The organism is uncultured Brachyspira sp., assembly GCF_944393015.1.
Lineage (GTDB): Bacteria > Spirochaetota > Brachyspiria > Brachyspirales > Brachyspiraceae > Brachyspira.
Genome location: NZ_CALXYQ010000020.1, coordinates 1 through 52,687 on the forward strand (window position 1 = coordinate 1; position 52,687 = coordinate 52,687).

At 27.4% G+C, this 52,687-nt stretch carries 55 protein-coding genes and 1 other RNA gene; 31 read left to right on the top strand and 25 right to left on the bottom strand.

Annotation, left to right across the window (positions count from 1 at the left end):
- The first annotated feature begins 79 nt into the window (after positions 1 to 79).
- From Q0K19_RS07985 to Q0K19_RS08035, 11 genes are all read left to right on the top strand, one after another.
- Complete coding sequence (locus Q0K19_RS07985; protein WP_297247024.1) at positions 80 to 1,033, top strand: FkbM family methyltransferase; 954 nt, start codon at positions 80 to 82, stop codon at positions 1,031 to 1,033.
- 87 nt (positions 1,034 to 1,120) lie between these two features.
- Positions 1,121 to 1,618, top strand: a complete 498-nt coding sequence (locus Q0K19_RS07990; RefSeq protein ID WP_297247026.1) for a polymer-forming cytoskeletal protein — start codon at positions 1,121 to 1,123, stop codon at positions 1,616 to 1,618.
- 17 nt (positions 1,619 to 1,635) lie between these two features.
- The gene (map, locus tag Q0K19_RS07995) at positions 1,636 to 2,427 is read left to right on the top strand and encodes a type I methionyl aminopeptidase (RefSeq protein ID WP_297247028.1); all 792 of its coding nucleotides are present in this window, start codon (positions 1,636 to 1,638) and stop codon (positions 2,425 to 2,427) included.
- An 83-nt stretch (positions 2,428 to 2,510) separates the two neighbouring features.
- Positions 2,511 to 4,289, top strand: a complete 1,779-nt coding sequence (locus Q0K19_RS08000) for a beta-galactosidase family protein (RefSeq protein ID WP_297247030.1) — start codon at positions 2,511 to 2,513, stop codon at positions 4,287 to 4,289.
- Positions 4,290 to 4,352: 63 nt separating this feature from the next.
- The gene (locus Q0K19_RS08005) at positions 4,353 to 5,183 is read left to right on the top strand and encodes a hypothetical protein (protein ID WP_297247032.1); all 831 of its coding nucleotides are present in this window, start codon (positions 4,353 to 4,355) and stop codon (positions 5,181 to 5,183) included.
- A gap of 154 nt (positions 5,184 to 5,337) precedes the next feature.
- A complete protein-coding gene (locus Q0K19_RS08010) occupies positions 5,338 to 6,264 on the top strand; it encodes a hypothetical protein (protein ID WP_297247034.1) in 927 nt (308 codons plus the stop codon).
- A gap of 160 nt (positions 6,265 to 6,424) precedes the next feature.
- Positions 6,425 to 7,099, top strand: a complete 675-nt coding sequence (sdaAB, locus tag Q0K19_RS08015) for an L-serine ammonia-lyase, iron-sulfur-dependent subunit beta (RefSeq protein ID WP_014488819.1) — start codon at positions 6,425 to 6,427, stop codon at positions 7,097 to 7,099.
- Positions 7,100 to 7,124: 25 nt separating this feature from the next.
- Positions 7,125 to 8,006, top strand: coding sequence for an L-serine ammonia-lyase, iron-sulfur-dependent, subunit alpha (gene sdaAA, locus Q0K19_RS08020; RefSeq protein WP_297247036.1), 882 nt, complete (start codon positions 7,125 to 7,127; stop codon positions 8,004 to 8,006).
- A gap of 828 nt (positions 8,007 to 8,834) precedes the next feature.
- On the top strand, positions 8,835 to 9,413 hold the full coding sequence (locus Q0K19_RS08025; RefSeq protein WP_297247038.1) for a GNAT family N-acetyltransferase: 579 nt from the start codon (positions 8,835 to 8,837) through the stop codon (positions 9,411 to 9,413).
- Between the two features lie 65 nt (positions 9,414 to 9,478).
- On the top strand, positions 9,479 to 10,456 hold the full coding sequence (locus Q0K19_RS08030) for an ankyrin repeat domain-containing protein (RefSeq protein WP_297247039.1): 978 nt from the start codon (positions 9,479 to 9,481) through the stop codon (positions 10,454 to 10,456).
- An 88-nt stretch (positions 10,457 to 10,544) separates the two neighbouring features.
- Complete coding sequence (locus Q0K19_RS08035; protein ID WP_014488815.1) at positions 10,545 to 10,883, top strand: hypothetical protein; 339 nt, start codon at positions 10,545 to 10,547, stop codon at positions 10,881 to 10,883.
- Between the two features lie 72 nt (positions 10,884 to 10,955).
- Here Q0K19_RS08035 and Q0K19_RS08040 read toward each other — a convergent pair whose 3' ends face one another.
- Positions 10,956 to 11,615 (bottom strand): hypothetical protein, encoded by a 660-nt coding sequence (locus tag Q0K19_RS08040; protein ID WP_297247040.1) that lies wholly within the window; start codon positions 11,613 to 11,615, stop codon positions 10,956 to 10,958.
- 300 nt (positions 11,616 to 11,915) lie between these two features.
- Here Q0K19_RS08040 and Q0K19_RS08045 point away from each other — a divergent pair, with 300 nt between their 5' ends.
- Positions 11,916 to 12,602, top strand: coding sequence for a TrkA family potassium uptake protein (locus Q0K19_RS08045; RefSeq protein ID WP_297247042.1), 687 nt, complete (start codon positions 11,916 to 11,918; stop codon positions 12,600 to 12,602).
- 3 nt (positions 12,603 to 12,605) lie between these two features.
- A complete protein-coding gene (locus tag Q0K19_RS08050) occupies positions 12,606 to 12,824 on the top strand; it encodes a DUF2905 domain-containing protein (RefSeq protein ID WP_297247044.1) in 219 nt (72 codons plus the stop codon).
- A gap of 186 nt (positions 12,825 to 13,010) precedes the next feature.
- Here the strand turns inward: Q0K19_RS08050 and nhaC are convergent, their stop codons facing one another.
- Positions 13,011 to 14,438 carry a Na+/H+ antiporter NhaC gene (nhaC, locus tag Q0K19_RS08055; protein WP_297247046.1) on the bottom strand — a complete coding sequence of 476 codons (1,428 nt, stop codon included), beginning with the start codon at positions 14,436 to 14,438 and terminating at the stop codon, positions 13,011 to 13,013.
- 310 nt (positions 14,439 to 14,748) lie between these two features.
- Between nhaC and Q0K19_RS08060 the strand changes: the two genes are divergently transcribed.
- The gene (locus Q0K19_RS08060) at positions 14,749 to 15,264 is read left to right on the top strand and encodes a chemotaxis protein CheW (RefSeq protein ID WP_048593479.1); all 516 of its coding nucleotides are present in this window, start codon (positions 14,749 to 14,751) and stop codon (positions 15,262 to 15,264) included.
- A 22-nt stretch (positions 15,265 to 15,286) separates the two neighbouring features.
- On the opposite strand, the gene Q0K19_RS08065 is transcribed toward Q0K19_RS08060, so the two are convergent.
- Positions 15,287 to 15,889 (bottom strand): 5-formyltetrahydrofolate cyclo-ligase, encoded by a 603-nt coding sequence (locus tag Q0K19_RS08065; RefSeq protein WP_297247051.1) that lies wholly within the window; start codon positions 15,887 to 15,889, stop codon positions 15,287 to 15,289.
- A complete protein-coding gene (locus Q0K19_RS08070; RefSeq protein WP_297247052.1) occupies positions 15,873 to 16,628 on the bottom strand; it encodes a PilZ domain-containing protein in 756 nt (251 codons plus the stop codon). The genes Q0K19_RS08065 and Q0K19_RS08070 overlap by 17 nt, the downstream gene beginning before the upstream one ends.
- Positions 16,629 to 16,790: 162 nt before the next feature.
- On the opposite strand from Q0K19_RS08070, the gene Q0K19_RS08075 reads away from it, so the two are divergent.
- Positions 16,791 to 17,258 carry a YkvA family protein gene (locus Q0K19_RS08075; RefSeq protein ID WP_297247054.1) on the top strand — a complete coding sequence of 156 codons (468 nt, stop codon included), beginning with the start codon at positions 16,791 to 16,793 and terminating at the stop codon, positions 17,256 to 17,258.
- Positions 17,259 to 17,269: 11 nt separating this feature from the next.
- Positions 17,270 to 19,360 carry an ATP-dependent DNA helicase RecG gene (recG, locus tag Q0K19_RS08080; RefSeq protein ID WP_297247056.1) on the top strand — a complete coding sequence of 697 codons (2,091 nt, stop codon included), beginning with the start codon at positions 17,270 to 17,272 and terminating at the stop codon, positions 19,358 to 19,360.
- Positions 19,361 to 19,890: 530 nt separating this feature from the next.
- Here the strand turns inward: recG and Q0K19_RS08085 are convergent.
- The 10 genes from Q0K19_RS08085 to Q0K19_RS08130 all read right to left on the bottom strand — a co-directional run bounded on the left by Q0K19_RS08085 (position 19,891) and on the right by Q0K19_RS08130 (position 28,996).
- Positions 19,891 to 21,582, bottom strand: coding sequence for a phospho-sugar mutase (locus Q0K19_RS08085; protein WP_297247058.1), 1,692 nt, complete (start codon positions 21,580 to 21,582; stop codon positions 19,891 to 19,893).
- A gap of 120 nt (positions 21,583 to 21,702) precedes the next feature.
- Complete coding sequence (locus Q0K19_RS08090) at positions 21,703 to 22,374, bottom strand: leucine-rich repeat protein (protein ID WP_297247059.1); 672 nt, start codon at positions 22,372 to 22,374, stop codon at positions 21,703 to 21,705.
- Positions 22,375 to 22,390: 16 nt separating this feature from the next.
- Positions 22,391 to 23,398, bottom strand: a complete 1,008-nt coding sequence (locus Q0K19_RS08095) for a leucine-rich repeat domain-containing protein (RefSeq protein WP_297247062.1) — start codon at positions 23,396 to 23,398, stop codon at positions 22,391 to 22,393.
- 122 nt (positions 23,399 to 23,520) lie between these two features.
- Complete coding sequence (locus tag Q0K19_RS08100; RefSeq protein WP_297247064.1) at positions 23,521 to 24,225, bottom strand: leucine-rich repeat protein; 705 nt, start codon at positions 24,223 to 24,225, stop codon at positions 23,521 to 23,523.
- A 12-nt stretch (positions 24,226 to 24,237) separates the two neighbouring features.
- The gene (locus tag Q0K19_RS08105) at positions 24,238 to 25,335 is read right to left on the bottom strand and encodes a leucine-rich repeat domain-containing protein (RefSeq protein WP_297247066.1); all 1,098 of its coding nucleotides are present in this window, start codon (positions 25,333 to 25,335) and stop codon (positions 24,238 to 24,240) included.
- 83 nt (positions 25,336 to 25,418) lie between these two features.
- Positions 25,419 to 26,066: an invasin gene (locus Q0K19_RS08110; RefSeq protein ID WP_297247068.1), complete on the bottom strand. Its 648-nt coding sequence runs from the start codon at positions 26,064 to 26,066 to the stop codon at positions 25,419 to 25,421.
- Between the two features lie 11 nt (positions 26,067 to 26,077).
- Complete coding sequence (locus Q0K19_RS08115; RefSeq protein WP_297247070.1) at positions 26,078 to 26,746, bottom strand: tia invasion determinant; 669 nt, start codon at positions 26,744 to 26,746, stop codon at positions 26,078 to 26,080.
- Between the two features lie 21 nt (positions 26,747 to 26,767).
- A complete protein-coding gene (locus Q0K19_RS08120) occupies positions 26,768 to 27,478 on the bottom strand; it encodes a hypothetical protein (protein ID WP_297247071.1) in 711 nt (236 codons plus the stop codon).
- Positions 27,479 to 27,491: 13 nt separating this feature from the next.
- Positions 27,492 to 28,421: a hypothetical protein gene (locus Q0K19_RS08125; RefSeq protein ID WP_297247073.1), complete on the bottom strand. Its 930-nt coding sequence runs from the start codon at positions 28,419 to 28,421 to the stop codon at positions 27,492 to 27,494.
- Positions 28,422 to 28,444: 23 nt separating this feature from the next.
- Positions 28,445 to 28,996 carry a hypothetical protein gene (locus tag Q0K19_RS08130; RefSeq protein WP_297247075.1) on the bottom strand — a complete coding sequence of 184 codons (552 nt, stop codon included), beginning with the start codon at positions 28,994 to 28,996 and terminating at the stop codon, positions 28,445 to 28,447.
- 296 nt (positions 28,997 to 29,292) lie between these two features.
- On the opposite strand from Q0K19_RS08130, the gene Q0K19_RS08135 reads away from it, so the two are divergent.
- From Q0K19_RS08135 to Q0K19_RS08160, 6 genes are all read left to right on the top strand, one after another.
- A complete protein-coding gene (locus tag Q0K19_RS08135) occupies positions 29,293 to 29,715 on the top strand; it encodes an HIRAN domain-containing protein (protein ID WP_297247077.1) in 423 nt (140 codons plus the stop codon).
- A gap of 47 nt (positions 29,716 to 29,762) precedes the next feature.
- Complete coding sequence (gene holA / locus Q0K19_RS08140; RefSeq protein ID WP_297247079.1) at positions 29,763 to 30,779, top strand: DNA polymerase III subunit delta; 1,017 nt, start codon at positions 29,763 to 29,765, stop codon at positions 30,777 to 30,779.
- A gap of 313 nt (positions 30,780 to 31,092) precedes the next feature.
- On the top strand, positions 31,093 to 31,767 hold the full coding sequence (locus tag Q0K19_RS08145; RefSeq protein ID WP_297247081.1) for a late competence development ComFB family protein: 675 nt from the start codon (positions 31,093 to 31,095) through the stop codon (positions 31,765 to 31,767).
- Between the two features lie 62 nt (positions 31,768 to 31,829).
- Positions 31,830 to 32,381, top strand: coding sequence for a hypothetical protein (locus Q0K19_RS08150; RefSeq protein ID WP_297247083.1), 552 nt, complete (start codon positions 31,830 to 31,832; stop codon positions 32,379 to 32,381).
- Between the two features lie 118 nt (positions 32,382 to 32,499).
- Positions 32,500 to 32,886, top strand: coding sequence for a Fur family transcriptional regulator (locus Q0K19_RS08155; protein ID WP_014488792.1), 387 nt, complete (start codon positions 32,500 to 32,502; stop codon positions 32,884 to 32,886).
- Between the two features lie 134 nt (positions 32,887 to 33,020).
- Positions 33,021 to 34,607, top strand: coding sequence for a 1,4-alpha-glucan branching protein domain-containing protein (locus Q0K19_RS08160; protein ID WP_014488791.1), 1,587 nt, complete (start codon positions 33,021 to 33,023; stop codon positions 34,605 to 34,607).
- A gap of 89 nt (positions 34,608 to 34,696) precedes the next feature.
- On the opposite strand, the gene Q0K19_RS08165 is transcribed toward Q0K19_RS08160, so the two are convergent.
- The 3 genes from Q0K19_RS08165 to ssrA all read right to left on the bottom strand — a co-directional run bounded on the left by Q0K19_RS08165 (position 34,697) and on the right by ssrA (position 36,102).
- A complete protein-coding gene (locus tag Q0K19_RS08165) occupies positions 34,697 to 35,221 on the bottom strand; it encodes a hypothetical protein (RefSeq protein WP_297247088.1) in 525 nt (174 codons plus the stop codon).
- Positions 35,222 to 35,307: 86 nt separating this feature from the next.
- Entirely contained in the window at positions 35,308 to 35,715 is a 408-nt protein-coding gene (locus tag Q0K19_RS08170; protein WP_297247090.1) for a hypothetical protein, read from the bottom strand.
- A 34-nt stretch (positions 35,716 to 35,749) separates the two neighbouring features.
- Positions 35,750 to 36,102, bottom strand: a transfer-messenger RNA (tmRNA) gene (gene ssrA, locus Q0K19_RS08175).
- A 159-nt stretch (positions 36,103 to 36,261) separates the two neighbouring features.
- Here ssrA and Q0K19_RS08180 point away from each other — a divergent pair.
- Positions 36,262 to 36,627, top strand: coding sequence for a hypothetical protein (locus tag Q0K19_RS08180; RefSeq protein WP_297247092.1), 366 nt, complete (start codon positions 36,262 to 36,264; stop codon positions 36,625 to 36,627).
- Between the two features lie 118 nt (positions 36,628 to 36,745).
- Positions 36,746 to 38,074 (top strand): methyl-accepting chemotaxis protein, encoded by a 1,329-nt coding sequence (locus tag Q0K19_RS08185; protein WP_297247094.1) that lies wholly within the window; start codon positions 36,746 to 36,748, stop codon positions 38,072 to 38,074.
- Between the two features lie 116 nt (positions 38,075 to 38,190).
- On the opposite strand, the gene Q0K19_RS08190 is transcribed toward Q0K19_RS08185, so the two are convergent.
- Positions 38,191 to 40,023, bottom strand: a complete 1,833-nt coding sequence (locus Q0K19_RS08190; RefSeq protein WP_297247096.1) for a LysM peptidoglycan-binding domain-containing protein — start codon at positions 40,021 to 40,023, stop codon at positions 38,191 to 38,193.
- 31 nt (positions 40,024 to 40,054) lie between these two features.
- Entirely contained in the window at positions 40,055 to 40,333 is a 279-nt protein-coding gene (locus Q0K19_RS08195) for an acylphosphatase (protein WP_014488785.1), read from the bottom strand.
- Positions 40,334 to 40,420: 87 nt separating this feature from the next.
- Between Q0K19_RS08195 and Q0K19_RS08200 the strand changes: the two genes are divergently transcribed.
- Positions 40,421 to 41,056 (top strand): methyltransferase, encoded by a 636-nt coding sequence (locus Q0K19_RS08200; RefSeq protein ID WP_297247098.1) that lies wholly within the window; start codon positions 40,421 to 40,423, stop codon positions 41,054 to 41,056.
- Here Q0K19_RS08200 and Q0K19_RS08205 read toward each other — a convergent pair.
- Complete coding sequence (locus Q0K19_RS08205) at positions 41,047 to 41,745, bottom strand: phosphatase PAP2 family protein (protein ID WP_297247100.1); 699 nt, start codon at positions 41,743 to 41,745, stop codon at positions 41,047 to 41,049. The genes Q0K19_RS08200 and Q0K19_RS08205 overlap by 10 nt on opposite strands.
- A gap of 175 nt (positions 41,746 to 41,920) precedes the next feature.
- Here Q0K19_RS08205 and Q0K19_RS08210 point away from each other — a divergent pair, with 175 nt between their 5' ends.
- Positions 41,921 to 42,673 carry a pyridoxine kinase gene (locus Q0K19_RS08210; protein ID WP_297247102.1) on the top strand — a complete coding sequence of 251 codons (753 nt, stop codon included), beginning with the start codon at positions 41,921 to 41,923 and terminating at the stop codon, positions 42,671 to 42,673.
- Positions 42,661 to 43,704: a hypothetical protein gene (locus tag Q0K19_RS08215; protein WP_297247104.1), complete on the top strand. Its 1,044-nt coding sequence runs from the start codon at positions 42,661 to 42,663 to the stop codon at positions 43,702 to 43,704. The genes Q0K19_RS08210 and Q0K19_RS08215 overlap by 13 nt, the downstream gene beginning before the upstream one ends.
- A 104-nt stretch (positions 43,705 to 43,808) precedes the next feature.
- Here the strand turns inward: Q0K19_RS08215 and Q0K19_RS08220 are convergent, their stop codons facing one another.
- From Q0K19_RS08220 to Q0K19_RS08230, 3 genes are all read right to left on the bottom strand, one after another.
- A complete protein-coding gene (locus Q0K19_RS08220; protein WP_297247106.1) occupies positions 43,809 to 44,237 on the bottom strand; it encodes a hypothetical protein in 429 nt (142 codons plus the stop codon).
- Between the two features lie 60 nt (positions 44,238 to 44,297).
- A complete protein-coding gene (locus tag Q0K19_RS08225; protein WP_297247108.1) occupies positions 44,298 to 44,804 on the bottom strand; it encodes a hypothetical protein in 507 nt (168 codons plus the stop codon).
- A gap of 177 nt (positions 44,805 to 44,981) precedes the next feature.
- Positions 44,982 to 45,662, bottom strand: coding sequence for a hypothetical protein (locus Q0K19_RS08230; RefSeq protein ID WP_297247110.1), 681 nt, complete (start codon positions 45,660 to 45,662; stop codon positions 44,982 to 44,984).
- Between the two features lie 422 nt (positions 45,663 to 46,084).
- Here Q0K19_RS08230 and Q0K19_RS08235 point away from each other — a divergent pair, with 422 nt between their 5' ends.
- From Q0K19_RS08235 to Q0K19_RS08250, 4 genes are all read left to right on the top strand, one after another.
- Entirely contained in the window at positions 46,085 to 49,222 is a 3,138-nt protein-coding gene (locus tag Q0K19_RS08235; RefSeq protein WP_297247113.1) for an efflux RND transporter permease subunit, read from the top strand.
- 29 nt (positions 49,223 to 49,251) lie between these two features.
- Positions 49,252 to 50,124: a ribokinase gene (rbsK, locus tag Q0K19_RS08240; RefSeq protein ID WP_297247115.1), complete on the top strand. Its 873-nt coding sequence runs from the start codon at positions 49,252 to 49,254 to the stop codon at positions 50,122 to 50,124.
- 138 nt (positions 50,125 to 50,262) lie between these two features.
- Positions 50,263 to 50,493: a hypothetical protein gene (locus tag Q0K19_RS08245; RefSeq protein WP_297247117.1), complete on the top strand. Its 231-nt coding sequence runs from the start codon at positions 50,263 to 50,265 to the stop codon at positions 50,491 to 50,493.
- A 55-nt stretch (positions 50,494 to 50,548) separates the two neighbouring features.
- Positions 50,549 to 50,962: a hypothetical protein gene (locus tag Q0K19_RS08250; protein ID WP_014488774.1), complete on the top strand. Its 414-nt coding sequence runs from the start codon at positions 50,549 to 50,551 to the stop codon at positions 50,960 to 50,962.
- 2 nt (positions 50,963 to 50,964) lie between these two features.
- On the opposite strand, the gene Q0K19_RS08255 is transcribed toward Q0K19_RS08250, so the two are convergent.
- Positions 50,965 to 51,675 (bottom strand): LrgB family protein, encoded by a 711-nt coding sequence (locus Q0K19_RS08255; RefSeq protein WP_297247121.1) that lies wholly within the window; start codon positions 51,673 to 51,675, stop codon positions 50,965 to 50,967.
- A 469-nt stretch (positions 51,676 to 52,144) separates the two neighbouring features.
- Positions 52,145 to 52,504, bottom strand: a complete 360-nt coding sequence (locus Q0K19_RS08260; RefSeq protein ID WP_297247123.1) for a CidA/LrgA family protein — start codon at positions 52,502 to 52,504, stop codon at positions 52,145 to 52,147.
- Between the last annotated feature and the right edge of the window lie 183 nt (positions 52,505 to 52,687).

Below are 52,687 nucleotides of genomic sequence, written 5' to 3' on the forward strand. Positions count from 1 at the left end.
GGGGTATCATAAAAATTGTGAGCGTCTAGCAAATTTATTTGCTAGAGTTGATTAGCGAACAATTTTTATTAGCAATAATATGAATAATATATTAGAAGAATGCAGAAAAATAGTAAATAAAAACTTCAATAAAGAAGAAATAGAAAAAATAGAAAATAATGATAATTTTATAAAAGCTATGATGAAAGAAGAAAATAATAATAGCTTTGATATTTTTTATAATATGCTTGAAGAGCCTTATTCTAAAGATTTATTTAAAAAGATAGTGAGATATAGATATTTATTATCGTTTTATAGAGATGCTTATACAAATTCAAAAGAAAAAATAAAATTAAGTATGAAGTACGGCTCTATCAATATATTTTTTTGGGGATTAAAGAGATTTTTATTTGCTTTGCAGAAATATAAATATCCTAGTGAAATAGAAAATTTTTTACTTTTTTATATATTCGGACTTGAGCAGTATAATATAAAAGATATATTTGAAGTAAGCAATGATAGCGTAGTATTTGATGTAGGTGCTTGGAAAGGAGATACTGCTTACTTCTTTTCTAAAAAATGTAATGATAATGCAAAGATTTATGCCTTTGAACCTGATATAAATGCTTTTGAAACATTAAAAGTGATGAAAGAAAAATACAAGCTAAATAATGTTATTTTAGAAAATATTCTTTTTTCTAATAAAAATGAAACTATTGATTTTGTATCTATGACTCCTAATACTCCTGCCGTTAAGATGAAAGCTATTACAATAGATGAATTTGTTGAAAGTAATAATATAGAAAGAATAGATTATTTGAAAATGGATGTTGAAGGAGCTGAAAAGCATATATTAGAAGGGGCATTAAATACAATAAAAAAATTTCGTCCGTCTCTTGCCATTGCTGTATATCATGGAGGAGAGCTTTTTATGGAGGATTTTTATAAAGTTCCAATATTCATAAAAGAAATAACAGAAAATTACGAATATTATATAAGAACATTTTCTCCTTGGGGAGGAGAGACAATACTTTTTTGTATACCTAAAAAATAAAATTATGTTATAATTATTGTAGGCTAATATATAATATTGACTTTTTATAACTAAACTTATAAAATGAAACTTTAGGAGATTAAATTTATGGCAAGAAAAGACATGGTAAACAGTGTTATAGGAGATGGTTCATCTTTTAAAGGAACTTTTATCGTAAAAGGTTCTTTTCAAATAGATGGAAAATTTGAAGGTGAATTAAAAATAGACGGACATTTAATTATAGGACCTAATGGTAAGGTAAAAACAAGCACTATTATAACAGAAAGTATCACAATAGCAGGTACTTTGATTGGTAATATTGCAGCTGAAAAAGAAGTTATATTGATAGAAACAGGAAGAGTTTTAGGAAATATAGAAGCTCCTAAAATAGATGTAGGAGAAGGTGCTGTTATACAGGGAGAAATGACTATTACAGGCGGACAGAAAAAAGATATCACAAAAGTAGTGCATGAATCTTTTACAGGCATAAAAATTGAAGATGAGGCTTCAGAAAATAATTACACTTCTGATAATAATTCATCATTAGATAGTAATACTTATAACTCTTATAACACAGATAATAATTCAAATAATAGTATTTTTTAATTAAGGTGTATTCATAAATGGCTATAAAAATAAAAACACAAGCTGAAATTAATTTAATGCGTGAAAGCGGACATATATTGGCTAATGTATTTAAAGAAGTTGAAAAGATAATTCAGCCGGGAATCTCTACTAAAGAAATAGATAAATTTGTTTATGATTATATAAGAAAACATAATGCCAAACCTTCATTTAAAGGCTATGGCAATCCTCCTTTTCCGGGTTCTATATGTTCTTCTATAAATAATGAAGTAATACATGGAATACCTAGCAAAAAGAAGATTTTAAAAGACGGCGATATCATAGGTCTTGATATAGGTGTATATTATAAAGGATATCATTCAGACAGAGCATTTACTTTCAAAGTAGGAAATGTATCAGAAGAGGCTTCAAGATTGATTGAAGTTACTATGCAGTCATTTTTTAATGGTGTTAAAAAGATAAAAGACGGAGTTCATTTGGGCGATGTTTCTCATGCCATTCAAAAAACTGCTGAAGATGCAGGCTATTCTCTTGTAAGAGAGTTTCAAGGTCATGGAGTAGGTGCTAATTTGCATGAAGAGCCTGCCGTACCAAATAGAGGAAAAGAAGGAGCAGGGCCTATACTTAAAACTAATATGGTTATAGCAATAGAGCCTATGGTTAATATGGGACATCATGCAATTCTAATAGAAGATGATGATTGGACTATCATAACTAGGGACGGTTCTCTATCGGCACATTATGAACATACCGTAGCCGTTAAAGAAGATGGTGTTGAAATACTAACCGCTTTAGAAGATGATGAGATAGTAAAAAAATATCTTGCTTAATAAATTAAAAACTCTATTTGATTTTTATTAAATAGAGTTTTTTTTTGTTTTAGTTAAAAATAAAAAAATTAAGGATATAAATTATGGCTGTTTTTGAAATTAAAGAAGACTTTATTTTAAATGGTAAATCTATAAAACTTTTATCAGGAGCTATTCATTATTTTAGATTTGTTAAAGAGTATTGGGAGGATTGTCTTTATAATTTAAAGGCAGCCGGATTTAATACTGTTGAAACATACATACCTTGGAATATTCATGAGATAGATGAAGGAGTTTTTGATTTTTCAGGCAATAAAGATATAGCCTCTTTTATTAAACTTGCTCAAAAAATGGATTTATTGGTTATATTAAGACCTACTCCTTATATATGTGCTGAATGGGAATTCGGAGGACTTCCTGCATGGCTTTTAAGATATGATAATATGAAAGTTCGTACTAATACAGAATTATTTTTAAGCAAAGTTGATGCTTATTATAAAGAATTATTTAAACAAATTGCAGATTTACAAATTACTAGAAATGGTCCTGTAATTATGATGCAAATTGAAAATGAGTACGGTTCTTTTGGTAATGATAAAGAGTATCTTAAAGCTTTAAAAAATCTTATGATTAAACATGGTGCAGAAGTGCCTTTATTTACTTCAGACGGAGCTTGGGATGCTGTTTTAGAAGCAGGAACATTTGTAGATGATGGAATATTGGCTACTGTTAATTTTGGCTCTCAAGCTAAAGAAAGTTTTGATGCTACGGAAAAATTCTTTGAAAGAAAAGGTATAAAAAATCCATTAATGTGTATGGAATTTTGGGATGGTTGGTTTAATCTATGGAAAGAGCCTATAATTAAAAGAGATGCTGACGATTTCATTATGGAAGTAAAAGAAATTATAAAAAGAGGAAGTATAAATTTATATATGTTTATAGGCGGAACTAATTTCGGTTTTTATAATGGTACTTCTGTAACAGGTTATACTGATTTTCCTCAAATTACATCTTATGATTATGATGCAGTTCTTACAGAATGGGGAGAGCCTACAGAGAAATTTTATAAACTTCAGAAACTTATAAATGAATTATTTCCTGAAATAAAAACTTTTGAGCCTAGAGATCATAAAAGAGCAGATTTTGGAGAGGCAAAACTCAAAGATAAAACTTCATTATTTTCAGTAGTAGATAAAATATCAAAATGTCAGAAAAGCGATGCCCCTATAACTATGGAGAAAGCAGGAAGCGGATATGGTTATATGCTTTATAGAACTACAGTAAAAGGTTTTGACAATAATATGAATGTAAGGGCTGTAGGAGCTTCAGACAGAGTTCATTTTTATTTGAATGGAGAATATAAAGGCGTAAAATATCAAGATGAGCTTATAGAGCCTATTGAAATGCATTTTAATAATGGTGATAATGTATTAGAATTATTGGTTGAAAATGTAGGACGTGTTAATTATGGTTATAAACTTCAGGAATGCAGTCAAATTAAAGGTATTCGTATAGGAGTTATGGCTGATATACATTTTGAAACTGGCTGGGAGCAGTATGCATTACCACTTGATAATATAAAAGATGTAGATTTCAGTTCAAAATGGATAGAAAATACTCCTTCATTCTACCGTTATGAATTTGATGTTAAAGAGCCGGCAGATACTTTCCTTGATTGTTCTAAACTTGGAAAAGGTGCGGCATTTATAAATGGTTTTAACTTAGGAAGATACTGGAGTGAAGGCCCTGTATGCTACTTATATATACCTGCTCCTCTTTTAAAAACAGGAAAAAATGAAATAATTATATTTGAAACAGAGAATGTATTTATAGATAGTATAGCACTTAAAGATAAGCCAATATATAAAGAAATAAAAAAATAATATAATGTAAAAATTTATTATACCGATACTTTAGACAATAAAACTTTATTTTTGATTTAGCTTATGAAACGTATATTTTTTATATTTAGTATATTAATATTGACTTGTTTATCAATATATGCTCAGGGACAATCCCTTAATACTCCTAATAGAACAGCAGATACTGTTAGAACTATGGAAATGGATACAAATACCTATGAATCATTATTCAGCGGTAAATTAGAGCCTGCTTGGGTGTATATAGGAGAGGCAAAAAGAGCAATACATAACGGCGATATTACTTATGCTTTATATATAATGAATAAAACTTTGATGTATTATCCTGATAATGCAGATGCTCATTATTTTTTAGGTTTAATATATGAAAAAGAAGCCGGCAACCCAGCAGAACAAGGAGGAGCTGCTTCTTATCGTTTGGCTATAGAAGAATATAAAAAAGCTATAAATTTGGCTACTAATCTTACAATACCTGCATATAAATTAGATGCATATTTCAGTCTTTTATATATTTATGAAAAATTGATAGATGAAAATAATTATGCTGCTGTAGAAAAAGAAATCATTACTATGGCTGAAAATACATATAAAAATTATGAAAAAGGAAGAATCTATTTCAAATTAGCAGAACATTATGGAAGTAAGAATAGAGGTACTTCAGCTGTAGATTATTACAGACAAGCATATATTAATGGATACAGACAGAAATTATCTCTTTTCAGAATGTCTTTAATATATAGAAGAATGCGTAATTATGTACAGGAAAAAGAAACTTTAATGCTTGCTATTAAATATGATTTTGATAATGTTGAGCCTAGCAACTTTGATGTTCAGAAGGCTATAGTTCAAAGATTAGAGGCATTAAAGAATGTAAGAATACCTAAGAAATTAAATTAATTTTAGTTATCTTAATAATAAAATTGAAAAAGCAATGATGTGTTTTGCATCATTGCTTTTTATTTTTTATAATTTTAACTATTTCTATTGAGAAAAAGTCCTTATTATATTAGAATATGATACTTAATAGTAAATAAATATTAAGAGATGCAAAATGAAAACAAAATTAATTCTAGTATTATTGATATTATTAAGTTCATTGAATTTATATTCTCAGGAAGAACAATTAAATGATGATTTAAATTATTTAGGTGATGATTATACTTTCAGTAATCCTTTTCGTATATATGAAGTTGATAAATATTATATGGGTTGGCAGGATCCTAGAGCATTTATAGGGCGTATATTATTTGCTAAGAACTTCAATGTAGATAAAAATTTATCTCTTATTGCTCCTGATGTAAATTGGGATTTTAAATCTGTATCGGTTTATGTAGAGGGGCGTTTAGCAAGTGAAATAATGTTTTATAGAAATAAATATTTTTCTGTAGGTATGGGCGGAGCTATGGAAATATCTATACTTGGAAGAAGCAGCGGATTATTCGATGTTTATGATTTTTCTGGTCAGTTTATGGTATTTGCTGATTTATGGCTTCAAAATCTTGTTGGAATTAATATGAAAATAAGATTCATACCTATGTATCATCAATCCACTCATTTGGTAGACGGATTCAAAGGAGATACTCAAATAAAAAGCGGAAGCAGTTATGAATTTGGTTCTATAGCAGTTTATTATTATATTAAGAATTTCAGCGTTTATTTAGGTTCTGAAATTTCTTATAATGCTGTAGGAAATAGTCCGCAGTTATTTAGAATACATACAGGATTAGATTATAGATTTCCTTTATATAAAGATCAAATCAGCTTAATAACAGGAATAAATATCGCTGCCATTTTAGATAAGAAAGATAAACTTGGATTAATAAAAGACCCTTGGCATGCTGCTGTTAATTTTGGTATTGGTGTTGAGTTTTATAGATATGCTATATCTTTGAAGGTTGGTTATGGAAAGCCAAGAGGAGCATCCAGTTATTTCGGCTATGAAACTAAGGTTGGACTTGAAATAAGTTTATTATTCTAATATTATAAATATTCTTATTAATAGTAATTATCTATAGATTAATTGTACTTTTTAACAATATTCTTATTTTTTTTATTTATGATAAATAAAAAATAATAAAAAACTATATTCAAAAATTATTTATTATGTTAAATTATAATTATGAAATGGAGGGAATTATATGGCTGGATTATTTGATATAATAGGTCCTGTAATGATAGGGCCTTCAAGTTCTCATACAGCTGGGGCTTGCCGTATTGGAAAACTTGCTAAGAAGATTTTGGGTGAAGATGTAAAAGAAGCAAAAATATATTTGCATGGTTCTTTTGCTTTAACTTGGAAAGGTCATGGAACTGATAAGGCTATTTTGGCGGGACTTTTAGGTTTTGAAACTGATGACCCTAGACTTAGAGATAGCTACAGTTTTGCTGAAAAGGCTAATCTTAAATATGAGTTTATTCCTACAAAATTAAGAGAGGCTTTTCACCCTAATACCGTATATATTGAAGCTAAAGGCGAAACTAATGAGATTGATATATTAGCTTCTTCTATAGGCGGAGGATTGATAGTTTTGGATAAAGTTAATGGTATAGAAGTGCATTATAAAGGAGATTTCCCTACTATTGCTATAGTTAATAAAGATGTTCCGGGTATTATAGCCAAAGTTACTTCTATTATATTTGAAAAAGGAATAAATATTGAAAATATGAATGTAACTCCTCAATTTGAAGGTCCTAATAGGGGATATGCTATTATTGTTATTGGTATGACGGATGTTATATCAAAGGATATAGAGGAAAAAATAAGAAAAATTGAAAATATAAGGGACTTTGTATTTTTAGATAAGTTATATTAAATATTATATGGAGTATTAAAACATTATGGATATAAAATCTATAGAATCATTAGTGGCTTTAGCTGCGGAAAAAAAAGTGAAAATAAGCGACATAGTAATAGATATAGAGGCTCAGTCTCAAAAAACAGATAGGCAGACTGTTATTAATAATATGACTTCTTATTATGATATAATGAAATCTGCCGTTGAGAATGGTAAAAAGGATAAATTCAATTTTGTTACAGGTTTGCAAAATGAATGTGTTGAGATAGTAGAGAAATTTTATAAATCTAAGAAAAGTATATTAGGTGAAACAATAGGGGAGGTTGTAACTGCTGCAATGGCTGTAAGCGGTTATAATGCTTGTATGGGTAAGATAATAGCTGCTCCTACTGCAGGAAGCTGCGGAGTAATGCCTGCTGTACTTACAGTATGTGAGAACAGAGGATATAAAAAAGAGGATGTAGTAAAATCAATGTTTACAGCTGCTGGATTAGCTGACATTATAGCACAGATAGCAACATTTGCAGGTGCTGAAGGCGGATGTATGGCTGAATGCGGTTCTGCTGCAGGTATGGCAGCCAGTGCTTGTGCTGAGATTATGGGAGGAACTCCTCAGCAATGTGCTGATGCTTTTGCTCTTACTATATCAGCTATGCTTGGGCTTATATGCGATCCTATTGCAGGGTTTGTTGAAGTGCCTTGTATGGGTAAAAATGTTATGGCTGCTGTTCATGCTATGGTTTCTGCTGAGATGGCTTGTGCTGGATTTAGAAGCGTTATACCGGCTGATGAGGTTGTATCTGCTATGAAAGAAGTTGGCGATGGAATGGATGAAAGATTTAAAGAGACTTCTCAAGGGGGACTTGCCAATACTCCTACTGGACGTGCTATTGCTGAAAAGCTTTTAGGAAAAATAAATAAATAATTAAATAATATATTATAAAAAGCTTACAAATATTTTTTGTAGGCTTTTTTTATATATAAGTTTTATTTTGAACCCCACCCTTTATTCCTTATTACTTTATTTTTAATTTTTATTTTCATTATCTTTATAGCTTAATTAGAAATTTTAGCACCCACCCGAATTTTTTTAAGAATTTGAAATTTAATTAACGCACGTTTAGCTAAATTATTAATATAAATAAATTTGAATTAAAAATAAATCTATATTTTTTAGTTTTACTCTGCGTGCGGTGAGGATGCTATAATTTTTAAAAAAATTTTGGGCGGGCAGCAAAAATGACTGTAAAATGCAAAGAAGAAAAATAATGTGTAAATACCAGAGAAGATAAAAAGCCTAAAGGGCGGGCAAATGTAATTAAGTTATAAAATTAGTATATACCTAAACAAATATATTTTGTCAAAAATAATTTTTTTTAAATTTCAATATATGCAAGGCTTTGCCCTTACGAAGTACACAGAGTGCTGTACCCCAGTTCTTTTGCGACCTAAGGAAGTGCTGCGACTGGAAGGAGTACCTTTAGGTATGGTATTGCCACAAAGAAGCTATATCCTCGACAGGCTCGGATACGCTTCGCGAAAGGCTACATTTGGGCTTTAATTTAATAAATTATTTTACATGTAAGACGATTTTAGTATTATTTAGTACTAATTTTATACTTGCACTTTTTGGTTCTTTTTGCGGCGGGAAAAAGAACAACAAAAAATTGACAAAATTAAAAATTTTTAGTATATACAAAAAAATCATTTCTGATAGAATTAATGTAGTATTTATATCATAAAAGGAAATAAGATGTTAAATACACAAAGACTTATAATAAGAAAATTTAATATCAATGATGCTGAAGCTTTATTTAGTATTTTATCTGATGGAGAAGTTAATAAATATCTTCCATGGTTTCCTTTTCAAAGTTTAGAAGAAACTAAATTACATTTACAAAAATTTTATTTAAATACAAATGATAATCATAACTTTTATAGATATGCAGTATGTTTAAAAGAAGATAATGTACCTATAGGTTATGTGCATCTTGAAAACAATAATGACAATAATGATTTTGGATACGGACTTAAAAAAGAATATTGGAACATGGGAATAATTACAGAGGCTTCAAAAAGAGTTATAGAAGAATTAAAGAAAGATAATATAAAATATATAACAGCTACTCATGATATAAATAATATTGCAAGCGGTGAAGTAATGAAAAAAATAGGAATGCATTATCAATATAGCTATGAGGAATTATGTCAGCCCAAAAATATAAAAGTTATATTTAGAATGTATCAGTTAAATTTAGATGATTATAATAAAAGAGTTTATAAAGGCTACTGGAATAAATATACAAATCATTTTATAGAAAATATATTGTAATTGATAATAATATATGTTAATATATGTATAATAGTTTAATATGTAAATGATTATTGGGGGCTATTATGAGATTTATTCTATGCACATTTTTATTATTAATACTATTATCATGCACTCAAAAGTCTGATGTCAATGTTGATGAAAATATTCAAAATGATGAAACATCTATAGAAGGCGGAAATATAGTTCAGGATTTATCTATAGAAGATGCTATAGCAGAATATGAAGAAAGTCCTTGTATAGATATAATAAAAAATCTTATTAGTTCAGGCAATATAAATAATACTTTAACAGAAACTACGAATATAGTAAATGTAGAAGATACGGAATATGATCTTAGTGTAACTTTTGATGAAGGTACTACAGCCTTAATGATAGCTTCATATTATGGATATGCTGATTTAGTAAATGCCCTTATACAAAATAATGCTGATGTTAATATAAAAAATAAAAGAAATTATACAGCACTTTTATATGCTACAGATATATGGTCTAGACAAGGCATAGGAATATATGACAGTAATTTCAATGTAGTTGAGCTTTTGGTAATGGCTAAAGCAGATGTTAATGCGGTTAATAATTATGGATGGACTCCTTTATTCTTTGCTGCTGATAATTCTAATTCCGACATAGTTGCTTTTTTAGTTGATAATGGTGCTAATATTAATGCTGTGTCTGATGAAGGAATAACACCTCTTTTATTAGCGAATGATGTTGAAACAGTTAAAGTATTATCCAAGACAGTTAATATTAATAAAGCTAATTTATCTGGAATAACACCTTTAATATCTTTCGCTGGAAGAGAAATATCTATAGAGGCTATTAGCATTTTACTTGAGAATGGTGCTGATGTAAATATGGTAGATAAAGACGGAGAAACAGCTCTATCTTATGCTATTGAAAATGGTAATTTTGAGGCGGCTTTAATCTTGCTTGAAAATAATGCTAATCCTAATCTTGCCAAGAAAAAAGCTAAAGATTTGGCAAATATAGCTAGAGAATTAGGAGATGAGGAAGTTGCTTCTATATTGGATAAATATTAATAATATTGATAAATTCCTTTGACAAATTATTATATTTTGGTATATTTATTATATTGGAAAAATCTATATATTTATTTGGAGTTTTATAATGTTTGATAACAATGTTCACTATATAAGAAAAGAGCTTGAATCTATTTACAAGATCATAGTAGAGAATTTAGGAAAAGAATTACTAAACACTGAAATTAAGCGTTTAGAGTATGAGCCTAAAATGGATAGAATTAATATTAATAATTTTATATTTATAAGGCTTACTTTTGAAAATGAATATGATCATAAAGAACTTTACTATGATATATATATCGAAGATGAAGACGGAAATGATGTTGAAAGAGCTTTAATCAGTGTAGAAAAGCCATTCACTAAAGTTGTTGATAAAATAGATTATTTGGTAAAATTAAATTATCAAGCTAATGAAGACGATTAATTTTTTATTTATTTGTTTAAAATAAAAAGAGGGACTTTTTAAGTCCCTCTATTTTTTAGTTATTTATCAGTATTAATTTAATGCTTTAGTAGATAATACATATTTATCTTCTCTGTATTTTTGAGTATTTCCACCTATTAATTCATTTAATTGTCTTCTTACTTCATCTTGATTATCGCCGTCAATTATATATAAAGTATCTCTATCAACTAAATAGTATCCTTCATATTCTGTATCATTTTCATATTTTCCATTTTCTGTATTTCTAACTATACATGCATTTTTATCTTTATTTGCCACAGTACTAGGAGTAGCAATATCTTCTAACCATTGTAATGTAGCGTAATCATCTCTTCCATCAATTATTCCATTTTCATATTCTCTTTCAATCATTTCAGAATTTTCATTAAAGAATACAAATGTTTCTTCTGTTTCTAATCTTCCGTCATCACGATCTTCTTCAGACTGATACCAAGTAGTAGAATATAATCTTTCTAACAAGTTATATCCATCTTGAGCAGCAGCCTGATTACCAGTAACTGAAGCGTTTACTGTTATAGACTGGCTATTTCCATTCCAACTGGCTAATGGAGTACCATCTCTTACTGTTTTATCATCGCTTGGTACATTAGTAGTTAATGGCTTACTTCCTGTAGCAGGTCCTGTTGCTTTGTTGCCGCATGCTACTGCAAATACTGATAAAATACTTATGATTAATATAATTCTTTTCATATTTTTTTAATCCTCTCATTCTTATTTTTTATTGAATAAATATAACAATAGCTTTCAAATATTGTAAAAAAAATTTGTTAAATTCGAATATTTTTTAAATTTATTTTGTTTTTAGTTTGTTTTAGGTAAAAAAATATTATGTTTTTAGTATAATATATGTAAATATAGATATTAATATGGTTAATAACATTAATAAATAAATAGTATTTAATTTATTATAATTTAATTAATAATGTTTTTGACAAATTTTTATATTATTCTATAATAATAAAACATTAAATAAAGTATTAGGGGATTGATATGCTTCAGTATGCTGTTATAGGAGTCGGCACTTTAGGCAAGGCATTAATTAATAGACTTATGACAAAACCTTCTATAGAGGTATTTGCTATAGATAATGATATAAATGAAATAGAAGCTATAAAAAATAATGTAACTCAGGCTATGCGTTTGGACTCTACTCAAAAAGAGGCATTAGAAGCTATTGAGATTAATAAATTTGATGCTGTTATACTTACAATAGGTGAAGATATGATGACAAGTATATTAACAGCATTACTTTTAAAAGAGCTTAATGTTAAAAATATCATAGCAAGGTACTCTAATGAAAAGCATAGAGCCATATTAAGTATGATAGGAATAACCCATTTGGTAAGCCCTGAAGAGTCTATGGGTATACATATTGCAGAACAGCTTGAAGTAGGTGATACTCTTCTTCTTTATGATTTAACAGAATATCACTCTATAGTAGAATTCCCTGTTCATGGCGGACTTGCCGGTAAAAATTTAAAAGAACTTGATTTGAGAAAGAAATACAAAATCAATGTTGTTGCCATAAAGAAAGAAACTGTAGGAATATTGGGAGAGAAAAAAGTTATTGTGGATTGTACTCCTGATCCTGATGTAGCTATGGTTGAAGGTGATATACTTGTCATTGCAGGTCATGATAAAGATATAGAAAAGATGTATAAAAAAATGGCTGAATGATAAATGAATATTCAAATTGCTAAACTTTTTATAGTTATTGGTATAATATCAATAATCATTGGCATACTATTTTTATTTAATATAAAAATTCCTTTCGGTAAACTTCCGGGCGATATCATAATAAAAAAAGATAATTTTACTTTTTCATTTCCTTTGCTGAGCTGTATTATACTCAGTGTATTATTATCTTTTATAATGTGGCTGCTATCTAGATTTAAATAATATAAAACTACTTGAGCATAATAAAACTTATAGTATAAAAACTCATTTTTATAAGTTTAATACAAATTTCATACTTGCACTTTCGCTGCATGCGGTTCTTTGACAAAGTCACTGGAAAAAGACAAGGAAAATTACAAACTTAAAAATTTTCAGTATAGTTTAATTTATTATATTATTCAATATGTTTTAATTCTTTAAAATATCTTTATTTATTTGTACAGCAAACTTAGGTAAAGTGAGCATGTAAATAAAAGATATAGCTATACTAATTAAATTAAAAAATGAATAAGGCATGTACTGTAAAGTATGCACTCCAAGTATTGAAGTCATATAAACTCCTGTAACAGTCCAAGGCAGTAAAACCTCTGTAAGAGTTCCGCCTTCTTCCATAGTTCTTGAAAGTACTCCTCTATTAACATTGTATTTGTCGTATACGGTTTTTAGTACATCGCCTAAAGTTAAGAAAGTAAATTGTAAACTGCTCAATGCTGAATTTATAGTGAATGTTGTAAACCAAGTTACAAATATTAAACTTCTGGCACCTCTGACTATTTTTACTAATAATTCTATTAAAGTATTTAAAGTACATATTAACTGAAGCATAGCTCCGTAAGTGAGAGCAAGTATCAAAAATAATACGCTAGGCATAGTGCTTATCATTCCGCCTCTGTTTAGTAATGTATGAAGATTTTGAGGTATAGTTTCAGGATTAACTGTTGGCGACATAGAAATATTAAAACCTGTTACAAATGATTTCATAGCATTAATAAATCCAAAGTTTTGAAATATTGCTCCTAATATTATTGCAATTAAACTTCCAATGAACATAGTTATTACAGGATTAACTCCTTTCACACTTGCAATAAGTACGAATATTGGAGGAATAAGCAAAAATATGTTGAAATTGTATATATTTTCTAATGAAGTTAATATTTCGCTAGCTTCTTTTAAGTTTAGAATATCTGAATTGATAGGGGAGGTATTAAAACCTAATATAGTAAATACAATAGCCGCTAATATTGCAGATGGTATAGTGTTTACAAGCATAGTTTTTATATGATTTTGTAAAGTAGTTCCAGCACCAAGAGCAGCCAAAACAGTTGTATCCGATATAGGAGAGTTTTTATCGCCAAGATATGCACCGCTTATAACAGCACCAGCCACCAATGGCAAAGGTGTATTTGTAGCCTGTGCGATTCCTATAAATGCCACTCCTGCAGTAGAAGCAGAACCCCAAGAAGTACCTGTAAATATAGATAGAAAAGATGTTATAACAAATGCCATTAAAGGTATGAATGAAGGGTGAATTAATTTAATGCCATAGTATATAAGCATAGGTACAGTTCCAGAATATACCCAAGAACCAACTACTATACCTATTAATATAAATATTAGTACGCCAAGCCAAGTATCTACTATTTTTTTTATGAAGGCTTCTTCCATATCTTTCCATTTATAACCTGCAAAATGTGCTATTATACAGGCTATTAATGTGCCTATTGTAAGCAAAAACTCTATAGGAACACCATATTTTACAGTGAAAATTAAAACAGTTATAAGTATGAATAATAAAGGAAATAACTTCCAAAATGTATTGATTTTTTTTATATTCATGGGTATACTCCGTATATTCTAAAACATTGTAATGATTAATATTACAACAATATATAACATATTTTTATTATGATGTCAATATTTATAAGTAATTTTTATTATTTATAGTAAAGAATGTATTTTTTTATAGTAATAATAAAATAATAAAATTTATATATAGATTGACTTTTAACAAAAAATATAATAAAATGATAATAGTTACAAAATTCGTTTCAGATTTTTTAATTGAAAATATTTATTGTATATATAAAAAATAAGAAATTATTTCCGATAATAGAACAACTGTAAATTTTATGGAGGCATAATAAAAATGGCAGAGCAGACAGAGCAACAATCTATTGAAAGTACCGAAAATAGAGTTGATCTCGAAGATAGTACAAACCTTGTTACTTTTAGATTAGGCAGCGGCGAGTATGCCATAGACATCATGCAGGCTAAAGAGATAATCAAGATGGAAAAGATTACTCTTATTCCTAATGCCCCAGATTTTGTTGAAGGTGTAATAAATTTGCGAGGTAATATTATACCTATAATCGACTTAAAAAAGAGATTCAATTTAGAAGAAACAGAAGGCGATAAAAATACAGGTATTATCATAGTAAAAATAGAAGATGTGGATATGGGAATAATTATTGACTCTATTTCTAAGGTAGTATCTATTTCTAATTCTGATATTCAGCCTCCTCCTCCAATGCTTTCAGGTATAGGTCAAAAATACATTAAAGGTGTAGGTAAATTAGAAGATAAATTATTAGTTGTTTTAGACCTAGAAAAATTATTTACTACAGATGAAGAAGAGGAAGAACCTGCTTCTGCTGAAAGTTAATACTAAAAATTAGAGTTAATAATTAAAAAGTAGCAGTTATTACTTTACTTTCGCTTATAATAATGTCTAATATCTCATCATTATCATCTTTAGGTATTGATGGGAGGATTTGATAGTCATAAGCTAAGCCTACTCTTAAGGCATTTTTATTTCTTTTTAACATATTATCGTAATAGCCTCTTCCAAATCCGAGTCTATTACATTTCTCATCGAAAGCTAAAGCTGGAATAATAAACATAGATATTTCATTTATATTGCAGTCTTTACAATGCTCGAAAGGTTCTCCGCATCCGAATCTTGTATTTCTATTGATATCTTTATTATAATCATTTATATATTTTAATTTCATATTATGATTATCTATAAGAAAAGGTACAGATACTTTAATATTATTTTTTAAAGCATATTCTATTATTTCTTTAGTCGGTACTTCATTATTGAAATCTATATATACTGATATAGAATTAAATTTATTAATATTTACTATATTTCTAAATTTTTTAAAGATTACAGTACTTTTTTCTTTAATGAAGTCCGAATCTAAATTATTTCTAATGAGTTTAAAGGATTCTCTTATTAAATTTTTTGCTTCTTTAATATTGTTTTCATTAGGAGAAGTTTTCATCTTTTAATTCTACTAATAATTCTTGTAATAGCTTATCTCTAATAATCTGATCAATAATTTTTTGAGAAGCCATACCTATATCGATAAATTGTACAGCAAAACCTTTAGGCAAATCAGGTTTTTGATTTTCATTATTTATCCAAACTACTTTAGCTTCAGTAAATAATTTGAAATCTTTAAAAGATATAGTAAGACCTAACATATCACCCTTATCAGGAATATTAGTATCAGATGATATATAAGCTCCATTACCGCTTATGGAAAGTATATTTCTATCGATAGTTCCTCTAATCTTATCTTTATAAGCTATAATAACATTCAAAGGCCAATTAACTCTTGAATATTGTCTTCTTTTTTTACTTCCATCATCTAATAATTTTGAAACTTCATTTTGTATTGATTGTACTATTACGCTTGCATCTGTATTTCTATGAAATATTAAAGCATAAGGATAAGCAGCTTCATCAAAACTATCTGGAACATCTGTCATTACCAATTTTATTTGAGGGTTGATTTTTTTTACTTTTTCTACAAATAAATTGATACCATCTTTTTCACTTTCATTGTATCTTATAATATAAAAATATATACTCAAATTGTTTTCTATGATATAACCTAAAGAAGAACTGGTATCATTAAAAGTACTTATATCAAATAAGTTATTAAATGCATTTTTGTATTTGGTTAAAATAGAAGGGTTATTTTCTATAATTACACCTTTTACTTGTTCTTTATCCATTATTCCTTCTCCTGATAATACTTGCTTATTAAGTATAACATAATTTATTATTTATGCAATATTTTGAATAAAAAAATAGAACTCTGTAGTTATTCATATTTTCTGTTTATATGTTATAATAGGCTTCAGAAAATAAAATTATTAAAATTATAGAGAGTGTTTATGGGAATAAAAGAAAAATCTAAAGAATTATGGGAAAAAATTTCATTAGAAACTACATTTGAGAAATTAACATCTATCATTGATAAATCAAAGGAGATATTAAATTTATCTTCATCAAGACATCTTTCTAAATTTTTGGATAAAATTCAATTGATGGTAGATATGATAGGAGATTATATTAATGGAAATTACAGAGATATTCCTTGGAAAAGTTTATCTGCCGTAGCAGGAGCATTAATATATTTAATACTTCCTTTGGATGTTCTTCCTGATTTATTTCCATTTATAGGGTTATTAGATGATGCATTCATTATAGGATTATGTATAAAATGTTTTTCAACTGATTTAGAGCAATATAAAATTTGGAAATACGGAGAATCTGATGAAGAAGCAGCAGATGAAGATAGTGAATATGATGAAGCTGATTATGAAATAGTAGATGATAAAGAAGAAGATGATGACAAATAGGATATATAGAATTGTTAAACAATGATTATAGTAAGGATATATTTACTAAAAGTATAAAATATTCAAAAGGCGTAGGCCCTAAATACGCAGAAATACTTGCCAAAAAAGGTATTATAACTTTATATGATTTAATAGCATTTTTTCCAAGAACTTATGATGATAGAAGAAAAACGCTAAAACTTCATGAGGCATTGGAGAATAAAGATAAAACTTCTGTTGTATATGTAGAAGTTATAGATGTATCAAGTTTTACTTTTCAATATAGGAGTAAACCTTTAGTAATAGTTACAGACGGAATTGCAGTATGCGAAGTACCTATTTATGGTGGAAGACTGCCTGCAGGAGTAACTAAGGGTGCTAAACTTTATTTAACAGGAAAGTTTGTAAGAAGTGGTAGAGGAAAGCTTCAATGCAGAATGACTGAATTGGAAAAGCCTTCATCAAATGCATTATCTTATGGAAAGATTGTACCTATATATCCGCTTACAGAAGGACTTTCACAAAAAAAACTTAGAACTTTAATTGTAGATGAGCTTGTCGGCTTTGAAAAAAATATGAAATATGATATTCCAAATGTGATTAAAAAAAAGTACAGGCTTAAAAGTTTTGTTCCTTCTATTATGGAGATGCATTTTCCTACTTCTTTTGAGGCTTTAGCAGAAGCTAGGGAGAGTTTAATTTTTGAGGAGTTTTTGACTTTTCAATATATACATTTAAGCGAGAGAAGACCTAATATACTTATAAAAGAAGAAAGGTATAATTCATCAAATTTATTGGATAAAGTAAAGTCAAGTTTATCATTTGAACTCACAACAGACCAATTAAATGCTATTGAAGAAATAAAAAATGATTTATTTTCTAGTAAGCAGATGTTTAGGTTGCTTCAAGGAGATGTTGGAGCTGGTAAAACTATAGTGGCATTTTTAACTGCATTAATACCTGCAGAATCAGGATTTCAGACCGCATTTTTAGCTCCTACTGAAATATTAGCTTTACAGCATTATAATACTTTTAAGAAACTTATTAAAGCAGCAGGACTAGAAGAAACAATAAAAATAGATATTCTTACTTCTTCAGTTAATCAAAATGAAAGAGGATATTTATTAAAAAGATTAAGAGAGGGAAAAAGTCATATATTAGTTGGCACGCATTCTATTATTTATGATGAGGTTATATTTAAAAATCTTTCTTATGCGATAGTAGATGAACAGCAAAGATTTGGAGCAGCACAGAGAAACAAACTTCTTTCTAAAGGAAATAATGTTGATTTTTTACTTATGACAGCAACTCCGATCCCTCAGTCTTTAGCATTAACATTATTTGGAGAGTTGGATTTATCTATTATAAAAAGTATGCCAAGCAGTAGAAAAGGCGTACTTACAAAATATAAAGAACTTTATGAAAGAGATCATTGTTACAAGTTTTTAAAAAGCAGAATAGCTAAAGGTGAGCAGGGTTATGTAGTTTTTCCTCTTATAGAAAATAATGATTCTAGCTTCATTACTCTTTCAAGCGAATTCCAAAGAGCAAAAGAAACTTATTTTTCAGACATTCAAATAGAAGTAATACATGGTAAAATGAAAGACGAAGAAAAAGAATATATAATGAATAGATTTTCTTCAGGTGAAATAAAAGTATTATTTTCTACAACTGTTATAGAAGTGGGTATTGACAATCCTAATGCTACAACAATACTTATAGAAGGTGCAGAACGTTTTGGTTTATCACAGCTTCATCAGCTTAGAGGTAGGGTAGGCAGAGGAGATAAATTAGGGTATTGCTATTTAATACTACATAGTGAGCTTAATGATATCATAAAAGAAAGAATTAACATAATATGTGAAACTACTGACGGATTTAAAATATCAGAAAAGGATTTGGAATTGAGAGGGGCCGGCGAGTTTTTAGGAGACAGGCAAAGCGGAATACCGGATTTCAAACTTGGAAACATCATTAAAGACAAAGAGATAATGCGTAAGGCTAAAGATGAAATGCGTTCTTTATTGAGAGATGAAAATTCTAGAGAGGTTTTTTATAAAGAAAATGAAGCGTTTATATTAAAAGCTAATTATCTAAAATCAAGAATAGTTAAAGACGAGTAATTTTATATTTAAAAATTTTATTTACACACCCGCCCTTTATATTTTATTGTTTTCTTTTTAATTTTTCGTTTTGATTATATTTATTGCGTAATTAGAAATTTTAGCACCCGCCCAAGTGTTTATTAAATTTAAAAATCTATTCTACGCACGGTTAGCTGAATTTTATATATGATTAAAATTAGAATTATTAATCAAACTATATTTTTAATTTTGCTCTGCGTGCGGGAAAGTTAATTATAAATTTAAATAAATCTAGGGTGGGTGCTATATTTTCTTTTTAGATTTTAAAGAAATGTATAGTTAAATATTCTTATGAAATTAATAATGAAAAAGGGTGGGGAGTTAGAATAAAATTTACAATATAAAAAGTATATAACTATTATAATCTGTACCTTAAACCTTCAAATTTATTGTGATTTATTATGATGATAAATATCGTATAAAAAAAGAAGTCCCATTATAGAAACAGGACTTCTTTTATTTTTTATTAATAATAAGTTTATCTCTAGTAAAAATAAAAAATTATTATTTTATTCTTTAATAAACTTTTTGAAATTAGCTACTTTTTCTTTAGCAACTGCAAGTCTCTTGTCTTTGCTTTCTTTTACGCAAACTTCAAAATAGAATTTGATTTTTGGCTCAGTACCAGAAGGTCTGATAGTAATCTTAGTTTTATCTTCAAGTATGTATTGAAGAACATTAGATTTAGGTAAAGTAATATCTTTTATTTTTTTACCAGTATTATCATAAACTTCTTTTTTATCATAGTCGCTTATGCTTTCAACTTTTACGCCTGAAATTTCTTTAGGTAAATTGTTTCTGTAATAAGTCATTAAATCAGCTATAGCTTTAGCTCCGTCAGCACCTTTTTTAGTTATAGATATAGTTTCTTCATAGAAGTAGCCATATTTTTCATAAATGCTTTCTAAGTAATCAGCTAATGTCATATTATTTTCTTTACAATAAGCAAGTACTTCTGCAAGCATTAAACAAGAACTAACACCGTCTTTATCGCGTACATTAGAGTTGATACAGTATCCGAAGCTCTCTTCAAATCCGAATAAATATGTTCCTTCTTTGTCTCTTTCTATAACATCAGCAATCCATTTGAATCCAGTAAGAACATCATATATCTTAACATTATTAGCATCAGCAATAGCTCTAGCAAGTTCAGTAGTAACTATAGTTTTTACTATAAATGGATTTTTAACATTCTTTTTATTTGTGATGAGATAATAAGCCATAATAGAACCGATTTGGTTTCCAGTAAGGTACATATAAGAACCATCTTTAGTAAGTAAAGCACAACCCATTCTATCGCAATCAGGGTCAGTACCCATAACAAGTTCAGCACCTATTTCTTTAGCTTTATCAACAGCAATTTTTAATGCTTCAGGGTTTTCTGGGTTAGGTGATTCAACAGTAGGGAAGTTTCCATTAGGCGGCTGAGCTCCTTCCATAGTTGTTAAATTAGTGAATCCTGCCTTTCTTAAAGCCATAGGAACCATTTTATATCCGGAACCATGAATAGGCGTATAAACTATTTTTATATCATGATGTTTTTTGATGATATCAGGATTAACTAAATATCCCATTAAATCATTCATATATTTATCTTCAATGTCTTTTCCTATGATAGTAACTTTTGAAGAATCTCCCATTTTTACTTCTTCAGGTTTAACTTTCAATACTTCATCTATGATGTTTTTATCATGAGGAGGTATAACTTGAGCTCCGTCAGTCCAATAAACTTTATAACCATTATATTCTTTAGGGTTATGGCTAGCAGTAACAACTATTCCGGCAATACAGCCTAAGCTTCTAACCGCATAAGAAAGAAGTGAAATAGGGTGAATATCATCATATAAATAAACGCTTATTCCATTTGAAGAAAGTATTTCAGCAGCAGCTTTAGAAAATACATCAGAATTATTTCTTGAATCATATCCTATAGCAACTTCATAATTACTTCCTCCCTGTTTTAATATATAATTAGCCAAACCTTGAGTAGCAACACCAACAGTATATTTATTCATTCTGTTAGTACCAACACCCATTATACCTCTAAGTCCGCCAGTACCAAATTCTAAATCTCTGTAGAAGGCATCTATTAATTCTTTTTCATTACCAGCATCTAATAATGCCTTAATCTCTTTTTTGGTTTCTTCATCATAAGAACCATTAAGCCAAGAGTCAATTCTAGCTTTTACTTCTTGTTCCATATATGCACCTCTCTCTATATTATTTATTTTATTTAAAAATATTTTTTAAGAAAAAATTAAAAAATTCTATATATAAATTATAGTATACAAAAAGTATATAATCAAGTTAAAATATGTTAATTATTTTGGCATAGGAGTACCATAATGTATATTGACCCAATCAGCACCTAAAAAATTTTTCCATCTGCCGTCTCCAGGGTCTTTTGCTACATTTGGAAGATATAAATCAGAGGGTTTTACAGTTCCGGTAAATGGAGTTCCAACTATTGTATTTGGAGAAGTCCCTAAATATTCTATATTTTTTAAAGAATTACAGTTTTCAAAGCTTGAGTTATCAATAATTAATAACAGAGAAGGTAATTGAACATTCACTAAAGATGTACAGCCTTTGAAAAAATTTGCTATTATTTTTTGAGATGATGCAAAATAAACTGTTGTTACAAATAATGCATTTTCTAATGTGTAAATATAATTATTTTCCATAACAGCTTTAGATAAATCTAATTCAATATTAGTTTTATTTTTAAGAGTATTTTTTATATTATCAAAAATTTTAGAATTTGCTCCAATATATCCTTCAACAATAATAATATTTTTTCCTGTAGATTCTATGTTTTTTTGTAAAGCATCTTTAATATCTGTTTCTGTTGCATTAGCATCAATTATATAAAGATTTTTGTTTGAATTGTTATCATTAATGCTATCACTAACTCCGTCAAATGGAGATACTATTTTATATTTGCATGAGCATATTATTATTATCAATATTAATAATGCAGCTATATTTTTCATTATATATTTTCCTTTTTTAATTAGGTATAGATTTGCCAAAGATGATGCTTCCTTTATTTTTCCAATCATATCCTAAGAAATTATCCCAGCTTCCATCATCTGATTTTACATTTGGTAGATATAAATTTATTGCGGTTAATTGAGCATCAAATATATCTATTCCTATGGATGTTATATCTGAAGATTTGTTTCCTGCATATTCTATATTTTTTAAAACAGAGCATCCTGAAAAAACTCTATCTCCTATTCCTGTTATATTAGCATTTAATCTTATAGATTCCAATGATTTACAGTTATAGAATACAGCATCTCCAATTATTTCTGTTTTTGATGGTATATTAATTGTTTTTAATGATACACAGTCATAGAATGCCTTTGAATTTATACCGTTTATTATAGTTTCAGGAAGTATAATAGTAACTAAACTAGCACAGTCATTAAATATTCCATTATTTATCATTGTCATTTTTGTTTTTGAAATATCTGCCAAATATAAAGATCTGCAGCTTTTGAATGCCTCTTGTAAAATTTCTATTATAGAATCAGGAAAATTAATTGTTTTTAAAACTAAACAACCTGAAAATGCACTTGCACCTATAGTTATTATAGTATCAGGTAATTTTACATGAATTAAATTTTTATTATCAGTAAATGAATTATCTGGTAATTTTATAATATCTGTTCTGCTTAAATCAAGAGAAACACCTTTAAGATATTTCTCTTTTTTTATGATTGTATTGATGGTGCTTATTATATTATTTTTATCTATATTATCTTTAGTATCTTTTAAAAAGATTATATAGCAATTATATTCGTTAAAATATTCCTGCATTATCAATTCTATTTTATCTTCTTTATAATCTGATTTGATAAAATATTTTGAGTCTACATTTTCAGGTATATTAGAAACAGGGATATTACTGCTGTCATATGATTCATCTAAATAAAATGGATCTGTAACTTTATAATTATTGCATGATATTAATAGTATAAGTAATAATAATAATTTTAACTTTATGAACATTCTTATAATTTTTTCCTCATATTTTATCTTTTAAAAAACTTTAAATTAATTTTTAAGAAGTTTAAATAAGTTAGATAATTATATATAAAAAAAGTATATAATCAAGTATAAATAGACATTAATTATTTAGGCATAGAAGTGTTGTAATGTATTTTGTTCCATTTAGAACCTAAAAAATTATCCCAGCTTTGATCACCCGGATCTGTTTTTACATTTGGAAGATACAAGTCAGTAGACTTCAAACCAGTAAAAGGTTTACCATTTATTATGTTTGGAGAAGTTCCTAAATACTCCACATTTTTTAATGATGTACATCCTGAAAAACTTGTTTGATCTATTGTATCTAAAGTTTTTTGTAATTGTATACTAGTTACAGAAGTACATCCTTTTAAAAAATTACCAACTAATGTTCTAGATGATGGGAGAAGAACTATTGTTAATTCTTTAAAGTTTTCTAAAGTTCCTTTAAAATTACTTTCTAATGTAGCCATTGATAAGTCTAACTCTATATCTGTTTTACCGCTTATTACTTTTTTTATATTATCAAATATTAAAGAACTTTGATTTATATATCCTTCTACTATTATTAAATTTTTACCAGTTAATTGTTTATTTTTTTCAAGTGAATTTCGTACTTCTTCTTCACTTGAATTCGCCCCTACAGTATACAAATTCTGATTATTATTTTGATTATTATTATTTCCATTATTCCCATTATTATATATATTATTTTCCTCATCAATATCAATAATAGGTGATACTATTTTATATTTACAAGATATAATCATTAAAGAAATAAGTATAAATAATGCTGTTATTTTTTTCATTGTCAATTTCCTTTATTTAGGCATATATTTTCCATAATGAATAGTTTTCCAAGCAACAGCTAAAAAATTATCCCAGCTTCCATTTTTAGGATCTTCTGCCACATTAGGAAGGTATAAATCTTTTGCTGGTGAACCTAGGAATGTATCATTTTCTTTAAGTATTTTTACAGGATCTGTGCCCAAATATTCAACATTTTGAAGCATTTTACAATCAGAAAAAACCTTACCTTCTGATGGATTTACAAGAGTTTTTATACTTTCAGGTAAACTTATATCAGTTAATGAAGAACAAAGGTTAAAGGCATTATCACTTATAGTAGTTAATCCTTGATTTAATTTTATATTTTTTAATGATTTACAGCTGTAAAATGCTGCTATTCCTATAGATTGTAAAGTTGATGGAAAATTAATTGATTCCAATGATGTACAGTAATTGAATGCGCTATCTCCTATTGAAGTTAATCCTTCAGGAAGTATTACTTCTCTTAGAGTAATACAATTTTGAAATGAATTATTAGCTATAGTTGTTATTTTTGATGTTATATTAATAATTTCTAAAGACATACAGTCTTTAAAAGCTAAAGATTTTATATCTGTGATAGAGTTTACAAGATTTATATATTTTAATCTTTCACATGATTCAAAGGCAGATGAATTTATAATTTTTAATGAGCTAGGAAGCTTAATTTCTATTAAATTTTTATTTGCCTTGAATGCATTTTGTGATATTTCTGTCATATCAGTTCGGCTTAAATCAACAGCAACTCCGTTATGAAAATAAGCAGATTTATTAACTACTTTATTTATTGTTTCTATCGTTTTATTTTTATCTATATTATCTTTAGTATCATCTAAAAATATTATGTATTTCCCAAAATTCTTGAAATATTTATTCACTATATCTTCTATTTGCTGTTCAGTGTAGGATGCTTTGATAAAATATTGACTGTCTACATATTCTGGTATAATGCTTATGTTATCATTATTATTATTATTATTATTATTGCTATTATCGCTGTTTTTAATGGTAAATGGATCAGTAACTCTATAATTAGAGCAGGAAATAGCTAATAAATATATAATGAAAATATATTTAATATTTCTAATCATAAATAACCTCTATCTAAGTATTATATTCATTTTTTTACAGTATTCAATTTTTATTATAAAAAAATTAATACTTGTAAAATTATTTATAATTTTGGCACTTTGAATCTCAAACCAAATAATACTTCATGATATCCGTCAGCTTTAGTATCCAATAAATATCTATATCCCAAATCTATAGACATATAAGGTAATACATTAAAAGCCATTCCGCCGCTGAATCCGAACACTATTGTGCTTTTTAATAGTCTCTTTTGTATTTTATTATTATCAGTATATGTACCTACTAAATAGTCATTTATTTTAGTTCCTATGGATATTCCCAAATAAATAGTAAAAGGCGAATATTCATTTAATAAAGTTTGTCTATATGTTTCATCTGTTAATTTTTCTTTTATAAGAAAAAAGTTAATATCAAAATATACTGAACCTAATAGAGTATGCATTTTAATATCATTAGTCATTCCTATTACAGTTCTTCCCATATATTCAAATTCAAATCTTACAGGAGAAGATTTATTTATAGTTGGTATACTGTATCCTAAAGAAAATCCTCCACCTAGATAATTAAAATATCCTAGATTATTACCGGTTTTTTTATAAGCATAATTTCCATCATGTGAAAAAATAAATTTAGGAGTAATATATAAACCTTCAGGAATAAATGAAAATAGTTTTTGATTATTATGAAATAAAAACACAATCATAAATATAATAAAATAATATCTTTTCATCTAATCCGCTCCTAAAAATTAAACCTTAAAGATGCTACTATATCATGATTAGACTGAAGTTCTGTAGTGAAAGTTACTCTATAGCTTAAATCTAAACTAATTAACGGAGTTATATGAAATGCCAAACCGCCTCCAAGTCCGTAAAGAAATTGCACCGTATTATAGTAATAACTGTATTGAAAAATACCATTCTGTTCAAAAGTATTACTAGTTATATATGTGTTTAGTCCTGCTCCAATCAAGAATCCAGCATAAACAGACATTAAAGGTCTTTTTCCATTATTAATTCTACTTCTAATTGAATCAGGATTATCATAATTTATATACCAAAAATAAAAATCATAATAAGCACCGAATAAAAAACTATGTGAATACATTGTTTTTACTTTTGGTATGTAAACATTTCCTAATATAGGATTTCTATATAAATACTCAAATTCAAGTCTTACAGTGCTGTATTTATGAAATATGTTGAAGTTGTATCCTATTGCAATACCGCCTCCTACATATAAGTTTTGTGTATTTTTTTTATTATCATTTTGTTTTCTTATTCCTGAATCTTCTATTTCAAATAGGAATTTAGGTGCTAAATATGCTCCTATATCCATAGACATAAGCATATTAGCGAAACATGCTGATAATATAGAGATTAATAAAAATTTTCTTATCAAAAACTTCATAACATGATTTCCTTAAAAACATCAAAATAATATGCCTATAGCAAATCTTGGCAGCGGAACAATTCTTATCAAACTTCTATACGAAAAACCTATGTCAAGTATGGATATATCAAAGAAAGGACGAACTCCGCTGTTAACTCCTAATCCTCTTGAAATATCTATTCTAAATCCCATCTCTCCTGAAATATAAAAATCCCATATATTAGTATTTCTATTAAAATATGTTAATGTGCTCTTTTGTAATTCTTTTCCTTGAGTTATAAATAATGTTGTTCCTATTTTAGGCATTAAGAAAAAACCTGAAGCTCTGTCTTTGCCATTAAAATAAAACCTTCCTCCTATAGAAAATCCAAGACCATATACATTTCCATTATATTCAGCTTTAGAATTATTATAATATGTTTTCATAGAATAAAATCCGGCATCTACATTAATATCTATTTTTTCTACTAGCCTGAAAGTATATGTAAGATCTAATCCGAAAGTGCCTTGAAGTTTTAAATTTTGGCTGTTATTTGAAGGCCTTAGAATATTAACAACGGAAGGTGCTACTAGCATATAAAAGATTGTAGACCCAAAGTTTATACCTATAGAATTCCTATGAGAGTTTAATGCAGTTTCATTTGTTATATTATTTTTATTTTTTTCAATTACTATATTTGAAATATCATCAGCGAATGTAATATTAGCAAGTATAAATAAAAATAAAATTATTAATATGTTCTTTCTCATTATTTATACCTCACTAAAACCTTAAACTGAAACCTATTCTAGGGAATAGAGAAAATTTTATTGCAGAAACATAGTTAGCCCAAGAAGGGAAAGAACTCCAAGCAGGCACATTGGCACTTAAATCTATTAATCCTCCGCCAAAGAAATTGATACCTTCTCTAATATCTTCATACACTCCAGGAAATCCTGAACGAACATAATATCCTATTTCAAATATTGATATATCTATATAAGGTTTTACAGGCCATTCTTTAGTAGGGAACAATTCTATACTCCAACCAAGTTCATAAGAGATATACATTCCTGTATCAACAGTATGTCTTTTAGTTTTTAATCCTGTTACGCCATTTTCTGTTTCTACATCTGATATCAATGCTTCTACACCAAATCTAAAAGTATTAAGAACCTCTCTGTTTTTTCCTCCAAAAAATGTTACGCCGAAAGTTACAGGAACAAATATTAATGATGTTTTTAATGTTGTATCAGATGCTATCAATCCGCCTATATTTCCCAAATTTCCTGTATTAACAGTAGAATCAATTAATGCTCCGGCTTTATCTTTTGGTACAGTAAAACTAAGCGACATAGCTTGAACACCAACTCCAACTTCTACACCTATTCTTGGATGAAGCAGTAATGTATATGATATTGTTGGTACATACCAAAAACTGCCCTTGAAATTTACAGCATTAATGTATTTTTCGTATTTACTAAAATTTAAATCTGCTAATCCTATAAATGTTTCATAATTATCTAATATTGTACTAATCATAGGCGGAAATAATGCTACATATCCAGGATTGAGATTTACACTTATTCTTTGCCTGCCTTTAATCCAGCTATAAGTATTTGTATCCGATTGTGTGGATAATGGTATACCATTGGCATATAGATTAATAAATGATATATTAAATACTATAATAGCTGTAAGGATTTTTTTCATATTTTAACCTTAATTATATTTTATTATGGATTAGAAATACTAGATTTATTAGGACCATTAGGACCTATAGTTTCAGGATTTTTAAAATGATTTCCGCCGTTTAATCCGCTAACTATCTCTTCTATTCTCTTTTTTTCTTCTTCTGTAACATCTGCATTGCTAACTATTTCATCAACATTAATATTATTAGGATCTTTACTATTAATTATTCCATTAATAGCTCCCAATGCATTTTCATCTCCTACTATACCCAATATTTCATCAACTGCTTCTTTACCTTTTTCTGTAACTTCTACAGTTCCTAAATTATCTCCAGCAGGTACTGTTATAAGATATCCTCCTTTACCATCATTATATACTCCGCCTACGCCTAATATAGGATTTTCAAATGTATAATCGCCTTTTCCGTCAATTGTTAATTTATCGCCATCTACTTTAACACCTCCCCAATTTCCATTTTGCATTTTTCCCAAAAAGAAATCAGGACCTGGAGATGTTACAGTAAGAGTTGTTTTTTTGCATGAAAATGATGCTATTAAAATAAAAATCATTAAAGCATATCTATAAAATTTCATTATATGTTCTCCTAAAAATAAAAATTATAATTTAATTATATAATTTTTATTTATAAAAACAACTAAAATAAATGCACTTATATAGACTCGGATATATATACATTAAAATTAATATCATAAATCATCAAAAATAATTTTTGACTGTATTTTTATTCGTTTTTTATAATATGTTAATATGAAAAATATGTATTATGAATATTTTTATTAATTGTATTATATAATGCTTGACAGAAAATTTGAATTGAAGTAAAATTCTTAAATACGCATTAAAGAAATTAAGGTAAATCTTTTGTCTTATGGATAAAAATACAGAACATATCACTTGTCTAATTAATCATGAAGAGAGTTTCAAAAGAATCATTATAAATAGAAATTACAAAACAAAAAAATACTATATAGATTTTTTTGTTGCAGGATATAAATATAATAATGGAAAAGATGTTATAGATTTATTACTTAAAAATGAGCCTATAAATTTACTTCGTGATATAACAAATCCTTATGACAGATTTGCCATAGCCATTTATGACAGAAGTTTTGATTTCAGATTAGGTTATGTTCCAAGTGTTATTTCACCTTTAATATCATATAAACTTGAAGATAAAAGAAACAGAGTATATGCAAGAATAAAGAATGTGAAATTAGATGCTATAGATGAATGTAAAATAGAAATAAGAGTATTTATAGATATAGCTAATAAAAAGAAAAAAGCTATGTGATCTATTATATTGCATATAAAAAAAATATATGATATTATATATTTATTATGAATAAAGTTTCAGTAAAAACAGAGATTGAATTTCAAAAAGTTAAAGATAATTATATAAAAGAACCATTTAAACACTGTATTTATGTACTAACAGGTAAAGAAAGACTTTTTAAAAAGGCATTCATAGCAGCTATGCATTCAAGTATGTTCCCTGATGAAGGGGATAGCGAGATGAATTACAGTGTATTTTATGATAAAAATGATGCTGTAGGTTTTATGCCTTTAGAGGTAGCTGATACTCCTCCATTCGGTTCTAAATTAAGACTAATAGTAATTTATAAATATAATAACTTTCAGGAAGATTTTTTAGATTATTGTTCAAATCCTTCAAAAACTTCTATTGTTATACTTGAAACAGAAAGTGCATTAGAAGAAGATCCGATATACAAATATTTTTCAAAAAAGAAAGATGCTAATAATATATATTTTATAGATTTTCCGCTTCCTGATGAAAAAGATTTTAGAGGACTGATAAATGCTTATATTATCAAACAAGGCAAAAAAATATCTTCTGAAGCTATAGAATATCTTATTAATAATATAAATTTGGATTATGATTCGCTTTATTCGGAACTTGCTAAAATATGCAGCTATAATGATAAAGAATATCTTAATGTTGAAGATATTGCAGATTTTACTTATGTATCTAAAAATAGGAATATATTTGATTTTTTAGATGCTGTTTTCGAAAGGGATAGAAAAAAATGCTTTAGTATAATGCATAGATTAGATCAAGACGCTTCAAGTTCTTTAACTTTGATGATGAATAATTTCTTAGCTATCTATTATATGAAAATATTTCCTCCTCAAACTACATTAGGCGAAATAAGTAAATTAACAAAAATACCAGAATTTATCTTAAAAAAGAAAAAAACTTCATTGAAATTATTTTCATTAGAAGAGGTAGTTAATATAATATCAAAAATATCATATTTAAACACTTTAAGTGTTACAACACCTGTTAATATATTCAAAGCTCATTTTGAATTATTCCTGTTTACAATAACAAAGTGAATTTATAATGCATTTTATTTTATAATAAAAAATTAATGATGAAATTTTGTATTATTAATTATTAAAAAATATATTTTTTATATTTTGGCATTATTGTTTATACATACAAACACTTATATATTCAAATAAAGAAGACATTTTATATTTAATTTTTTAGCAATTTCTTTATAAAAATATATTTTAATACAAAAATTAGATAAATAAAACAACTTTTATATTACAATTCATAAATTTATTTCATATTAAGAGAATTTGCTTTGACAAATAGCAGTTTATTTTGTATAATATATATTAATTAGGAGGAGTTTTTTCTATGTATTTAGTAAACCTTATGGAACAGAAAGTTTCAAAACTAGCAGATTCATACTTAAGAGAAAAAAATATTCCCGTTAACACTAATATGCGTATGGATATAATAGCCTATACATTAAATAGGGTTCAGCCTCAGTATGTTACAAGTGCAAGAGGAGTTCTTCATAGTTATAATAAAGACCCTATACAAAGCAATACTGAAATATTAAGTATCATAGCAGATGCTTGCGAAATAGTTACTAGAAGAAAAGAAAATACATTGTTGGAGTCAGTTCCTTCTATTGATGAGAGCGGATATTATTTGACTTATCCTAGTATAATGGGTAATATTACAGCTTCTAATAATTTTGAAAGAATAGAAAATGCTTTAGTTTATATATTCTCAGATGGAAAGATATTGGAAGGTTATGGAGTTAATTTCCCTAATCCTGCTATAGTATCAAGTAATGTTCCTGGTAAATTTATGTTCTGCTTTATGCCTAAAAAAGCAGATTCTAATACAGAAGTTGAAGTTAAGCTTGATATAGTTGTAGAATCAGAAAAATTCATGCAATATGAAAGCGTATTAACATTTAAATTAAAGCCTTCATACTATAATGCTGGAGATATGCCTCTATTCTCTATAGAAGAGGTTAATGATATACTACTTATAGAAAATCATAATATACCTAGCTGACTATAATATATTTACTGCTGTCAAATATATAGGCTGTTTGTTTAAAAATTGAAGAGAAGTTGATGAGAGTAATTAGATTTATAGTATTTGCATGTTTTTTAGTTATTTTTATAGTTATAGCAAATATAATTCATAAAAATATGAATTCTTATGAAGTTGTTAATATAAAAAATCCATTTACTTATTATAATTTGATAGCCTATAGTAATAATGATATTAAGTCGCTGGCTTCTATTTCTTTTAAAGATTCCTTTGAAAGTCTTTCAGAAATGTTCGATATAGAGAGAGCTTTTATACCTAATAATATTTTAAAAAAAGATATTAAAATTAGAGAAGATGATGCTGAGTTAATTGTATTTACAGGAAGCGATTCTATATCTCAAATAACAGTTAATAGTTATGATAATGTTGAAAATTTATTTGAAAATGTTTTTGAGAGTTTATCCTCTAATAATACTCAATTAGAAAAACAGTCTTTAGATGATGAAGAAGGCAATCTTTTGGCTGAAATCTATACTCATAAAACTGATAGCTACAAAATAGTAATAACAAAGACTTATGTATCAAACACTAGTAATTTATCTATAGATTATGTTAACTTATTAGTATTGTAATGATTTTTTTCTGTGTTATTTGTATAAAATATGATTTTTTTCTTGACAAATAATTTACTTGATATAATATTACTAAATAAGATTAATTATTAATTGCTTTAGCAAGGAAATTAGGGTTATGAATAATACAAGAAATACAATACAAAAACAAGTTATTTTAAATGCTGTAAGAGAGCTAAAAAATCATCCTACTTCAGAAGAAGTTTACAATCATATAAAACCAAACTTCCCATCTATAAGTTTGGGCACAGTATACAGAAATTTGAATTTACTGTCAGAAACTAAAGAGATACAGAAATTATCTATAATAGATGATGCTGTTCGTTTTGATCATATAACAAATGATCATTATCATTTTCAATGCAGTAAATGCAAAAAATTATCAGATATACCTATGGAATATCAGAAGAAACTAGATGAATTAGTTTCAAAAGAATATGATGTAGAAATATTCAAACATGATATTGTATTCACTGGTATCTGTAAAAATTGTAAAGATTTATGATATATATGTGCATATTCTTAGCATAAATTTATTAATGGTTTTTATTTTTTAATAATAAGTATATTGAAAGTCTTGATTTTAATATTTATATTTTATATACTATTTATATAACATTTTAAATTTAAGGAATAATTATGTCAAAAGGCTATTTGGCTTTAGTGCTGCATGCTCACTTGCCTTATGTGAGACACCCTGAACATGAAAATTTTTTGGAGGAAGAATGGTTATATGAGGCCATAACTGAAACGTATATCCCTCTATTAGATGCTTATGACCGAATGGTTAATGATGGAGTAAACTTTAAGATAACTATGAGTGTAACTCCGCCTCTTATGAATATGCTAGCTAATGAATTGCTTCAAAATAGATATGTTAAATATATAGAGAAATTAATAAAATTGTCGGAATTGGAATGTGAGAGAACTTCATTAGATCCTAACTTTCATCATACAGCTGAATTTTACAGAGATAAGTTTAAAAAGATAAGAGATATATTTGTTTATAAGTATAATAAAAACTTATTGAATGGATTCAGATACTTTTTAGAAAGAGGTAATTTAGAGATAATTACTTGCGGTGCTACACATGGATTCTTCCCATTTATGCAGGAATATCCTAAGGCAATAGAAGCTCAATTAAAAATGGCTGTAAAAACCCATGAAAAACATTTGGGAAGAAAGCCTACAGGAATATGGCTTGGTGAATGCGGTTTCTTTCCAGGACTTGAAAAGCATCTTGCCAATAATGGTATTAAATACTTCTTTGTTGATACTCATGGTATAATGTATGCTGATAAAGTACCTAAATATGGTGTTTATGCTCCTTTATACTGTTCTAGAGAGAGCAGGGTTGCAGCTTTTGGAAGAGATATAGAGAGTTCAAGAAGCGTATGGAGTGCCGAAGTAGGTTATCCAGGCGATTTCAGATACAGAGAATTCTATAGAGATATAGGTTATGATTTGCCTTTCGAATATATTAAGGATTTCATACAAAGCAATGGACTTAGAAAGAATACAGGAATAAAATATTATAGAATCACAGGTAAAGACTGTGCTAAAGAACCTTATAATCCTGAATGGGCTATGGAAGCTGCAGGAGATCATGCTGGAAACTTTATGTTCAATAGAGAAAAACAAATTGAATATTTAGATTCTGTTATGGACAGACCTCCTATAGTAGTATCTCCTTATGATGCTGAATTATTCGGACACTGGTGGTATGAAGGTCCTATGTTTATAGAATTCTTAATGAGAAAGATTCATTATGATCAAAATACAATAGAAACTATTACACCTAAAGAATATTTGGAAAGACATCCTGTAAACCAAATATCAATGCCTTCAATGTCAAGCTGGGGTGCTAATGGATACGGAGAAGTATGGCTTAATGGTACTAATGGTTGGATATACAGACACTTGCATAAAGCTGCTGAAAGAATGATTGAATTGGCTCATGACTACTATAATGAAACAGGTCTTTATGAAAGAGCATTGAATCAGGCAGCACGTGAATTGCTTCTTGCTCAAAGCAGTGACTGGGCTTTCATTATGCATACTGGTACTATGGTTGATTATGCTGTTAATACTACAAAATTATATATAAAGAGATTTACTGATCTTTATTATGCTATTAAAAACAGAGATTTAAACGAAGAATGGCTAAGCAAAATAGAATGGCGTGATGATATATTCCCAGAAATGGATTTCAGAATATACAGTTAAATTATTCTGTTTAAGTGAAAGTAATTAAAAATAAAAGAGTATGTATATTTAATATGCATACTCTTTTTTATATTGTTTAAAATATTAATTCAATTTTTTATTTTTTGATTATACCACTCTGTATTACCGAGATTTTCCTTTAATACATCTTTTAAATCTTTTAAGTTAAAATATCCTAATAATTCATCATCTCTATACAATTCAAGCTCTGATGAATCAAGCAGTATATTTATCAGATTATTCGCTCTGATACCATTTTCAGTTTTTATTCCTATACCAATATATATTGATTCATCATTTTCAATTATATCCTCCTCAGAAATAGAGTAAGTAATATAATTATTAGATTTTTTCTTTATGCGTAAATATAAATTATCATTAGGTATTATTTTATCACTATAAAATACTATTGCTGCAATTTGACTATCATCATATACTGATAGAATATCATCAACAATAGAAGTATCTACACCAATAGCCAATACAGATTCATTTTCTTTATCAAAATTCATTATAAACATTAAGTCATTATCAATATTAACCTCCCATTGAGCTAAAATAGTTGAGGATAAGATAAATAATATTATTAATGTAATTTTTGAAATATTTTTCATTGTGAAAACCATATAATTAAGAAACTTTATTTAAATAATATCACTTATGTAAAAATAATCAATATTACAGAAATATACTAATAGTTTTATTTTTTTAATATTTCATTTTGATATTTTTTAATTATGATTGATATTGGTATATTTTTATTTATTTCTTCTTCAAGATTATAATTATTTAATATGTATAATAATTCATACCCATTAGGCATTATTCTTATATAGGCATCTGATAAATCTTCAATACTTACAGGATAATAAGGTATTCCCAAACATTTATTATCATATAAAACTTGTATATGATTTATAAAATTAATTCTTTTATTTTGATAATCTTTTTCTGTTTCTTGATTTGATTCATATAATTCATTTTCAAGTATTTTATTTTCATTGTATACATCAAATTGTTTTGCTAAACTGCTTCCGATTATTTGATAAGAAGAACTATTATCTATAAACTCAAAAATATCTTTGATAAGATTAAAATCTATTTTCATAATTGAAAATCTCTTAAATAGCGGTACAAGAAAAAATTGGAGATGGCGGGACTCGAACCCGCGTCCTACGAAGCGTACCATATTCGTCTACATAGCATATCTTATCTTTGAAGGTTTCGCCTTATAGGTAGAAGACAAGCAGAAAAACTATAAGACTAGCATGAGTGTACGTAATATTAGGCTCATACGGCACCTAATACAAGTTCTATGTGTTTTGGCACCGAAAAAGTAACCCATAGACAAATCACTTAATCAGCGGCAACTTCAATTAAGCTGCGAGTGCATATTCGTCTGCACTTATTTTTCGGTATGATATTAACGTGCATACACCTAGCACGACTATGCAAAATATGTTCCAACCATCGCAGTCGAAGCCGGAGCATCCCCTTTCAAAGAACAAATGTTAATTTATATTAACATTTATAAAAAAATTGTCAATATTTAAATTATATTAAAAATCAAAACAATATCTTTTTTAGATATTTTTATCTTGAATTTTTTCGCTAAATTCTATATCATATTTTAAAACCTATATTGGGAATGATTATGAAAAATAGAATTAGACTCATATTAAGTTTTACAATTCCATACATCATTTTTATATCAATAATAGCCGTTATTTTACTTTCAATATTTATTCCTTTAAATAAAGAGTTCTATTTTAATAGAATATCATTAAACGTAGAATTAGCCAAAAGTGAGATAGAAAGCCGAGTTGATGATATTGTAAACTCTCTAACATTTTTAAGTTCTTATGCCGAAATAGGCATCAATACTCAAAATATAGCACAAAGTATTACTAATGTAAAAAAATTCGGTAATTATTTTGATGTGTTTTACTGCGATACAGTACCTTATAGCAGAGGCGGTACGTTTATAAGTTCAAGAATAACATATCCCAGCAATTTATGATCAAACTGCAAGAGAATGGTATATAAATGCTTCAAAAAGTCAGAATAGTTTATATATAACAGCTCCTTATATTGATTTTAATTCAGGTAGTTTAGTTATAACATTTATTAATAAGATAATGATTAATAATAGATTAGCCGGATATTTTGGTATTGATTTTGATAATATGAATACCGTTGTTAGAAATGCTAATAAGGATTTTATAGATTCTATAAATGTAGTTACTGAAGACGGATTATATATAACTCATGAAAATAATGAATATCTTATGAATCCTAAGATGCTTGTTTTTAATGATAATTTATTTTCATCATATAAAAATAATATCCAAGACTCTGGAATATATATAAAAGATAATTATTGGTATACAGTAAGAAAAGTTAATAATGCTCCTTGGTATATAGCAATTAAGGGCGATGCTTCATATTATTTTAATTTAACTAGATATTTAATATTATTCTTAATTGCTTTTGGAATATTATTTATAATTGGCGAGCTTATAATTGTTTCTATATCTTTGATACCTATTTCTGATAGATTAGATGATGTTATAGTGAGTTTAGAGAGTATGGCTAATGGAGATTTTGCTTCAAGAATTAAAGAGCATAAATTAATGGACAGCAGTGCAAGAAGACTTTCTAGTGTTATGGAAAAGATGCAGAGAAATATTGGAAAGACTATGTATAAGATAAAAACAGGAGTTGAAGAGGTTAATAAAAATGGAGAGGCTATAGCTAATGTAAGTATGGAATTATCCAACAAGGCTAATGAACAGAGTGTGTCTTTAAATAATTTAATAGATGCTATAAATGCAATATCTTCATCCATAGAGTATGCTTCTAAAAAAACTTACTCTGCAAAGACTATGAGTGATGAATCTTTTGAGAACACTAAAGTCGGTGTTAAGATGATCGGCGAAATAAAAGATAATATGAATGAGATAACAGAGGCAAGTAATCAAATTTCTCATATTATAGAAACTATACAGGCAATAGCTTCACAGACAAATATACTTGCTCTTAATGCCGCAGTAGAAGCAGCAAGGGAAGGAGAGCAAGGCAGAGGTTTTGCTGTTGTTGCAAGCGAAATAAGAAAATTGGCTACTACTGTTTCACAGGCTACAAAAGACATTACTGTTATAGTTGAAAATGCTGTAACTAAAATAGATAATGGAAGCATTTCAGTTTCAAGAACTTCTAAGACTTTAGATCATATAGCAAAAAGTTCTGTTGAAACTTCATCTATACTTTTGGAGATATCAGCTTCTTCAAATGAAGAGATAGAACGTATAAATAATATTAATAATGATATAGGAGTTATTAATGAAATAATGATCAAAAATGAAGAGCTTTCAAAACAAGCCTCTGAAGCTAGTGCTAAAACTTCAAAAATGGCTGAAGATATAGTAAGAGAATTGTCATTCTTTAAATTTGGTCATGGTAAGTAAAATGAAATAAATAAAATTAATTGAGAGTAAATAGAAAAATAGTAAAACAATTTAATATTTATTGTTTTACTATTTTTTTATTATATAAAATTCTATTTTTGTAGGAATAATTTTCTTTAACTTTTAGGAAGAAGTTTAACAGGATCCACTGCTCTTCCTTGATAAGAAATTTTAAAGTATAATTCGCTTCTGTCTATCATACCTGTATCACCTATATCTCCTATATAATCTCCTTTTTTTACTATATCTCCAAGCTTAACATTTATCTTAGAAAGATGAGCATAAGAAGTATTATATCCGTTTTTATGTTTAAGTATTATAACAGTACCGAATCCTCTTATATTATCAGCATATTCTACTATTCCATCATCGGAAGCTACAACTTTATCTCCAACATCTCCTAATATATTAACGCCTCTGTTTGCGAGTTTGTCAGAAGCTACTCCATATCCTGAAATTATTATACCTTTATAAGGCCATATAAAAGAACTTTCAGGCAATATAGAATCATCATTAAAAGAATATGGAACCATTTTAGCTGTTTTTACTTTTAGATTAGCACCAACATATAATTTATATTCATTGGCATTTTTTATATTATTAAGCTGCATTAAACCTCTTAAATCCATTTTATGCTTTTTAGCTATTGAATATAAACTATCACCGCTTTGTACTTTATAATTTGATATTACTAAAGTGGTTGTTTTTTTAGGATTAGCATATACTTTAAGAGTATCTCCAACCTTCAAAATATATTTATCATTTATATTATTTATAGAATATAATTCTACTAAATCCATTCCTCTTGCCAAAGCTATTTCGCTTAAAGTATCTCCGCTTTTAACTTTATAATTTTCTAAAGTTCTATATGCGGTTGTCTGTGAAGAACTTCCTATACTAATATTATCATATATTTTTAAAGTGTCCCCAACTTTAAGTACATAATTATTTTTGAGATTATTTAATTGAAGCAAATCTTTTAAAGACATAGAATTCTTTAATGCTATCTCTCCAAGTGTATCTCCATTTTTTACTTTATATGTTTTTATAGTTTTGCTTTGTGCGTTAGAGGCATTTGCTCTTGCATATATTTTTAATTTTTCGCCTGTTCTTAATTTGTATTTTAGAGGATCATCTATATTATTAATTTTTAGAAAATCGTTTACACTAATATCATTTTGAAATGCTATTCCGTATAAAGTGTCTCCGCTTTTTACAGTATAATATTCAATTTCTTTTCCTGTATCTTTTTCATTATTAGTGTTTAAATTATTCTCTTTTTTAGATGATTTAACATACATAGTTTTACCTACATATAGTTTATATTTATCAGGATCATCTATATTATTGATTTTCAAAAATTCGCTTGCTGTCATGCCATGAGAGAAAGCTATTCCGTATAAAGTATCACCGCTTTGTACTTTATAAGTATCATAACTTTCTGTATTATTATCATTATTATTGCTGTTATTTATTATATTATTTGAAGGCGAATTACTTTCTTTTTGATTATTTGCCACTTTAAGAGTTTGTCCCACTCTAAGATTATATTTATTGGCATCTTTAATATTATTTATAGCTAGAAATTCATTAGCAGTCATTCCATGAGCGAATGCTATACCGAATAAAGTATCTCCATTTTTTACTTTATAATCTTTATATGAGTCTCCTTCTTCTCCTTTCAAGCCGAAAACTTTATTATCAGTATCATATACAAGAGTATAGCCTTTCTCTTTTACTTTTAAAACTTCTCCTACTTTAAGATTATATTTATCCGGATCTTTTATATTATTAATTTTTAAAAATTCGCTTGCACTCATATCATGAGCGAATGCTATTCCAAATAAAGTATCTCCGTTTTTTACTTTATAATCTATATAATCAGCCGCGAAATTAAGCGAGGCAAAGGTGCATCCTATAATGGATGCATATTTAAAAATATTTTTCATAATTATTATTTTTCAGTTCAATCTAAAGGCTTTAATTTGCTATTTCAAAAACTTCATCTACAAGAGGGTCTGAAGGTGTAACCGTAACAGTTACCTCTTTAACGCTTGACATTTGAGGTCCTATCTTTATTTTTTCTACAAACTCATCAATATCATTTTTAGTTTGTAAATATCCTATTACTTCCACGGAACCGTCATAATTATTCCACACTTTTCCGCCGATTTTCATTTCATCGGCCACCTGTTTAGCATAGTATCTGAAGCCTACGCCTTGAACTCTTCCTTTTAATATAATATCTACTTTAAACATATATAAATTATCGGAAATATATTTTATGGAATTTATATCAATAAATAAAAATTGACAATTTATATAAACGATTATAAAATACTTTAAATGTATAATATAGAAATTACTATAAAAAATATCGATTTAAAATTTAATTCAAGTGATAAACTCTTTTCACCTAGAAATATAGATATAGGAACATTATCTATGATTGATGAGGTGAATTTTGAAAATGAAAGTAAAATCCTAGATTTAGGCTGCGGATACGGTTTTGTAGGCATATTAGCTGCAAAAATAATAGGAGAAGATAAAGTAGTTATGTGTGATATAGATACTGAAGCTGTGGAAATGTCAAAACATAATGCTATTCTAAATAATGTGGAAAATATTAATATTATACAAAGCGACGGACTTAAAAATATAATTGATAAAGATTTTTCTATGATACTTTCAAATCCTCCTTATCATACGGATTTTTCTGTGGCAAAGCATTTTATAGAATCAGGATTTTATAAATTAACATTAAATGGTAAATTTATAATGGTAACTAAAAGGCTTGATTGGTATAAAAATAAACTTTCATCTGTATTTGGAGGAGTAAAAGTAAAAGAAAAAAATGGATATTATATTTTTATATCTGAAAAGAGAAATATGATTGACTCAAATAAATTGAAGAAAAAATTAAAAAAAGAAAATAGAGAAATTCTTAAAAGTATGAAATCTAATAAAAAGAATCATAAATGACCTATTATAGGAAGCCCTGTAATATAAAAGAATATTACATTTGCTAAAAATCCTATTATAGTACCGAATATTATACCAAATACCACATCAAAAGGATAATGCAGACCTACATATACGCGGCTGAATGCTATAAGAGAGGCTATAGGATAAAATAATAAAGCTGAATATAAACTGTAACTGCCCATAGAGAATGATACTGAAAAGGCTACCATAGTATGACCTGATGGAAATGAATGCTTATCCGGCGGATACATAATAGGTATTTTTTCATGCTTTTTATATGGGCGTGTTCTGCTGAAGAAACTTTTTATATATAAAAATAAAAATATACATATAAAAATTCCTGTTACAGCTCTTGAAAAATATAAAGCGGCATAATCTATTCTAAACATATAAAATATTAAATAAATTATCATCCATATATATCCGTCTCCCATTCTGCTCATAAATTTCATTAAGCTTTTTACAGGACCTTTTCTATTATCTTTGAATATTTTTAAAAATAATTTGCTGTCTATATTGGACATAAATCTTATCAATGGAAGATTATTTATATAGTTTATTCTTTTTTGTTTTCTTCTTTTTTTGAGAATTTTTTTAATTTTTTTTATTCTTTTTCTTTTGATTTTTTTATGATTTTTTTGGCTATTATCATTATTATCATTAATATTATTTTGTTCATTTTCCATATAAAGAAGTCCAATTTAATGATTTATAATAAAATACCATAAAATATAAATAAATCAACTATTATAAAGAAATATTGAAAATATATATACATTTTAAAATATTTAGTGATTTTTTTAAAATTTCCGAAAATGGTACAAACATATAAGGAAAATTTAATTTTTAGGATATTAAAAAGTGCTTGTAGGAAATAATGCTTATGAAAAGTTTATAGATTATATAGAAAACGTCATAAACTTTAATTTTTTATCTCATATACCCGGCTCTGATGATACTATAGAAATGCAAAGAGAATCTATTATCAATATAATAAAAAGAGCAAATACTAATGAAGCCTTTCTGGACTACATATCATATACATATACCATATTTGAAAATGATATTATAAAGCAAATATTATCTATATCTTGGACTAAAGGAAACGGCGAAGAAGATAGAATAATAAATGATGATAAGTTTGAATTAAATAGTGAAGAATTAGTTAATTATATTTCTATACTTTTGGTTTTAAGAGATATAATGCATACAAGCTATATAGCATCTCTTCCAATATACTATGAATATAAATATGAACAAAAAGAATTCATAGATAAAGCTAGGGAAATGATAGAACATTCTATATCTAATATATCTACTTTGGAGCATATTAATCCTATATTCATAGCAATAGCAGCAAAAAGTGTCATTCCTTATTCTATAACAAATGATGAGCTTTCTTCTTCATCTAAATTAATAGCAATACTTTTTAATTTGTCAAGGATAATGGCATCATATCCTTATACTGATAAAATTATAGAAGACACTCAGCCTATATTTTCAAGTGCTTTGTATAATTTGGTTAATAATGCTTCTTTCTTGGGTTTGGATTATAAGATGATTAGAGTTATTTATGATAAAGCAAAAACAGGAGAAATAAAGTGGAAAAATTAAGTAAATATAATATTACCTTTATAGTATCTGCTGTATCATCTTTAACTATAATATCAATGTGTGCATATATGATTTTGAATGTACCTGCATATATTATGAGGGTATTAATGCTTATAGAGTTTGTATGCTCTTTTTATTTTGTATGTGTGTTTTTCTATAAATTAAATAGATATTCTAGAATTGAAACTTTTTTTTATTTAGTAATATATTTAGTGCCTTTTATACTGTCTATATTAGGACTTTTTTATATAACTAACTTTTTTTCTTTGAACAGAGTTTTTTTAAGAGAAAATCTTATAGCTTCTTTTCTCACTAGAGGTTATCATGTTCTATTTATTTTTTATATATCTCATATAATATACTTTTTCTATTTATTTAGCATTGAAAATAAGAATACTTTTTATTCTTTGATATCTTCAAATTTTATAATAGTTGTTTCTATTATAATGGCTGTTATATTTATAGTATTATATGGAATAATAAATTGGGTATTTGATAATAAGATAATAACTTCTTATGATGATACAAAAAATGAAATAATATATGAGGCAGGACTTGCATTTTCTCAAAATGCTGATACTGATGAACTTGAATATGAGGGCTTTGCTAAAAGTTATAATATGGTTCTTGTATATTATGATAATGAATTGAAATATAGATCAGAAGATTGGGATAATTTTGAAGGAAGGCATTTGCTTTTTGAAGTGGCTATTATGCTTGGAAACGGATTCTTATTTATGGGAAGCGGTAAGGAATTTATTTATCCTTATTATATGTTTATACTTATATATGTAATAGTCAATTCTCTTATGCTTACTTGTTCTATAATGTTCTTCAAATTATTTTTGGAGAAAAAATTTAATAATTATATTAATATAATGATAAAAGGTTTTAAAGAAGACAGTTACATATATGCTGTAGATACAGAAAAAATGGATGATACAGAAATAAAGAAATTAGCAGAATTATATAATAAAAAATTACTTACTTACAAATACAGAGAAAGATTTATAAAGATGTTTACTAGATGATTTTATTGAAATAAGTATTATATAAAAAAATCACTGCAAAAGTATCATAATAATTTTGTTTAATACTTTTGCAGCGTTAAATAATTGAATAATAGAAGAATTAATTATTTGGTATTAGTAGCATTATACTCTTCAATCCATTTTTGCATAGCTGTTATATTAGTATAATATTTTTTAGTAAGCTCATCATTATAATAGAATTTTATATCTTCTCCATTTATTAAAGCATTAAGAGTATTTCCTTCAAGTGTGAAATTGAGATCCTGATTTCCAAAAAACTCCATAGTGTATACTGCTTCATTTTTGCTTTTTATTTCTTTAACATAAGTTGTAGCCAAAGTTATTAATGAACCTAGAGGATCTATTATTGTTTTTTCATCACCGACTAATACTTTATCCGCTATGAATAATATAGACTGATTTTTTGTATTGGTATAAAATTTATTTCCAGCATTTTTAAACCAAGTATCTTCTTTGCTTTGACATGAAATAAATACTAATGCAAAAAATATTATTAATAATTTTACTTTCATATGTATTCTCCTTATATTAATATTAATTATTAAAAACTCCTATAAATAATTAATTATTTTTTATTCTCCAAAATTAGGATTATGTTTTAATGTGCCTTTTATATAATAGACATCATTTTCTATAGTGAGAGAAGCATTTATATAAAGCTCTGATCTTTCATATCTAAAAGTTGATGTTTTAAATATTATAGGCGTATCATTATTTTCTGCATATATTACTGCATGTACAGAAAATTCTGATGAAGACATTTCAACTATATTTTTTGCCTGTATTTCACTGTTTATATATAGATCTTCTAAAGGCAGTTTTATTAATAAAGTTCCATTATCTCTGTATGTATTTTTAGAACCTAAAACTCTCATTTGTGTTTCACCTAAAGAGGATCTATTTTTAGTTATTTGTACAAAACCTACACAAAATCTGTCATTCCAGCTTTTATTTATACCTGTTCCATATTCAGGCACTCTGATAGTATTTTGTTTTGATTGAGCATATGAGTTTTGATTAAAATAAAATAAACATATTAAAGATAAAGCAAAAATAAAGTGTATATTTATTTTTTTCATTATTGTTATAATCCTTTTTATATTTGTAAATTTATTATTAAAAGATAATATTAACCCATTTTTATTAAGTATAATTTTATTTTGATACTAAAAATCAAGGGTTTTACCTGTATAATAAAGTAAAACCCTTTTTTAATATTTTTTATTTATAAATAGGAAGCCATTGTCTTATTTATTTTAATAATTTGGATCTATTATTGTAGAATTTCCTATATCTATAGGTTGTACGCTTGAACCCATTTCCATATTATCTCTATTTGCTATTTTACTTTTTGTCTTTAAGTTATAAGTTTCAGTTACAGGGTCTTTATCTTTTTCTGCTGTAATTTTTGTTAATGTAACATCCATTTGTAATTCGCGATTTATACTAATAGTACCATTACTTTTTAATTCAACCCATATAGTTTTATCAGCATTAAGGAAATAAAGAGTATGTATTGTGTATGTAGAAAGGCTTTCTGATGATATATTTTTAGCAGGAATTCTTATAACATCAGATGAAAATCCTATATCTTTTAATGCAGGCATTTTTATTAATATGCCCCCAGCATTTGCATCTTGTAAATTAGGATCATTTTTAGATACACTCATTTGAAAATCTTCTTTAGTAGTTATATTTTTTGTAGTACCGTCATTAAGTGTTAAAATTAATGGTTCATCTGTACCAGCAAAAAATTTGTATTGTGTATAACTTGAATTTATACCATCACCATTTCCTGTTGGAATTGTTGGTGTAGTACTTCCGCCGCCATTGTTATTGTTTCCGCCTGTACCTGTTGTGTCCTTATTAGAACAGCTTACAGATAAAAGCCCTGCTAAAAATAAAGTGAAAATAATAGATAAAATTTTTTTGTTCATAATTTGAACTCCTTTTGATTGTTTTTATATAAACATTATTAATTAATGTTTATTTTATATGATTGCAGCAAATGTAAAATATGATTACATGCCTTTACGCATTTAAATACGAATTTAAATGTATTATTAAATTTATTTTATTATAAATGAATATTGTAAAAAATCAATACAATTTTATATATTTTTTAATATTTATTATTAAATGATATTTACTTGCTATAATGTATTAAATATCAATAATGGCATAATATTTGAATAAGTATTTGATGATATTCATTGAAATGTAATAAAAAAATGCTTTAATTAATATAGATTATTTAATTTATTAGTATATGCTTGAAACTTTTTTTACATTTTATCGTCTAATATGCTATAATATCAAAAAGATATTGTAGAATACATATTAAGAAAACAGTTTGATTATGAAGACAATAATAGAAACAGTTGTAAAAAGACCAGTAACTATACTTATGGTTATTGTATCAATAATTATATTAGGTATTGTGAGCCTATCAAAACTATCAATAGATTTTATGCCTAGTATTGAAGTTCCTTATGTAAGCATTTATACAAGGTATAAAAATGCCGGTCCTGAAGAGATAGAAAAATCAGTTACAAAAATCATTGAGGGTGCTGTAGCTACAGTAAATAATATAAAAGAAATCACTTCAACATCAAGAGAGAATGCATCAGATGTAACTATAGAATTTAACTGGGGAACAGATTTAAATGATGCTTCAGAAGATATAAGAGAGGCATTGGAGCAGGTTATAGATTTGCTTCCGGATAATGCTGAAAAACCTATAATAAGAAAATTTAGCACAGATGATATTTCATTAATGGAAGTTGCCATTTATGGTATGAATGATCAGGCAGCTTTATATAATATAGCAGATAATCAGATTGCACCTCAGATAAAACAGGCTAAAGGTGTAGCTCAGGCGGAAGTTTTAGGCGGATTAAAAAATGAAATAAAGATAGATGTTAATTTAAATAGATTAAAAGCATATAATATTGATATAAATGAAATAGCTTCTGTGCTTGCTAGAGATAATAATAATTTGGTTGGAGGGCAGGCAGATCAGGGTTTTTATAAATATACAATAAGAACAATGGGAGAGATAAATAGTGTTGATGATATAAAAAATACTATTATTGCTTTAAAAAAAGATAATGTAGGTAATTCATCTGTAGTAAAAATACAGGATTTAGCAGATGTTTATCAGGGTTATGATGATGATGTTAATATAATAAAGATTAATGGTGAAAATTCTATATCAATAGCTGTAAGCAAAGAGTCAGGAGCTAATACTGCTGAAGTAGCAAAAAATGTAATAAAGCAATTAGAAGAATATAATTTTCCTCAAGGCGTAAAATATGAAATAATGTTTAATACAGCCGATAGTATAAATGAGTCTATAAAAGGAGTTCTTGAGGCTGCTTGGCAGGGAGGACTTTTTGCTGTTATAGTTCTTATGATTTATATGTGGAATATTAGAACTGTATTGATAATAGCTATATCAATACCTATTTCTATAATAGTAACTTTTACGCTTATGTATTTTATGAAAGTTACTTTAAATGTAATATCACTTTCAGGGCTTGTGCTTGGAATAGGTATGATGGTTGATAATTCTATTGTAGTGCTTGAAAATATATTTTATTACAGACATCATGGATATGGAAAATATTCATCAGCCATTAATGGAGCTTATAAGGTATCGCTTGCCATTTCAGCTTCTACTTTCACCACTATTGCTGTATTCCTTCCATTTTTATATATTGAAGGTATGGTTAGTCAGATTTTTAGAGATTTATGCATCACTGTTACTGTGTCAATGATAGCTTCTTTATTAGTTGCTATTTTAATAGTGCCTATGTTTGGAGCAAGACTCATAACAAATAAAAAATTAAAACTCTTTTCAAAATTTGAAGCTTTAAGTAATAAATACATACATGATAACATGAGCAATATCTATGATAAAATTTTGCATTTTGCAATAAGAAGAAAGAAAACTGTATTGATACCATCTATTATATTAGTATCCGTTATAATATTTTTAGGAGTTATGTTTATTGGTAAGGAGGGATTTCCTAAAACTGATGAAGGTCAGTATATGGTGCGTGTAACTATGCCTATAGGTACTAAATATGAACAGACACAGTCATTCATTGGACTTATGGAAAATGATATAAGAGAAATAGTTAAAGATGATTTGGTAAAGATTCAGTCAAGGATAAGAAAAGGAGATGAAGCAAATAGTGCTAATATAAGAATAGAATTAAAATCCAAAAGCAAAGGAAGAAAAGGTTCTATTGAAGATTATGTTGAACTTACAAGAGAAAAACTTCAAAGATATCCTGCAAAAATAAATGTTATGGCATTAGGATCAAGTCCAAGCGGAGGAACAGGCGAGGCTATAAGAATAGAGATGCTTGGAGATGATGCTGCTCAGGCAAAAGAGCTTGGAGATAGAATAGTAAGTGCGATATCAAATATAGAAGGTGTAAGAGGTGCAATGGTTGATATTGATGAATCAAACAGAGAACTTCAAATATATGTTAATAGAGATATAGCTGCTAAAATGGGGCTTAAAGTTAATGATGTAGCAAGAATAATAAATACAAGTTTTGCAGGAAAAACAGCTACTACAATAACACCTGAAAATTCTGACTTTACAGATGTAGATGTTAATGTTCAATTAGAAAATATTGACAAAGTTACAATAGATGATGTAAAAAAGGTGAGTATACCTGTAAAAGGTGTATTGATACCATTATCCTCAATAGCGGATATAGTAAAAAGTTATGGTCCGAATAGAATAGAGAGAAAAGACAGAAAAAGATTTACAGTTGTAATTGCTAATGTTTATGGAAGACCTTTAAGCGAGGTTATTGCTGAAATAAAAGATAATATAGATAGTAATGTATTCATACCAAACGGCATATCTATAAATTACAGCGGAGATTATGAGGATATGAATGAAGCATTTGTACAGTTAATACAGGCTTTGGTTTTGGCTTTAGTTTTAGTTTATGCTATTATGGCTAGTCAGTTTGAATCTTTGATAGCACCTTTTGTAATAGCATTTGCAATACCTTTCGGCTTTGCCGGTTCTCTTATTGCTTTATTTGTAACTAATACCACACTCAATGCTTATAGTGCTGTAGGTTTTATAGTTTTAATTGGAATAGTAGTTAATAATGGTATAGTATTAATAGATTATATGAATCAGCTTATGCATGAAAAACATATAAACGGAGATGAATCTGCTTTGCTTGCCGGTAAAAGAAGATTAAGGCCTGTACTTATGACAACTCTCACCACTATATTAGGTATATTCCCTATGACTTTGGGTATGGGAAGCGGAAATGAAATGTATAAGCCTTTATCTATAGCATTATTGGGAGGACTTATAGTTTCTACTATGTTTACATTAATCATAGTTCCTACAATTTACGCTGCTATAAGAAATAAAATACCTCTTAAAGATTATGATAAAAAAGATCAAGAAAGTGCTAATGATTTCGCTTTAAATAACACTGTAAATGCAAAATGATGAATTTTTAAATGAATTAGAGTTTATGTATGAGTAAAAAGATTTTAATTATAGGAAGCATAAATAAAGATTTAGTAGTAACAGCTCCTCGTTTTCCTAAGGAAGGAGAAACTATATTAGGAAGCAATTTTTATACAGGAAATGGAGGAAAGGGAGCAAATCAAGCTTGTGCTATAGGTAAATTAGGCGGTGATGTAAGCATGCTTGGAGCTGTAGGAGATGATAGTTTAGGAAAAGATTTATGCGATGCTTTAATTTCTAATAATGTTAATACTGATAATTTAATAATAAAAAATAATGTTTCCACAGGTATTGCAGTTATTACTGTTACCAATTATGGTGCAAATAATATTATTGTAGCACAAGGGGCTAATGCTTTAATTACAAAAGATGATATAAAAGAAGAATTAATATCTTTATATGATATTATAGTAATGCAGCTTGAAATTCCATTGGAAATAGCTGAATACGCAGCATATATCGCTAAAAAGCTAGGAAAAACAGTTGTACTCAATCCTTCTCCGGCTGTAAAGCTAAGCAGAGATTTTTTAAGCTATGTTGATATATTGATACCTAATGAAACAGAGATAGATATAATAGGCGGTATAGATTATGCATTTGAATGCGGAGTTAAAAATATAATACTTACTTTGGGTGCTAATGGATGCGATTTTATAAATGAAGAAGAAAGAAAACATTTTGATGCCTATAAAGTTGATGTTGTAGATACTACCGCAGCAGGTGATAGTTTTTTGGGTGGGGTTGTAAGAATGATAGCTGATAATAAATCTATAGAAGAAGCTATAATTTTTGCTACAAAAGTTTCTAATATAACTGTTACTAGAAAAGGGGCAATAGATTCCATACCGACTTATGAGGAAGTTATAAATAAAAAGTGGTAATTTGCTGTTTATCTTTTTTAACAATCATTATTCCATATTGTAAATAAATTTTATTTAGATTTTATACAAGTATTGACATATTAACTTTTTTTAATATACTAAAAATTATATGCAGTGAAACTAAAAGAGATTTTATTTATGAAAAAATATTTATTTATATTATCATTTATGCTTCTTGTGATGTTTTCAGAAAAAGAATGCAAAGGTCCTGATGGAGACAGTAAGCCAACACCTTTTAGAAAAGAAACAGAAATGATTTATAATAAAAAATATAATTTAGATGCAGAGGGTATTTTTTATAGTATAATTATATTTTCAATAATTACATTACCTTCATTATATGTAATAAATAAAAGATATGATAAATAAGAAAATCAATTAAAAACTATTTATAAAAAAACATTCTAAAATGACGGAGAAGATTATGATAAATGTAGAAGACTTAGTAGATGTAGAAGCCGCAAATATAAATGAAGATGATTGGAAATTGTATAAGGTATTTAAACCTATGAAAATTTTCGGTAAACAATTAGAAAGTTTATTTGATATAGGTATTCATAAAGTTTGGAAATTAGAAGATATTATAAATAATTTAAAAGATCATATTTCTATATTATCAGATTCCAGAGACCAATTAAAAACAGCTTACGGCGATTTTATGTTTATAGATGTAGATGATAATTGGTATGATAATTTGGAGATATATAAAATACTAATAAAAATCAATGAAGACGGCAGTATAGATTCCAAAGTTGACTGCGGAGATGATGAAAATATATTCAGTGTATATTTCAAGAATAATGATATAATTGATATAATGGAATCAAGAATAAGATGATTTTATCCCCATATTATCAAAAGAAGTTTATATAGTATTGGTATAAGAACAACTGATAAAGCACCGGCAATACCTATGGCTAATCCTGACATAGCACCTTCTGTTTCTCCCAATTCTATAGCTTTGCTAGTTCCAACAGCATGGGAAGATGTGCCAATTGCAAGTCCTATAGCTAATGATGATTTTATTTTGCATATTTTACATACAGTAGGGGCAAGAATAGCACCTGTAACTCCGGATATAATAACCGATAAAATAGTTATAGATCTTATTCCTCCCATATTAGAAGTGATATCCAAAGCAATAGCAGTTGTTACAGATTTTGTAAGTAAAGAAGGAAATAAAGCTTCAGATATCCCCATTAATTTAGCAGATATAAATATTCCCATTATTCCTATTGAACTTCCTATAGCTATACTTATAAATATTACGGCTAGATTAGCTTTTAATATAGGAAGATTTCTATATATTGGAAGAGCTAAAACAACAGTAGCTGGTCCTACTAAAGCATTTATAAATTTACCGCCGCTTTCATTATAAACACTGTATGGTACTTGCATAAAATAAAGAGAAAAACCTACTAATATTACGCTTGTTACTAATGGAGTCAAAACAGGAAATTTAGTTTTTACATATATAGTATATGAAATTATATATGCTATTAAAGTTATCACTATTGGTATAATAGGGTTTTGTATAAATAATTCTTTCATAATATTGTCCTTATTATTGTTATGTTCGACAAAGCCAAATAGTCCCGAGTAATTTCATTACTCGGCGGCTTTGTCTCGCTTGTTTATTGTTATGTTCGCCCACCGAAGGTGCCTACTTGGTTCGCTATTATAAGTCAGTAACTGAAGTTACTGGCTGCTTCGGCTCACTTTTTTGTTGTTATGCTCGACAAGCCAAATAGTCCCAAGTAATTTCATTACTCGGCGGCTTTGTCTCGCTTATTTATTGTTATGCTCGACAAAGCCAAATAGTCACAAAATAATTTCATTACTCGGCGGATTATCTCGCTATTATTGCTATGTTCGCCCACTGTAAAATGCCTAATTGGTTCGCCTAAAGGTTTGGCTTAATAAATTAACTCAAAAGCATTTGTCAATGTGGCACTATTTTTATATTATATATTTCTAAATGTACCTATTTAGTATTTAAATAGTTAAGATTATGCTATTATTATTTCCTCAATTTTGAAAATAATTTTTCAAAAAACTGAGAGGATAACCCTGTGCTTATCATAATAATTACTGCCATAAATATGCATATTGCTACAAATGGTATAATTTCATCTTTTACATATTGATATTCATCTATTATAGCCAAAGTTCCCGGTATGAATAATAATGACATATTTGCTATTAATAATTCGCTTGCTTCGTCTATATGGCTTTCTTTTACTATTCCTGTTAATAATAATATAAATAAAAGCATCATGCCTATTACATTTCCAGGTATAGGCAGTTTTAAAGTTTTACTTAGAATATCAGATATTGAGTATATAGAAAATATTACAGCAAATTGTTTAATGAGTTTCATTTTTATTCCATTATCTATATTTTGTTAATTTTTTTGGTATAGATTATATATATTAATTTATTCTTTTTCAATAGAAAAGTTTATAAAATATAATATATTTATTTGTGTTTTGCATGGGTGCCATACATATTGCATTTAAGTATTCCTTATCTTTTTGAAGTATAACATAGGTGTATCATAATT

Coding starts and splice junctions, on each gene's coding strand:
- Q0K19_RS08155 (WP_014488792.1), top strand. CDS start 32,500: ATGAATAATACAAGAAATACAATACAAAAACAAGTTATTTTAAATGCT.
- Q0K19_RS08075 (WP_297247054.1), top strand. CDS start 16,791: ATGGGAATAAAAGAAAAATCTAAAGAATTATGGGAAAAAATTTCATTA.
- Q0K19_RS08110 (WP_297247068.1), bottom strand. CDS start 26,066: ATGAAAAGATATTATTTTATTATATTTATGATTGTGTTTTTATTTCAT.
- Q0K19_RS08030 (WP_297247039.1), top strand. CDS start 9,479: ATGAGATTTATTCTATGCACATTTTTATTATTAATACTATTATCATGC.
- Q0K19_RS08115 (WP_297247070.1), bottom strand. CDS start 26,746: ATGAAGTTTTTGATAAGAAAATTTTTATTAATCTCTATATTATCAGCA.
- Q0K19_RS08230 (WP_297247110.1), bottom strand. CDS start 45,662: ATGAACAAAAAAATTTTATCTATTATTTTCACTTTATTTTTAGCAGGG.
- Q0K19_RS08095 (WP_297247062.1), bottom strand. CDS start 23,398: ATGTTCATAAAGTTAAAATTATTATTATTACTTATACTATTAATATCA.
- Q0K19_RS08190 (WP_297247096.1), bottom strand. CDS start 40,023: ATGAAAAATATTTTTAAATATGCATCCATTATAGGATGCACCTTTGCC.
- Q0K19_RS08000 (WP_297247030.1), top strand. CDS start 2,511: ATGGCTGTTTTTGAAATTAAAGAAGACTTTATTTTAAATGGTAAATCT.
- Q0K19_RS08025 (WP_297247038.1), top strand. CDS start 8,835: ATGTTAAATACACAAAGACTTATAATAAGAAAATTTAATATCAATGAT.
- Q0K19_RS08165 (WP_297247088.1), bottom strand. CDS start 35,221: ATGAAAAATATTTCAAAAATTACATTAATAATATTATTTATCTTATCC.
- Q0K19_RS08250 (WP_014488774.1), top strand. CDS start 50,549: ATGATAAATGTAGAAGACTTAGTAGATGTAGAAGCCGCAAATATAAAT.
- Q0K19_RS08120 (WP_297247071.1), bottom strand. CDS start 27,478: ATGAGAAAGAACATATTAATAATTTTATTTTTATTTATACTTGCTAAT.
- Q0K19_RS08070 (WP_297247052.1), bottom strand. CDS start 16,628: ATGGATAAAGAACAAGTAAAAGGTGTAATTATAGAAAATAACCCTTCT.
- Q0K19_RS08200 (WP_297247098.1), top strand. CDS start 40,421: ATGTATAATATAGAAATTACTATAAAAAATATCGATTTAAAATTTAAT.
- Q0K19_RS08150 (WP_297247083.1), top strand. CDS start 31,830: ATGAGAGTAATTAGATTTATAGTATTTGCATGTTTTTTAGTTATTTTT.
- Q0K19_RS07990 (WP_297247026.1), top strand. CDS start 1,121: ATGGCAAGAAAAGACATGGTAAACAGTGTTATAGGAGATGGTTCATCT.
- Q0K19_RS08255 (WP_297247121.1), bottom strand. CDS start 51,675: ATGAAAGAATTATTTATACAAAACCCTATTATACCAATAGTGATAACT.
- Q0K19_RS08135 (WP_297247077.1), top strand. CDS start 29,293: ATGGATAAAAATACAGAACATATCACTTGTCTAATTAATCATGAAGAG.
- Q0K19_RS08195 (WP_014488785.1), bottom strand. CDS start 40,333: ATGTTTAAAGTAGATATTATATTAAAAGGAAGAGTTCAAGGCGTAGGC.
- nhaC (WP_297247046.1), bottom strand. CDS start 14,438: ATGAATATAAAAAAAATCAATACATTTTGGAAGTTATTTCCTTTATTA.
- Q0K19_RS08010 (WP_297247034.1), top strand. CDS start 5,338: ATGAAAACAAAATTAATTCTAGTATTATTGATATTATTAAGTTCATTG.
- holA (WP_297247079.1), top strand. CDS start 29,763: ATGAATAAAGTTTCAGTAAAAACAGAGATTGAATTTCAAAAAGTTAAA.
- Q0K19_RS08185 (WP_297247094.1), top strand. CDS start 36,746: ATGATTAATAATAGATTAGCCGGATATTTTGGTATTGATTTTGATAAT.
- Q0K19_RS08220 (WP_297247106.1), bottom strand. CDS start 44,237: ATGAAAGTAAAATTATTAATAATATTTTTTGCATTAGTATTTATTTCA.
- Q0K19_RS08040 (WP_297247040.1), bottom strand. CDS start 11,615: ATGAAAAGAATTATATTAATCATAAGTATTTTATCAGTATTTGCAGTA.
- Q0K19_RS08065 (WP_297247051.1), bottom strand. CDS start 15,889: ATGAAAACTTCTCCTAATGAAAACAATATTAAAGAAGCAAAAAATTTA.
- Q0K19_RS08130 (WP_297247075.1), bottom strand. CDS start 28,996: ATGAAATTTTATAGATATGCTTTAATGATTTTTATTTTAATAGCATCA.
- sdaAA (WP_297247036.1), top strand. CDS start 7,125: ATGGATATAAAATCTATAGAATCATTAGTGGCTTTAGCTGCGGAAAAA.
- Q0K19_RS08005 (WP_297247032.1), top strand. CDS start 4,353: ATGAAACGTATATTTTTTATATTTAGTATATTAATATTGACTTGTTTA.
- Q0K19_RS08035 (WP_014488815.1), top strand. CDS start 10,545: ATGTTTGATAACAATGTTCACTATATAAGAAAAGAGCTTGAATCTATT.
- Q0K19_RS08205 (WP_297247100.1), bottom strand. CDS start 41,745: ATGGAAAATGAACAAAATAATATTAATGATAATAATGATAATAGCCAA.
- Q0K19_RS08085 (WP_297247058.1), bottom strand. CDS start 21,582: ATGGAACAAGAAGTAAAAGCTAGAATTGACTCTTGGCTTAATGGTTCT.
- Q0K19_RS07985 (WP_297247024.1), top strand. CDS start 80: ATGAATAATATATTAGAAGAATGCAGAAAAATAGTAAATAAAAACTTC.
- Q0K19_RS08100 (WP_297247064.1), bottom strand. CDS start 24,225: ATGAAAAAAATAACAGCATTATTTATACTTATTTCTTTAATGATTATA.
- Q0K19_RS08245 (WP_297247117.1), top strand. CDS start 50,263: ATGAAAAAATATTTATTTATATTATCATTTATGCTTCTTGTGATGTTT.
- Q0K19_RS08160 (WP_014488791.1), top strand. CDS start 33,021: ATGTCAAAAGGCTATTTGGCTTTAGTGCTGCATGCTCACTTGCCTTAT.
- Q0K19_RS08050 (WP_297247044.1), top strand. CDS start 12,606: ATGAATATTCAAATTGCTAAACTTTTTATAGTTATTGGTATAATATCA.
- Q0K19_RS08105 (WP_297247066.1), bottom strand. CDS start 25,335: ATGATTAGAAATATTAAATATATTTTCATTATATATTTATTAGCTATT.
- Q0K19_RS08235 (WP_297247113.1), top strand. CDS start 46,085: ATGAAGACAATAATAGAAACAGTTGTAAAAAGACCAGTAACTATACTT.
- rbsK (WP_297247115.1), top strand. CDS start 49,252: ATGAGTAAAAAGATTTTAATTATAGGAAGCATAAATAAAGATTTAGTA.
- Q0K19_RS08125 (WP_297247073.1), bottom strand. CDS start 28,421: ATGAAAAAAATCCTTACAGCTATTATAGTATTTAATATATCATTTATT.
- Q0K19_RS08225 (WP_297247108.1), bottom strand. CDS start 44,804: ATGAAAAAAATAAATATACACTTTATTTTTGCTTTATCTTTAATATGT.
- Q0K19_RS08170 (WP_297247090.1), bottom strand. CDS start 35,715: ATGAAAATAGATTTTAATCTTATCAAAGATATTTTTGAGTTTATAGAT.
- Q0K19_RS08090 (WP_297247059.1), bottom strand. CDS start 22,374: ATGAAAAATATAGCTGCATTATTAATATTGATAATAATAATATGCTCA.
- Q0K19_RS08045 (WP_297247042.1), top strand. CDS start 11,916: ATGCTTCAGTATGCTGTTATAGGAGTCGGCACTTTAGGCAAGGCATTA.
- Q0K19_RS08060 (WP_048593479.1), top strand. CDS start 14,749: ATGGCAGAGCAGACAGAGCAACAATCTATTGAAAGTACCGAAAATAGA.
- sdaAB (WP_014488819.1), top strand. CDS start 6,425: ATGGCTGGATTATTTGATATAATAGGTCCTGTAATGATAGGGCCTTCA.
- Q0K19_RS08180 (WP_297247092.1), top strand. CDS start 36,262: ATGAAAAATAGAATTAGACTCATATTAAGTTTTACAATTCCATACATC.
- map (WP_297247028.1), top strand. CDS start 1,636: ATGGCTATAAAAATAAAAACACAAGCTGAAATTAATTTAATGCGTGAA.
- Q0K19_RS08260 (WP_297247123.1), bottom strand. CDS start 52,504: ATGAAACTCATTAAACAATTTGCTGTAATATTTTCTATATACTCAATA.
- Q0K19_RS08145 (WP_297247081.1), top strand. CDS start 31,093: ATGTATTTAGTAAACCTTATGGAACAGAAAGTTTCAAAACTAGCAGAT.